Source organism: Microbacterium sp. Cr-K20 (genome assembly GCF_000708325.1).
GTDB lineage: Bacteria > Actinomycetota > Actinomycetes > Actinomycetales > Microbacteriaceae > Microbacterium.
Genome location: NZ_JARE01000006.1, coordinates 1 through 55,864, shown reverse-complemented (window position 1 = coordinate 55,864; position 55,864 = coordinate 1). Strand labels below are relative to the sequence as shown.

At 69.5% G+C, this 55,864-nt stretch carries 43 protein-coding genes; 11 read left to right on the top strand and 32 right to left on the bottom strand.

What is annotated here, in order from left to right; genetic code table 11:
- The 8 genes from GZ67_RS0101760 to GZ67_RS0101720 form a co-directional block, all read right to left on the bottom strand.
- On the bottom strand, positions 1–747 hold a 747-nt coding region (locus GZ67_RS0101760), incomplete at its 3' end, for an RDD family protein (protein ID WP_029273736.1).
- Positions 744–3,140, bottom strand: a complete 2,397-nt coding sequence (locus GZ67_RS0101755; protein WP_029261315.1) for a transglutaminase-like domain-containing protein — start codon at positions 3,138–3,140, stop codon at positions 744–746. The genes GZ67_RS0101760 and GZ67_RS0101755, both read right to left, overlap by 4 nt.
- A complete protein-coding gene (locus GZ67_RS0101750) occupies positions 3,137–4,399 on the bottom strand; it encodes a DUF58 domain-containing protein (protein WP_029261314.1) in 1,263 nt (420 codons plus the stop codon). The genes GZ67_RS0101755 and GZ67_RS0101750 overlap by 4 nt, the downstream gene beginning before the upstream one ends.
- On the bottom strand, positions 4,399–5,370 hold the full coding sequence (locus GZ67_RS0101745) for an AAA family ATPase (protein WP_029261313.1): 972 nt from the start codon (positions 5,368–5,370) through the stop codon (positions 4,399–4,401). Before GZ67_RS0101745 ends, GZ67_RS0101750 begins: the two co-directional genes overlap by 1 nt.
- 53 nt (positions 5,371–5,423) lie before the next feature.
- Entirely contained in the window at positions 5,424–11,513 is a 6,090-nt protein-coding gene (locus tag GZ67_RS0101735; protein WP_036303098.1) for an Ig-like domain-containing protein, read from the bottom strand.
- A gap of 129 nt (positions 11,514–11,642) precedes the next feature.
- Entirely contained in the window at positions 11,643–12,212 is a 570-nt protein-coding gene (locus GZ67_RS0101730; protein ID WP_029261311.1) for a DNA-3-methyladenine glycosylase I, read from the bottom strand.
- 44 nt (positions 12,213–12,256) lie between these two features.
- A complete protein-coding gene (locus GZ67_RS0101725; protein WP_136025824.1) occupies positions 12,257–14,665 on the bottom strand; it encodes a hypothetical protein in 2,409 nt (802 codons plus the stop codon).
- Positions 14,666–14,825: 160 nt separating this feature from the next.
- Entirely contained in the window at positions 14,826–15,869 is a 1,044-nt protein-coding gene (locus GZ67_RS0101720) for an NAD(P)-dependent alcohol dehydrogenase (RefSeq protein WP_029261309.1), read from the bottom strand.
- A 95-nt stretch (positions 15,870–15,964) separates the two neighbouring features.
- Between GZ67_RS0101720 and GZ67_RS0101715 the strand changes: the two genes are divergently transcribed.
- Complete coding sequence (locus GZ67_RS0101715) at positions 15,965–16,414, top strand: hypothetical protein (protein WP_029261308.1); 450 nt, start codon at positions 15,965–15,967, stop codon at positions 16,412–16,414.
- 22 nt (positions 16,415–16,436) lie between these two features.
- On the opposite strand, the gene GZ67_RS0101710 is transcribed toward GZ67_RS0101715, so the two are convergent.
- From GZ67_RS0101710 to recQ, 3 genes are all read right to left on the bottom strand, one after another.
- A complete protein-coding gene (locus GZ67_RS0101710) occupies positions 16,437–18,503 on the bottom strand; it encodes an acyl-CoA dehydrogenase family protein (protein ID WP_029261307.1) in 2,067 nt (688 codons plus the stop codon).
- A gap of 145 nt (positions 18,504–18,648) precedes the next feature.
- Entirely contained in the window at positions 18,649–19,743 is a 1,095-nt protein-coding gene (locus GZ67_RS0101705; protein WP_029261306.1) for an ATP-binding protein, read from the bottom strand.
- Positions 19,744–19,842: 99 nt separating this feature from the next.
- Positions 19,843–21,891: a DNA helicase RecQ gene (recQ, locus tag GZ67_RS0101700; RefSeq protein ID WP_029261305.1), complete on the bottom strand. Its 2,049-nt coding sequence runs from the start codon at positions 21,889–21,891 to the stop codon at positions 19,843–19,845.
- Positions 21,892–21,998: 107 nt separating this feature from the next.
- On the opposite strand from recQ, the gene GZ67_RS0101695 reads away from it, so the two are divergent.
- The 3 genes from GZ67_RS0101695 to GZ67_RS20000 are packed head-to-tail and all read left to right on the top strand — an operon-like array spanning position 21,999 to position 24,404.
- Entirely contained in the window at positions 21,999–22,343 is a 345-nt protein-coding gene (locus GZ67_RS0101695; protein ID WP_029261304.1) for a GNAT family N-acetyltransferase, read from the top strand.
- The gene (locus tag GZ67_RS0101690) at positions 22,340–23,275 is read left to right on the top strand and encodes a pirin family protein (RefSeq protein WP_029261303.1); all 936 of its coding nucleotides are present in this window, start codon (positions 22,340–22,342) and stop codon (positions 23,273–23,275) included. The genes GZ67_RS0101695 and GZ67_RS0101690 overlap by 4 nt, the downstream gene beginning before the upstream one ends.
- Positions 23,276–23,279: 4 nt before the next feature.
- Positions 23,280–24,404 carry a DUF6226 family protein gene (locus tag GZ67_RS20000; RefSeq protein WP_051662271.1) on the top strand — a complete coding sequence of 375 codons (1,125 nt, stop codon included), beginning with the start codon at positions 23,280–23,282 and terminating at the stop codon, positions 24,402–24,404.
- 27 nt (positions 24,405–24,431) lie between these two features.
- Here GZ67_RS20000 and GZ67_RS0101680 read toward each other — a convergent pair whose 3' ends face one another.
- From GZ67_RS0101680 to GZ67_RS0101650, 7 genes are all read right to left on the bottom strand, one after another.
- Positions 24,432–25,889 (bottom strand): sodium/solute symporter, encoded by a 1,458-nt coding sequence (locus tag GZ67_RS0101680; protein ID WP_029261301.1) that lies wholly within the window; start codon positions 25,887–25,889, stop codon positions 24,432–24,434.
- Positions 25,886–26,260 carry a hypothetical protein gene (locus GZ67_RS0101675; RefSeq protein WP_029261300.1) on the bottom strand — a complete coding sequence of 125 codons (375 nt, stop codon included), beginning with the start codon at positions 26,258–26,260 and terminating at the stop codon, positions 25,886–25,888. Before GZ67_RS0101675 ends, GZ67_RS0101680 begins: the two co-directional genes overlap by 4 nt.
- On the bottom strand, positions 26,257–26,997 hold the full coding sequence (locus GZ67_RS0101670; RefSeq protein ID WP_029261299.1) for a LytR/AlgR family response regulator transcription factor: 741 nt from the start codon (positions 26,995–26,997) through the stop codon (positions 26,257–26,259). The genes GZ67_RS0101675 and GZ67_RS0101670 overlap by 4 nt, the downstream gene beginning before the upstream one ends.
- 5 nt (positions 26,998–27,002) lie before the next feature.
- The gene (locus GZ67_RS0101665; protein ID WP_029261298.1) at positions 27,003–28,184 is read right to left on the bottom strand and encodes a sensor histidine kinase; all 1,182 of its coding nucleotides are present in this window, start codon (positions 28,182–28,184) and stop codon (positions 27,003–27,005) included.
- Positions 28,185–28,292: 108 nt separating this feature from the next.
- A complete protein-coding gene (locus GZ67_RS20325; protein WP_029261297.1) occupies positions 28,293–28,538 on the bottom strand; it encodes a YbdD/YjiX family protein in 246 nt (81 codons plus the stop codon).
- A gap of 1 nt (position 28,539) precedes the next feature.
- A complete protein-coding gene (locus GZ67_RS0101655; RefSeq protein ID WP_029261296.1) occupies positions 28,540–30,792 on the bottom strand; it encodes a carbon starvation CstA family protein in 2,253 nt (750 codons plus the stop codon).
- Positions 30,793–30,970: 178 nt separating this feature from the next.
- Complete coding sequence (locus tag GZ67_RS0101650; RefSeq protein ID WP_051662270.1) at positions 30,971–34,153, bottom strand: S8 family peptidase; 3,183 nt, start codon at positions 34,151–34,153, stop codon at positions 30,971–30,973.
- Between the two features lie 188 nt (positions 34,154–34,341).
- Here GZ67_RS0101650 and GZ67_RS0101645 point away from each other — a divergent pair, with 188 nt between their 5' ends.
- The 5 genes from GZ67_RS0101645 (at position 34,342) to GZ67_RS0101625 (ending at position 39,049) form a co-directional block, all read left to right on the top strand.
- Positions 34,342–34,887 carry an ECF transporter S component gene (locus GZ67_RS0101645; protein ID WP_029261294.1) on the top strand — a complete coding sequence of 182 codons (546 nt, stop codon included), beginning with the start codon at positions 34,342–34,344 and terminating at the stop codon, positions 34,885–34,887.
- Between the two features lie 110 nt (positions 34,888–34,997).
- On the top strand, positions 34,998–36,716 hold the full coding sequence (locus GZ67_RS0101640; protein ID WP_029261293.1) for an ABC transporter ATP-binding protein: 1,719 nt from the start codon (positions 34,998–35,000) through the stop codon (positions 36,714–36,716).
- Positions 36,717–36,790: 74 nt separating this feature from the next.
- On the top strand, positions 36,791–37,576 hold the full coding sequence (locus GZ67_RS0101635; protein WP_029261292.1) for an energy-coupling factor transporter transmembrane component T: 786 nt from the start codon (positions 36,791–36,793) through the stop codon (positions 37,574–37,576).
- A 10-nt stretch (positions 37,577–37,586) separates the two neighbouring features.
- Positions 37,587–38,462 (top strand): siderophore-interacting protein, encoded by an 876-nt coding sequence (locus tag GZ67_RS0101630; RefSeq protein WP_029261291.1) that lies wholly within the window; start codon positions 37,587–37,589, stop codon positions 38,460–38,462.
- A complete protein-coding gene (locus tag GZ67_RS0101625; protein WP_051662269.1) occupies positions 38,459–39,049 on the top strand; it encodes an ECF transporter S component in 591 nt (196 codons plus the stop codon). Before GZ67_RS0101630 ends, GZ67_RS0101625 begins: the two co-directional genes overlap by 4 nt.
- A 50-nt stretch (positions 39,050–39,099) precedes the next feature.
- On the opposite strand, the gene GZ67_RS0101620 is transcribed toward GZ67_RS0101625, so the two are convergent.
- The 13 genes from GZ67_RS0101620 to GZ67_RS0101560 form a co-directional block, all read right to left on the bottom strand.
- Positions 39,100–40,452 (bottom strand): HNH endonuclease signature motif containing protein, encoded by a 1,353-nt coding sequence (locus GZ67_RS0101620; protein ID WP_029261289.1) that lies wholly within the window; start codon positions 40,450–40,452, stop codon positions 39,100–39,102.
- Between the two features lie 181 nt (positions 40,453–40,633).
- Positions 40,634–41,572, bottom strand: a complete 939-nt coding sequence (locus GZ67_RS0101615) for a carbohydrate ABC transporter permease (RefSeq protein WP_051662268.1) — start codon at positions 41,570–41,572, stop codon at positions 40,634–40,636.
- Positions 41,573–41,574: 2 nt separating this feature from the next.
- On the bottom strand, positions 41,575–42,480 hold the full coding sequence (locus GZ67_RS0101610; protein WP_029261287.1) for a carbohydrate ABC transporter permease: 906 nt from the start codon (positions 42,478–42,480) through the stop codon (positions 41,575–41,577).
- A 29-nt stretch (positions 42,481–42,509) separates the two neighbouring features.
- The gene (locus GZ67_RS0101605; RefSeq protein ID WP_029261286.1) at positions 42,510–43,835 is read right to left on the bottom strand and encodes an extracellular solute-binding protein; all 1,326 of its coding nucleotides are present in this window, start codon (positions 43,833–43,835) and stop codon (positions 42,510–42,512) included.
- Between the two features lie 46 nt (positions 43,836–43,881).
- The gene (locus GZ67_RS0101600) at positions 43,882–44,256 is read right to left on the bottom strand and encodes a cupin domain-containing protein (RefSeq protein WP_029261285.1); all 375 of its coding nucleotides are present in this window, start codon (positions 44,254–44,256) and stop codon (positions 43,882–43,884) included.
- Complete coding sequence (gene lsrF / locus GZ67_RS0101595; protein ID WP_029261284.1) at positions 44,253–45,143, bottom strand: 3-hydroxy-5-phosphonooxypentane-2,4-dione thiolase; 891 nt, start codon at positions 45,141–45,143, stop codon at positions 44,253–44,255. The genes GZ67_RS0101600 and lsrF overlap by 4 nt, the downstream gene beginning before the upstream one ends.
- A 21-nt stretch (positions 45,144–45,164) precedes the next feature.
- On the bottom strand, positions 45,165–46,769 hold the full coding sequence (locus tag GZ67_RS0101590; RefSeq protein WP_051662267.1) for an FGGY family carbohydrate kinase: 1,605 nt from the start codon (positions 46,767–46,769) through the stop codon (positions 45,165–45,167).
- Positions 46,757–47,776, bottom strand: a complete 1,020-nt coding sequence (locus GZ67_RS0101585; protein WP_036303095.1) for an NAD(P)-dependent oxidoreductase — start codon at positions 47,774–47,776, stop codon at positions 46,757–46,759. The genes GZ67_RS0101590 and GZ67_RS0101585 overlap by 13 nt, the downstream gene beginning before the upstream one ends.
- Positions 47,777–47,809: 33 nt before the next feature.
- On the bottom strand, positions 47,810–48,625 hold the full coding sequence (locus tag GZ67_RS0101580) for a GntR family transcriptional regulator (protein WP_168380816.1): 816 nt from the start codon (positions 48,623–48,625) through the stop codon (positions 47,810–47,812).
- A gap of 264 nt (positions 48,626–48,889) precedes the next feature.
- Positions 48,890–49,261, bottom strand: a complete 372-nt coding sequence (locus GZ67_RS0101575) for a type II toxin-antitoxin system PemK/MazF family toxin (RefSeq protein WP_136025826.1) — start codon at positions 49,259–49,261, stop codon at positions 48,890–48,892.
- A complete protein-coding gene (locus GZ67_RS0101570; protein WP_029261279.1) occupies positions 49,258–49,479 on the bottom strand; it encodes a ribbon-helix-helix domain-containing protein in 222 nt (73 codons plus the stop codon). The genes GZ67_RS0101575 and GZ67_RS0101570 overlap by 4 nt, the downstream gene beginning before the upstream one ends.
- A 132-nt stretch (positions 49,480–49,611) precedes the next feature.
- Complete coding sequence (locus tag GZ67_RS0101565; protein ID WP_029261278.1) at positions 49,612–50,775, bottom strand: acyl-CoA dehydrogenase family protein; 1,164 nt, start codon at positions 50,773–50,775, stop codon at positions 49,612–49,614.
- Positions 50,776–50,927: 152 nt separating this feature from the next.
- Positions 50,928–51,857 (bottom strand): M15 family metallopeptidase, encoded by a 930-nt coding sequence (locus GZ67_RS0101560; RefSeq protein ID WP_029261277.1) that lies wholly within the window; start codon positions 51,855–51,857, stop codon positions 50,928–50,930.
- A gap of 74 nt (positions 51,858–51,931) precedes the next feature.
- Here GZ67_RS0101560 and GZ67_RS0101555 point away from each other — a divergent pair, with 74 nt between their 5' ends.
- Positions 51,932–53,017 carry an Rv2578c family radical SAM protein gene (locus GZ67_RS0101555; protein ID WP_029261276.1) on the top strand — a complete coding sequence of 362 codons (1,086 nt, stop codon included), beginning with the start codon at positions 51,932–51,934 and terminating at the stop codon, positions 53,015–53,017.
- Positions 53,018–53,078: 61 nt separating this feature from the next.
- Complete coding sequence (locus GZ67_RS0101550) at positions 53,079–53,618, top strand: YaeQ family protein (RefSeq protein WP_029261275.1); 540 nt, start codon at positions 53,079–53,081, stop codon at positions 53,616–53,618.
- A 198-nt stretch (positions 53,619–53,816) separates the two neighbouring features.
- On the opposite strand, the gene GZ67_RS0101545 is transcribed toward GZ67_RS0101550, so the two are convergent.
- Positions 53,817–55,864: DEAD/DEAH box helicase (locus GZ67_RS0101545; protein ID WP_036330027.1), on the bottom strand; the 2,048-nt coding region annotated here is incomplete at its 5' end.

Genomic DNA, 55,864 nt, shown 5'->3' with positions numbered 1-55,864 from the left:
CGCAGGGGCGACAGGCGCTGCGGGCGCCGGAGCCTTCGCGGGCGACGACGGTTGGGTGACCCCGGGGACGTAGGCGATCATGCCGGAGTCCTGCACCGGGGTCGTGAAGCTCCGGGCAACCGGCGCCGGGGCAGCGGGCGGGGCCGGCTCCGCGGCCTGTGCGGGTGCCGGTGCGGGATGCGCCGCCGGAGCGAATCCCGGCATCGGTGCCGGAGGAAGGCGCTCGAACGACGGCGCCGGCAGCAGCGGCGGCGCCTCGGGCACCGGTGCCTCCTCGACGACGGGTTCCGGTGCGGGCACCCGGGCGTCGAGCATCAGCGACGACGCGACCTTGTCATGCCACCCCTGGAAGCGGCCCGAGCCGTCGAACAGCGGGCTGAAGTAGCCGACGACGATGGCTCCGGCGAGGCCGAAGATGATGTTGCGGAGCAGCGCGCGCCCGAACCCGAGCGGCTCTCCGTCGGCGGCGGAGACCAGGCGCAGGCCCTTCGCCCGCATCCCGATCGAGCCCTTACCCGCCTGCATGACGGTGTACACGATGAACCAGGCGAGCAGCACCAGGCTCACGACCGGGCCGCCGATGAGGAGCACGGTGATCGAGGCCTCGAGTCCACCCGAGAGCATCGAGGCGAGGAGCAGGCCACCGCCGAGAACGATGCCGAGTCCGCCGGCGATCAGGGCGTCGATGACGTAGGCGACCGCGCGACGGGAGATCGGCGCGATCTGATCGAGCGCTGGCTGCGTCATGGGGTCTCACTCTCGGAGGACGAAGTCGTCGTGCTGTTCTTGATGGTGCCAGGTTCGCGACGAACGCGCGCGGCGGCCGCTTCCTTCAGGTTCTGCAGTCCGTTCGAGACCGCCGTGCCGCCGACCAGGGACCGCACGCTCAGTCGCGCCTTGACGCGCTTCCAGAAGCCGGCCTCCTTGCCGAGTCCGCCGACGATCTCATCGACCTCGTGCCAGAACGACTCCACGTCCTGCGGGCTCGGTTCGGCGGGACCGAACACCTCGGCGTCGGCGCGCTCGGCCAGCGCGGTGACCCGCGGGACAGTCAGGGAAGACGCCACGACGGCGGCCTCTTCGATCCGGGTGCCGCCGGGGGCCAGGCGCGCTCCGTAATCGACGGCGCGGTCGGTCAGCTCGTCCCAGCCACCGCTGATGCGGTCGGAGGTGCGGGCGGCGGCGCGACGGGAGCGACGCTTCGCGGCCTTCCACGCGCCAATCACGATGAACGGCGAGGCGAGCACGGCGATCACCGCGAGCGAGATCCCGCCGATCAGCAGGATCGCGCCGATGATGCCGGCGAGGTTCAGGCTCTCGTCCTCCGACTCGCGATCGTCGGGCAGCGTCGGCGGCAGGTCGACCGGCTCCTGCGGCGGGGGCGGCGGCTGCAGCACCTGCGGCTTCGGGTCGACGCGGGGCTTGGTGTTCTGGTCGTTGGGGACCTGGTCCTCGGGCGGGGTCGGGTTGAACGTCATCCATCCGACGCCCTCGAAGTTGACCTCGACCCACGCGTGCACGTTGTCGCCGGTCGCGGTGAAGACCGCTTCTCCCGCCTGCTCATCGTCGGGGTAGTACCCCATGACGACGCGGGCGGGGATGTCGAGCTGTCCGGCGAGCAGCGCCATCGCCACGGCGTACTGCTCATCGTCGCCGATCATCTGGTCGGCGCCGACGAGCGTCGAGATGCGCTCGGCGGTGTGCCCGGCACGCGACAGCACCTCTCCCTCGAGGCCGTGGCTGAAGAAGCCACCCTCGGAGAGGAAGGTCTCCAGCGCCCGCACCTGCTCGATCGGCGTCTCCGCACCCGCCACGGTCTCGGCGGCCAGCGAGGTCAGCTCTTCCGGCACGTTGCTGGGCTTCGGCATCGACACCTTGCCGAACGCCACCTCGGCCAGCTGCTCGTCGTCGGGCTCGCTCGGCATCACCGCGTCGACCGCGTACTCGTCGCCGGCAGTCAGCTTCGGCGTGGCCACGGCCGTGCCGGTCACCGTGTTGACGAAGGTGCCGCGGCGCAGGTCCTCCGCGCGGTCGCCGTCGAACCGGATCTCGGACAGTTCGCCGGCCGTCGGCATCCACACGCCGCGGTACTCGTCGATCGCGAACTTCAGCGTGACGGGCACGCCCTCGGCCTCCGGCGCCATGTTCGACCGCAGCGGAGCGAACGCGCTCGACGACGTCGGACCGCCGTCGGTGACGTTGTAGACCATGCCGTCGAACTGGTCCATCACGGCCGTGCGGATGCGTGCCCCCTTGGGCAGACCCTGCACGGTGAAGAGCGTCTCCTCGGCCTCATCGCGCACGTTCTTGCGGAAGGCCTGCAGCGGGCTCGGGTAGTCGCGGATGTCGAACGGAGGGATGATGACGTCGCGGAACACGTGACGCGGCTGTGCGGGGGTCGCGACCGCGGCCGTGGCGACGCCCGCTCCACCCGCTACGGCCAGCACGGCGACTCCGGCCAGCAGACGACGGGTGCGCATGTGCGCCGCGCGGGACGGATCGACCTCGCTCACCGACACGGCCATGTTCTGCGGCGCCCAGAGCTGGCGCAGCGCCAGCCACGACATGCTCACCACGGCGAACACGAGCCCTTGCACGAGGGGGAAGGCCGGCTCCGGGGTGCCCAGCGCGATCACGAGCATGAGCAGCACGCCGGCCGGCAGCAGCGCCCACGCGACCTGCGACAGGCGCAGTGCGAGCGAGGCGGTCAGGGTGGTCACCACGAGTGCCAGCAGGAACGGGACGATCAGGTGACCGTCGGCCGCTGCCACCGGGGCGACCGTGGTGAGCATCTGCTTCCACGCGGTGACCGTGCCCAGCGCGAGCTTCTGCAGCGTCTCGAGCGTGGGGATGAATCCGAGGATCGCGGTCTGCGGCAGCGCGAACGCCGCGCCGAACACGAAGTACGCGGCGACGGTGAGCCCCGCGATGATCAGGATGCCCCAGCGACGCCACGTCGCGACGGCCGCGATCGCGAGGCCGAGCAGGATGCCGCCGATGACGGCGGGGAGGAAGGAGGGCCCGGCGAAGGTCGGCCAGAATCCGACCATCGACGTCGCGACCAGGAGAGCCGTCGCCCCGAGGTCGAGGATCCAACGCCGCGGGGTCAGCGTGGCGGACGCGGTGGCGGGCGCGGTCATGCGAGCACCTTCTGCAGAGCGAGGGGAATCTGTTCGAGCGCACCGACCGTGACGACGTCGGCATCGCCGATACGCCGCAGCGTCGGTGCGGTCGCGGTCGTGTCGGTCACGACGGCGAGCACCTTGGCGCCGAAGGGCAGCCGCGAGCAGGCGAGGCGGAGGTCGTCGGAGGGCACGCGGGAGCCGCACACGAGCACCACCACGCTGGCGAGCGGCATCGTGGCCGAGACGATGCCGGCGAGGTCGGCGATCCCGCCCTCCTTCGCCTTGCTGTTCTCGACGGCGGCGAGGGAGTCGAGCAGCTGCTTGCCGGTGCCAGCGGGCAGCTCCCGGCCCTGCACGCGCACGTCGACGCGCTGCGAGTCGCGGAGGGCACGGAGGCCGATCGAGCCCGCGGCGGAGATGCCGAGCTCGAAGTCATCGGCCGTGGCGTATTCGTTGAGGGAGCGAGACAGGCCGATCACGAAGTGCGAGCGACGGGTCTCCTCGTACTGACGGACCATCATCGTGCCCGTCCGGGCGGTGGACTTCCAGTGCACGTGACGCAGGTCGTCTCCGGGCTGGTACTCCAGGAGCGCGTGGAAGGAGACGTCGTCACGGGAGAGGTCCGCGGCCGGAAGCCCCTCGAGGTCGCGCAGGTAGCCGAGCGACTGGCCGTCGAACAGCACGGTGCGCGGGTGCACGAACAGGTCGACCGGATCGTCACGGCGGTGCGCGCGCTCGAAGAGTCCGAGCGGATCGCCGCGGACGACGCTCACCGGGCCGACCTTGACCACGCCGCGGCGCTGGGTGGGGATGGCGAAGAGCTCCTCCGCCTCCTCTCCCGGTGCGAGCCGCTGGATGCCGAACTCGCCGCGGCCGGAGCCGACGGGGAGCACCACGCGCGAGGGCAGGATGGCCCGGCTGCCGCGGTTGGCCAGGGTGAGGGCGCCGACCGCGCGCTCCCCCACGACCACACGGGTGCGGGCGAGGTCGAGCGAGACGTCGTAGGCGGTGCGGCCGATCAGGAACAGCGCGCACACGCCCACGGCGATCGCGATGACTGCGGCGGCGATCGTGAACTCCGACCACCCGGCGATCTGCCCGATCACCCAGAAGCCGACGGCGATGGCCATCAGCACCCAGGCCAGCGGGCGGATCGCCGCGGTGATCTTCCGGAGGCGCGTCAGCACGCGCGCGCCGATGACGGCCGCGATGTCACGCCATCCGGCGTCGCGTTCCGTCTGCGGCGGCGCCGACTGAAGAGCCTCCGCGGTCATCAGGCCGCTGCTCGGGCCTGAGGTGCCGCGACGCCGTCGAGGACGCGGGCGATGACGGTGTCGCTGCTCGTACCGGCGAACTCCGCCTCGGCGTCGAGCAGCAGACGGTGCTGCCACACGGGCCGCGCGAGGGCCTTGATGTCGTCGGGCAGCACGAAGTGGCGGCCCTGCGCGGCGGCCCACACCTTGGCGATGCGGATCATCGCGATCGCACCACGCACCGAGACGCCCAGGCGGATCGCGCCGTCCTCACGGGTCGCCTCGGCAAGCTCCGCCACATAGCGCAGCACGGCCGGCTCGACGTGCACGGTCGCGGCGAGGTCGGCCATGTCGGCGACGGCGCTCGTCGTGATGATCGCCGAGAGGCCGGCCGACGGGTTGCGGTCGGATGCTCCGGCCAGGATGCTCTCGGTGACCGCGAGGTCGGGGTACCCGATCGACGTCTTGATCAGGAAGCGGTCGAGCTGGGCCTCGGGGAGCTTGTAGGTTCCCGCCTGCTCGATCGGGTTCTGCGTGGCGATGACGAGGAACGGGCGACCGGCCTCGTGCGTGACGCCGTCGACCGTGACCCGCGACTCCTCCATGACCTCGAGCAGCGCCGACTGCGTCTTCGGCGAGGCGCGGTTGATCTCGTCGGCCAGCACTATCGACGCGAAGATCGGGCCCTTGTGGAACTCGAACCGGTGCGACTGCTGGTCGTAGATCGTCACACCCGTGACGTCGGACGGCAGCAGGTCGGGCGTGAACTGGATGCGCGCGCTGGTGCCCTGCACGGTCGCAGCGAGCGCCTTGGCGAGGCTCGTCTTGCCGGTGCCGGGGGCATCCTCGAGGAGCACGTGGCCCTCGGCGAGCATCGACGCCATCACGAGACCGACGATCTCCTTCTTGCCCTGCACCGCCTTGTCGACGTTCTCGACCAGTCGCTGGAAGGTGCCCTGGAACCAGGCGGCCTGCTCGGGGGTCATTGTCATGAGGGTGGGATTCCTTTGTCGTGAGGGAGTTCGTGTAGCGGGAGCCGTGGCTGTTACGGCCAGGTGGTGCCTTCGGACCAACCGACGCCCTGGATGTCGGCCTGCAGCGTGCGGTTCATACCGCCGTGCCAGCACGAGAGCGTGATCGTGCCGTTCGCCGGCACGTTGTACCGGTTGTAGGTCGAGGTCTGACCGGACGACGAGCGGTACGGCTGGCCGTTGTCGAGGCAGCGGATCATGTAGCTGCCGGCGGGGACGTTCGCCGTGTTGAGGTTGAGCTTGTAACAGGTATCGGGGTTGCAGTTGCCGGAGTCCGGACCCTGCGACGCCCACCAACGCGGCTGCGGCTTGGCCTGCGCGGTCGCGCCTCTCGTGGGGCTCTCGTTCGACCAGACGCCCGTGCTGTCCTTCGCTCGCGCCTTGATGTTGTGGCTCTCGCTGTACGTCCCCACGTTGGTCGAACCGGTCATGCCGACACCCTGCCACCCACCCCCGTCGATGCTGACCTGCACCTCGGTGATCGTTCGTCCGTTGTCTGAGCCGTTCGCGTTCCAGTTCAACCGCACCTGGCTCTCGAGCGACTCCGCGCTGACCTCCGGCGGGTTCGGTTTCCCGTACGGGTTGCCCTTCGCGGCATTCGAGACGGCACCGGCATAGGTCGACCCGTCGAAGTCCGTTGTGGCGAGGCGCGTGACGCCCCGCACCTCGACGGTGTAGTCGCGACCGTTCGTGAGTCCGCCGATGGTCTTGTTGCCCGGCATCGTGTTCCAGTCGCCGCCGTTCAGCCGGTACTGGTAGGTGATCTCGCCAGGAGACGCGCCACCGCTCGACCCCGGACGGTAGTCGATGACCAGTGCCCGATCGGCTTCCTTGGTGACCTTCAGACTCGTCGGCGCGCCCGGTGCGATCACGCCGCGGCGCGGTGCGGACGGGGCGCTCATATCGCCCCAGCCGGCCTTGTTGTAGGCCTGGATGCGGTAGGTGTACGCCGTCTCCGAGGTGTCGACGACGACCGCCTGGCTCCTCGCCTCGGGGCCGGGGGTGATGGTGCGCACGACCTGGCCGCCGCGCAGCACTTCGAGCTTGTAGCCGCGGATCGCGTCGCCGTTCTTGTCCGGCGGGGTCCAGTTCACCTGCATCTGCGCCTGGTTGCCGACGGGCGAGAGCTCGACCGTCGTCGGGGCAGCCGGAGCCAGCGGAGGTCCGGCCGGAATCTCGGACGCCGACCAGCCGCTCCAGCTGGAGGGGTCGGGCGCCTTGTTGTGCGCCTGCACCTTCACCTGGTAGTCCGAGCCGTTCTCCAGCCCCTCCCACGTGATCGAGTTGCCCGTGACCTCCTTCTGCGTCACGCCGGAAGGCGGCGCGGGCGAGATCTCGAGCGTGTACCGATCGACGGGCGAGCCCGGCGTGGTGGGGGTGACCCACGACACCTGGAGCGACTTGTCGCCGAACTTCAGGGTCGGCGGGTTGGGGGTGTCCGGACGTGCGTCAGGGCGTGCGGGCGCCGACAGGGCGGACGGATCGGACTCGCCGACGCGGTTGGTCGCGGTCACCTGGAACGTGTACTCGACGTTGTTGGTGAGACCGTCGAGCGTGCAGGTGGTGGACTGGCACTCCTTGGTGTACGCGCTGCCGCCGACCGACTTCACGGTGTACTTCGTGATCTCGGCGCCGTTGTTCGATGGTGCCGAGAACGACACCACGACCGTGCGGTCCTGCACGCTCGCGATCACCGGGACTCCTGGCGCATCCGGCACATCCTGCACGGTGACCACGATCTGGCCGTTGACCTCGCGGTCGGCATCCTCGGTCGCATCCTGGATGCGGTAGCGGACGACGAGCGTTCCGACGAACGACTCGTTCGGGGTGACCGTGACCTCGCTGTCGGTGAACGTGACCTCGCCGGAGCCCGACTCCGCGACCGCGGTCACGATCTTCAGCGGTGTCTCGGGGAACGGGTTGTAGTCGTTCGCGAGGGCGGGCACCGTGATGGTCTTGCCCGCATCCGCCTCGGCGACCGTGTCGGTGTTCGCCGCCGGCATCGGCCTCGTCGACGCCGTGACCGTGACCTGGACTGTGCCCTCGACCGGTTCGGTCGTGCCGTCGGAGATGCGGATCTTGAGCGCGACGGCAGTGCCCTTCTTGGCATTCGACGCGGCCTCGACGACGAGCTTGTCGTCACCGTCGATGCGGGCGGAGACGCCCTTCTCCTCGCCGCCGACGAGGGAGTAGTCGTGCTTGCCCTCGTCTTCGGGGTCGGGGTCGTCGGTGAGGGCGACCAGGTCGAGCGAGGTCGCCGGCTCGCCGGGGGCGACGTTGACCTGCCCCTGCACGAAGGTGGGCTGCTGGTTCTCGGGCGGCAGCACGTTGATCGGGATGCTGAGCGTGGCCTTGCGGCCCTCGGGGTCGTCCGGTCCATCGCCGTCGGTCACCTCGAACGTGAGGGCATCCGGTCCGAAGAATCCCTCGGCCGAGGTGTAGACGAGGGTCTTCGCATCCTTGAGCAGGTCGGAGCCGTCGGCGTGGTTCGCCCTGATCTTCGCCTTCTCAGTGATCACCACGTCGCCTCCGCCGGCGACCGTGACGTACTCCGACAGCGGAACCTCCTCGGTCTCGCCGCTGACGACCTCGAGCGGCTTCGTGGAGGTGAGTGTCGGGCGGAGATCGGCGCGCGACGGCACGAAGATGAATGCCGAAGCCCGCTGGTCATCGCGGTCGACGAGCGTGTAGCGGATCAGCTGCAGCTCGTCGGTGACGGTGACGCGCACCTTGCCGTTCTCGAGCTGCGTTCCCCCTTCACCGACCTCGACAGTGAGGCTGTCGGTGGTGCCGTCGGGGTCCTCGTCGTTGGCGAGGATCTCGAGGTCGGCGCTCAGGCCACCATCCTTGAGGTCCACCGGCTGCAGCCGGTCGTCGCGGGCGACCGGCGCCTGCAGCGGAACATCCTCGTCGACCGTGATCTGCAGCGTCGCCGTGGCTTCGGCACCACGCGCGTCGACCGCGGTGTACTGCAGCGAGGTCTCGGTCGGGCCGTTCGGCGCCTGCACGAGCACCCGGTCACCGGAGACGCGCGCCTCCAGCCCGTCGGGAAGCTCGAGGCCGTCCTTGAGGAGCGACACCTTGTCACCCTCGGGGTCGGAGTCGTTCGCGAGCACCGGCACGGCGATCTCGCGGCCCGGTCGCACGACCACCGCGTCCTTCACCGCGTACGGAGGCTGATTGATCTGCTCGGTGGGGGCGATGCCGACGCGGATGGTCGCGACGCCCTCTGCCCCGAGCCGATCGCGCACGCGGTACTTGAACACGTCGACACCGGACGCCCCGTCGGACGCCTCGTACGTGAAGTAGTTCGGGCCGTTCGTGATGCGTCCCTTGGCGGGGCTCGACTCGATGCCCACGAGTTCCACGGAGTCGCCGTCGGTGTCGATGCCGTCGAGGGGCACCGCGATGTTCACCTCGGTGCCGGCGAGGGCGCGGGCGACGAGATCCTGCGGCCGGGGAGCTGCGTTGTTCTCCTCGTCGATGGGCAGGATCTGGATCGTGACGTAGCCGGCAGCCTTCTGCTGGCGCGAGTCGGAGACCTCGTACGTGAGGTACACGGTCTTCGCCTCGGGGCCCGCCTTGAAGCGCACCGCGTCCTGCGAGACGAAGGCCTCGCCGTCTTCCGGATCGATGAACGGCTCGATGAGCTCGGGCTCGACGTGCATGACGTCGTCGCTGGGGTGGGTGTCGTTGTCGAGCACCGGGATGGTCACGACGTCGCCGACGCGGACGGTCGCCGTGTCGGGATTCGCGATCGGCTGCAGGAGCTCGTCCGGCGCGGGGATCGGAATGACCACGACCTCGCCCTCGGCCGACTTGGAGCCGTTCGAGATGCGGTACTTGACGCGCACCTGCTCTTCGAGCGCACCCTGATCCGTGATCCGCAACGTCTCGTGGTTGAGCACCGACACCGAGATGCCGCTGTTCGGTTCCAGAGACACCGACTGCACGACGAGGATGCCGCCGGCGGGGTCGGTGTCGTTGTTGAGCACGCCGAGCAGCACATCGCCGCCGGTGGGCAGCAGCGCGACGTCGCGGACGGCCACGGGCGGGAGGTCGGTCTCCGACTCGGGCATCACGTCGACGCGGACGATACCCTCGCCGTTCTTCGGGCCTGTGGTGACCTGGTACTGCACGTAGTAGACGCCGGGCTTCTCCGCCATGAAGGAGAAGGTCTTGTTCGCCGTGTTCGGGACGATCGTCGCCCCGGCCGTGTCGAGCACCCGGCTCAGACGCAGCTGCTCGCGGGAGGTGCTCGTGTCGTTCGCGGTCGGGGCGACGGTGACCTGCTCGCCGGCCCGCGTGATCACGTGGTCGGCGTTGGTCTTGGGGTTCGTCGAGCCCTGCGGGCGCACGTCGAGCGCGATGGTCGCGGTGCCGAGCTTGCCGAAGGCGTCGGCGACGGTGACCTGCACGTCTTTACGCCCCTGCAGGCTCGCGGTCGCCTTGTAGGTGATCTGACCGTCCTTGCTGAAGTCGACCTCGTCGCCGGGGGCGGCGAGCACCTCCTTGAGGTAGATGTCGTCGCCGTCGGGGTCGATCCAGTCCGGCAGGATGTTGTACGAGATCGTGCCGCCGGTCTCGACCGCGAGCGAGGTCTTCCGTTTCGACGTGGGACCGGCGTTCTCGTTCCAGTCGTGCACCGCGAGGGTCACGACCGCGGTGTCCTTGCCCTTGCGTCCGTCATCGACCTCGTAGGTGAAGCTGGCGGTGCCGGAGGCCTTCTCGCCGACGGTGATCTGCAGCGAGCCGCCGTTGTTGATCGGCTGCACGGTCCCGATGGACGGCTGCGCCTCGGCGAGCGCCGCGACGAGCACGTCACCGTCGGGGTCGTTGTCGTTGTCGAGCACGGGGAGCAGCGTCGTGGCGCCGGGGCGCACGCCGTACGAGTCGTCTTCGGCGATGGGAGGCGTGTTCTCCTCGCTGCGCTCCGGGAGCGTGGTCTCGACCGTCTCCTCGGTCGAGTCCTCCTGGTTCTCCGTCTCGCCCTCGGGCGGCGTCAGGTCGTTCCAGTTGTCGACGCGCTGCAGGCTCTCGTTGGCCATCCAGGCGGCGCCGCCGACGGCGTCGTTGAGGATGATCACGTCGCGGTTGACGCGGAACGTCAGGCTGGCGGATTCCTCGGCGCCGTCGATCGGGGCGTTCACGTCGTTGTTGTCTCCGGGGCACTCGCGGATGAAGGTCGCCGACCCCGCCCAGGCCCCGTAGGTGCAGCCGCGGAGCCAGACCGGTGCCGCAGCGGTGCCCTCGCCGCCCGCAGAGATCTGCTCCGGTTCGCTGCCGTCGAGCGGCACGCGCAGGAGTGCGGTAGGAGTGGCGATCGCGACGGCGTCGGTCTCGGCCGACGCCTGCTGCAGCACGGCATCCGCCGCGCCCTCGACCTCGGTGCGGAGGCCTCCCGGCGTCGTGACGACTCCGGCCGCCTCGTCGAACACGACCGGCGTGCGTCCGACGGCGGTGATGGTGGGGCGCGCCGACAGGTCGAGCTCGCCGACCGACGCGGTCGACGTCTCGCCCGGAGCACCTTCGTTGTCGACGGGGACCGTGACGACCTCGCCACGTTCGCCGGAGAGACCGAAGACCGTGCCGTCGTCGGCCACCGTCACGTCGGAGTTCTCGCCGAGCTCGACGACCGGCTCGGCCGCCTCGATCTCGAAGGAGGCGATGCCCTTGACCGGCACGACCCACAGGTCGCCGGACTTCTCGTCGAGGATGGCCGCCGTGTTCGCCCCCATGGCGACCTTGGCGGAAGAGGGGATGATCGTGGAGTCGCCGAGCGAGACCCGGGCCGGATCGATCGCGGTGACGGTGGACGCGCTCTGGTCGACGACGAGCACGTTGGCGGCGGCCTGGAGGATGTCGTAGTTCTCGCTGGTGGTGCGCAGACCGCCGTCGAGGATCGTGGACTCGTGGTTGAAGTGGCCCACGAGCAGGCTCGAGGTCTTGGTGATCCAGACGCCGCCGTCGTTCAGGTCGACCTTGGTGGTCGGGAAGCCCTCATAGGTGAAGGCCATGGTCGTGATGGCGATGACGCCGACGGTGACGCCGGCGGCAGACGCCAGCGTCTTGGGTCGCGCGCGCATCCATGACAAGGCCTTCATGCCCGGTTCCCCCCCAGGGTCACACTCTCCGATTACTCATGCGCAGGCCCGACTGGCCGCTGAGCACTCGTACATCCTAACCGCGTCGCGGAATATCACTCGATGGGCAGATATCCCCATCACCCTCCGTTACGCGCGCCAGCATCCGGCGATGTGATCGTCGACCATCCCGGCCGACTGCATGAGCGCATACATGGTGGTCGGCCCGACGAAGCGGAACCCGCGTCGACGCAGCTCTTTACTCATCGCCGTCGACTCCGGCGTGACCGCCGGAACCTCGGCGAACGACGCCGGACGGGTGTCGGATGCCGGCGGCGCGAACGACCACATCAGCTCATCGAGCTCGCCCTCCGCCATCGCGCGCACCAGGCGGGCGTTGCCGATCGTGGCCAGGATCTTGGCGCGGTTGCGGATGATGCCGGCATCCGCCATGAGCCGCTCGACATCGGCCTCATCGAACTCCGACACCGCCTCGGGCTCGAACCCGGCGAACACCTCGCGGAACCGCGGGCGCTTGCGCAGGATCGTGATCCACGAGAGTCCGGCCTGGAAGCCCTCGAGCGCCATCTTCTCGAACAGGGCGCGGTCGCCGTGCAGAGGCACACCCCACTCCTCGTCGTGGTAGCGGCGGTACTCGACGTCGTCGCCCACCCAGGCGCAGCGGTCGCGGGCATCGGGGCCCGTGAGAAGAGAGGTCATCCGCTCAGGCTATCCGCGGCGGCGGACATGGCATGCGCCGAGTGCTATGCCACCCCCACGAGGCTGCTCCGGCACTCCTTGAACTTGTCCCAGTCCGTCGCCCCTGTGGACGCCGCGAAGATCTCGAACGCCTTCCCCTGCACATCGAAGAGCGATTTCGACGGATCCACGAAGCGCACGGGCTCCTCAGAGTTGAGAGCGTGGAAGTACACCGCCATGAAGGCGATCTTCCGGCCCCACTCCCGCAGATAGCCGTCGTTCTCGAGGCGCTGGAACGTCGCTGTCATCTCGTCCCTGGTCTGCTTCGCGACGTTCGGGAGACTGATCGCGGCGGCGATGAGCCCGATGATCGCCGCCGCGAGCGTGAGTCCGAGCGCGACGAAGTTGAGCGAGGATGCCGTGAACAAGGACATGGCGATCCCCACTCCGATTCCTGACGCCACGACGGCAATGCCGTCCGAGACGAGCCACAGCCAGGTGGAAGCCCCGACCATGCCGCCGCTGGCGACGATCGCAGCGATGTCCGAGCTGACGAACAGCAGATCCGCGATGAGGCCCGCCCCCGCGAGCGATGCGGTGAAGACCTTCGACGCCAGGGAGGCGGACGGTTTCGCAAGGATGGCTCCCTGCTCGATGGACGCCTGCTCCACGATGCGCGTGCTCGCGGTCTCGACTGCGCTAGTGAGAGCCTGCGAGGCCACAGCACGTTGAGCGGAAGGCACCTTGGCACCGGCGTCCGCCGAGGCCTGTGTGAAGAACACCGTCACCCTGTCCTCGGCGGTATCGACCAGTTTGCTGGAGGTGCTGGACATCGCGTCGGCGAAGCTCGTCGACGCCGCCTGCGCCTCCGTCGGGATGTCTGCAGCGGGCCTCGCCGCGCTCCACATCGCTCCCGTCGTCATCTCATACATCTCGGGAGAGACAGTGTTCCAACTGAGGATCCGAGCCGCCGTGCGCGCCGCTGTCGGAGCCGCCGTCAGGAATGACATCGTCAGGTTCCTGAGCGCCCCGAACGACGAGTACACAGCGACGATGCGCGCGGTGAAGCCGATGGCCTGAGCCGGAGAGACCTCGCCTTTGCCGATGGCATCGTGGAGCAGCAGGGACTCGAGCACGAGTCGCGTGACTCCGATCACCGCCGAGATGCTGCCGAGGATCCCGCTGCTGTTGAACGCGAGCAACGCAGTGCTCAACTTCGCCTTGACGGTCGTGTTGTCGGTGATCAGCTTGCCTCCGGCGCCGAGGGCCTCATTGATCTGATCGTCCGTGAAGATCCCGCTCGACTTGCCGAGGTACTCGAAGGAGGTCAGCCGCATGAAGACGTTCCTGATGGCCACGCTCTGCTCGAGTCCGGGAACGTCCTCGGGCTTCTCGGTGAACAGGGTGAGGAGGGCATCGAAGGATGCGAGGACGCTCTTCAGGCTCGAGGACGAAGACCCGGCGACGGTCGCCTGGGCCTTCGCGAGAATGTAGTGCTGAATGGTCTGGTCGTAGGCGGCGACAGGCTCCGGGTATTTGCCGGCGAGCATGTCGTCGAAGGGTGTGGCCAGGTACGCGCTCGCCTGCACTGCTCCCACACGAAGAGAGAGTCCCTCGTTGAGGATGTTCAGTGTCTCGGACTCTTTGGCATGCCAGTACTTCTCGGCGTCTCGGAGGGAGTCGTCGGCGTTCACCTCGCGAAGATAGTTCTGATATCCGGTGGTCGAGCGCGCGTCGAAGAGCGTCTGCGCCCACTGCTGCGATGGCGGCGTCTTCCCCCCGGACGTCGACGCCAGCGAGTTGGTCGCCCCGATGCAGAAGTTGCTGTAGTCGCACACGATGGCGCGGTTCGACAGCGCGCTGCTCAGGTCTCGCAGCGCCCCGGCCTGACCGGCACCGGGCGTGTTGGTCGTGCCGTTGACGATGTATGTCATATCCGACGGATACACGGGGAAGCTGTATTCACCGCCCGCTACTCCGCCGGCCGTCACAGAGCTGGTGTACTCCGCATTCCCCAGAATCCCCGTCGCGCACAGCTTCAAGCAGTTCGACGCGTTCGCGAAGAGTGCGCGATTCGAGACGGCCGCCTTGCCACCGTCCGAGCCTGCGTCGGGGTCGGTGTCGGCCGCGTTGTGAGCATTCGCGTCAACGCTGAACTGCAGCGCTTTGCTCCACGACATATTCGTGTCCTTGGCGTAGGCCGCCGCGAGCTCCATGACCGCAACCGCTCCGATCGGGGTCTTCCCGTCGGCGGAGATCGTCCCCGCCACATCCGAAAGCTCCGTCGTCGGCACCGTGAACTTCGTGCGGAGCGCATTCAGCTTCTGGGTGGCCTCGTCGGTGGGCCTCGCGACGGTGGGTGCCGGCGCGGCCCCGTCGACCGCTGTCCGCAGCGTGCCCCCGCCGAGAGCCTGAGGAGCTGTCGGATCAGTTGCCGGAAGCCTCAACTGCACGGCGGCAGATGCCGCCGACACCACCGCAAATCCGATGAACTCTCGCCGACCAAATCCAGGGCACATACAATCTCCGATCTCCGATCCGTCGACACACCTCGAGCGGTGGTCACGTGGAATGTTACATAACGGAGACCGAGCCGTGGCCTAATACCGAAATTCAGGCGTATAATCCCGAAATTCAGGCGAAAGTGGCCGCGTCGATCACGAACCGATACCGCACGTCGGAAGCGAGCACGCGCTCGTAGGCGGCGTTGATCTCGGATGCCGGGATCACCTCGATCTCCGCGGCGAGACCGTGCTCGGCGCAGAAGTCGAGCATCTCCTGCGTCTCGCGGATGCCGCCGATGTTGCTACCGGCGAGCGAACGCCTTCCGCCGATCAGCGACATGACGCCGACCGACAGCGGTTCGGCCGGCGCGCCGACGCACACGAGCGCACCCCCGACGTCGAGCAGGCTCAGGTAGGAGCGCAGGTCGATCACGGCGCTCACGGTGTTGAGGATCACGTCGAACGACGAACGCAGCTCGCGGAAGGTCTCCTGATCGCTCGTGGCGCGATAGTGGTGGGCGCCGAGCCGCAGGCCGTCGTCCTTCTTGTTCAGGGTCTGCGAGAGCACGGTCACCTCGGCACCGAGTGCATGCGCGATCTGCACGCCTATGTGCCCGAGCCCACCGAGGCCGACGACCGCGACGCGGGTGCCGGGACCGACGTTCCAGTGCCGCAGCGGCGAGTAGGTCGTGATGCCGGCACACAGCAGGGGCGCAGCCACATCCAGGGGCAGGGAGTCGGGGATGCGCAGGACGAATTTCTCGGCCACGACGACCTGCTCGGAGTAGCCTCCCTGCGTGACGGTGCCGTCGCGGTCCGTGCTGCCGTAGGTCTGCACCGCGCCCTCGGTGCAGTACTGCTCCTCACCGCGCAGGCAGTTGCGGCACTCGCCGCACGAGTTCACCAGGCATCCGACGCCGACGCGATCGCCGACCGCGTGCCGGGTCACGGCATCGCCCACCGCCGCGACCGTCCCGGTGATCTCATGCCCCGGAGCGAGCGGGTACCTCTGCGGCCCCCAGTCGCCGCGCACGGTGTGGATGTCGGAGTGGCAGATGCCGGCGAACGCGATGTCGATGAGCACATCGGACGGCCCGAGCTCGCGCCGTTCGATGACGGTCTTCTCCAGCGGGGCGGCTTCACGGGGTGCGGCGTAGGCGTTGACGCGGGTCACGGGGACTCCTTCTTCTGGTGGCGCGATCCACCCTACGCACCCGCTGCCGTCAAGGCCCCTGACGGTCGATGCGAACGGTCCGTACCCTCGACATCATGAGCATCCACACCGACCGGATCGAACAGTACCTCGCGCGCTATGCGGCATCCCTGACGGAGTTCGACGCCGAAGCCGCCGTCGAGCTGTGGTCGACGCCCGGCATGATCGCCGACGACCGGGTCTCCGGCGTCCTGGACACCCGGGAGGAGATGGTCGCGGGGCTGAAGCAGTCCTATCCCCTGTACCGGGAGCTCGGTCTCGCCTCCGTCGGGCACGAGCTCCTCGACGCGAACGAATTGTCCGATCGACTCGTGCTGGTGAAGGTGCGCTGGCTGTTCCGCGACGCCGAGGGAGAGCTGCTGACCGACGCGAACAGCTACTACCTGCTGCGCGACGACGCCGCCGCGGGCCTGCAGGCGTGCGTCTGCGTAGAGACGGATTCCGCCGAGCACCTTCAGGCGCTGGCGGAGGAGCGCGGCATCGACCTCACGAAATGGTCATCCTGACCGACGCCCCGCCCCCGACAGATCAGCGCTGCTTCTTCTTGAGCGCCTTCTCCTGGATCGGCGCCTTGCCCGTGGCGGCGAGGTCGGCGTAGTAGGCCCGGGCCTCGTCCTGACGCTGCTTCTCGATGCCGCTGGCGATCGGCGCCCGCACGTGCTCGGGCTCGTAGCCGAACGCGTTCACCAGGTCGAGGGCATGGGGGCGCAGCCGCGCGCACAGCCGGTCGATGTAGCTCGACACGGCGGCGGCGCGCTGGGTCGACAGGCGTCCGTTGATCAGGTGCCAGGCGAGGTGCTTCTCGATGAGCTGCAGACCGAACAGGTCGCGCAGCCAGGTGAGCACCTTCTTGGTGTCGGCGTCGTCGATCTGGTGCACGGCGTCGGTGAACGCCTCCCACTGCAGCAGCTCTCCGTGCGCACGAGCGGCTTCGATCAGCTCGGCCTGGTTCTCGTTGAACAGGCGGGCGCCGAGGGCCTTGTCCTTCGCCCCGGGGCGAAGGCGGGAGGCGATGTCGGCCACCATCTGCTGCACGCGTCCGGCGAGCAGATCGTGCTGCTGCTCCTCGCGGAGGCCCCGCTCGACCGACCGGCTGACCTGACCGAAGTCGGAGACGGCCTGGCCCAGCTGACGGAGTCCGGCGCCATGGAACAGCTTGCCCGCGGTCATCCCGACGGCGAACTTGGCGAGCGCCGCGGCATCCTTGCCCTGGAACTGCTTGGCGTAATCGGTCAGTAGACGCTTGCCCACCAGCTGCAGCAGGACGTTGTTGTCGCCCTCGAACGTCACGTAGATGTCGAGGTCGGCGCGCAGGCCCACCAGACGGTTCTCGAACATGAAGCCGGCACCGCCGGTGGCCTCACGAGCCTCCTGCAGCGTGTCGAGCGCGTGCCAGGTCGACAGCGGCTTGAGAGCGGCGGCCAGCGTCTCGAGGTCTTCGCGGTCGGCCGGGGTGTCGGTGCGCCCCGAGAAGACGGCGTCGAACTTCTGCAGGAACTCGTCGTGCGCGAAGATCTGCGCGTACGTGGTCGCCAGACGCGGGAGCAGACGGCGCTGGTGCTTGCCGTAGTCCATGAGCACGACCTCCTGCCCGTCCGCGCCGTCGAACTGGCGACGCTGGGTGGCGTAGGTGATCGCGATGTGCAGGCCGAGTGCGGAGGCCCAGGATGCCGCACCGTCGAGCGACACGCGTCCCTGCACGAGCGTTCCGAGCATCGTGAAGAAGCGGCGGCCGGGGCTGTCGATCGCGCTGGAGTACGTGCCGTCCGCGGCCACATCACCGTAGCGGTTGAGCAGGTTCGTGCGCGGGATGCGCACGTGGTCGAAAGACAGACGGCCGTTGTCGATGCCGTTGAGGCCGCCCTTGAGGCCGTCGTCCTCGCGGCCGATACCGGGGAGGTCGACGCCGTCCTCTCCACGCAGCGGCACGTAGAAGCAGTGCACCCCGTGGTTCACGCCGTTGGTGATCAGCTGCGCGAACACGGTCGCCGCGACACCGTGCAGCGCGGCGTTGCCGAGGTACTCCTTGGTGGCCGCCCGGAACGGGGTGTTGATGACGAACTCTTCGGTCGCCGCGTCGTAGGTCGCGGTCGTCCCGACCGCGGCGACATCCGAGCCGTGGCCGATCTCGGTCATCGCGAAGGCGCCGGGGATCGAGAGGTCCATGATGCCGGGGAGCCACTTCTCGTGGTGCTCCGCGGTGCCGAGCTGCAGCACGGCCGAGCCGAAGAGCCCCCACTGCACGCCCGACTTGATCTGCAGACTAGGGTCGGCGACCACGAGCTCCTCGAAGCCGGCGATGTTGGCGCCGTTGTTCTCCTCGCCGCCGAGCGACTTGGGGAACGCCCGGTGCACGGCCTTGTTCTCGACCAGCAGGTGCAGCTGGCTGAGCACGCGCTCGCGGTGCTCGTCCTTGCCGAGCTCGTCCTTGCGCCAGAACGCCGAGTCCTTGATCATCTCGCGCGCCTGACGGCGCACGTCGCCCCAGGTGCCCATCAGGGCCTCGTTGACTCGGGCGACGTCCATCTGCGGGGCGAGCGCGGTCGCGGGCGATTCATCGGGTGTCGTCGAAGGACGGACGGCAGCGTCGACCATGGCATTCCTCCAGGGAAGTAGGGGTGCCTCCATGGTAGGTCTGCGACAAACCGGGGCGAACTCCGCTGTGAGCATCCTCCAACCGCGTGCGGGCATATGCCGGCGTTCCGTTGTCGCCTCGCGACAGGGCGACCGCGACAAAGGCTCAACGAGTGCGGAGATGTTCCCGCAGTCCGGGGATCGCGAAGTCGACGCGACCGTGGCCCGCTGGTTGGATCAGGCCCGCAGCGATGAGCCGCGCGCGGTAGTTGCCGACCGTGTTCTTCTTATCACCGAGGCGACGGCCGATGTCTGCCGCGGTCGCAGGGATATCGTCTTCGGCCATCGCTCTGAGGAAGTCGAGGTCCTTCGGGGAGACAGCGGACAGTGCAGCCTCGATGACCACACGGGCATTTCTGCGGTGTGCGGCAGACAGCGCCAGGTCGACGTCCTCGGCGCCGAGCGGTCGATCCGTCGATTCGGCCACCTGCCACAGGTGATAACCGATCAGCTGGATCAGAAACGGATAGCCGCCCGTCGACTCCGCCGCAGCCCTGATCAGCACAGGATCGAGTGGCGTGTCCCAGACGGCGAAGATGTCTGCGAATGAGTTCTCGACTTCGTCGATGGCTGCAGCGTGCAGATCGATCCGATCCGCCCGCCGCAGGAAGGTCGCGACCCCCTCGTTGAGGAGATCGGACACCGCCGCGGGGAGGCCCGCGAAGAGGAGCGCGATCGGGAGACCATCGCGGATGTAGTGCTGGACCGAGGCTGCGAGCTGAGCGAGTTCATCCCGGTCTGCCCCGTGGATCTCATCCAGGGTGATGACCAGCCCGGTTCCGTTCTCGTCGAGCTGTCGGAGAAGTTTCTCGCCGACCTGTCGCCATCCTGCTTGCTGTTCGGGAGGGAGCTGCGTCGTGATGGAGAAGCCTGCGGCGCCGATACCGGTGATCCGCCTTCCGGCCGGACCCTGCCCCTGTTCTTCTGCGGCGGCGCGCATCGCCTCGCCGATGCGACCCAGGAAGCCACGGGTCGCGGTCTCCGAGACAACCATCCAGCCGTGAGTGAGCGCCGCGTCCTCGGCTTCACCGAGCATGACGGTCTTGCCGATGCCTCGCGCGCCGGTGAAGATGGTCAGCAGCCCCGGCGCCCCGGAGCGGATGCGGAGCCCGTAGCGGAACTCATCGAGGATCCCGGCACGACCGATCAACTGCGGAGGCTCGGCTCCGGCTGTCGGGCGGAAGGGATTCACGCCGATCATCGCTGCCCTTCTGTGAACTCTTGTGTACCCAGTGTACTTAGGTGTTCTTGCCGCTCTCCCGACCGCACGCTATGGGTCTATGCGATTGGGCCGCGGTGGTCAGGCGGCGGCGATGACCGCCAGCACGCCCTCGCCGTAGGCCTCGCGCTTCTTGGCGCCGATGCCGGTGATGCCGTCGAGGTCGGCGAGGGAAGCCGGCCGGTGCTCGGCGAGCGCGCGCAGGGTCGCGTCGCCGAACACGATGTACGCCGGCACACCCTGCTCCCGAGCGGTCTCGGCCCGCCAGGCGCGCAGCGCCTCGAACAGCCCGCGGTCACCGGCATCCAGCGCGTCGGCGGCACTGGCCTTGCGCGCCCGCGACGAAGAGGTCGGACGCCCGATCGTGTCTTTGCGCAGCGGCACCGCGGTCTCGCCGCGCAGCACACCCGCGGCCTGCTCCCCGGGGGCGAGGGTGCCGTAGTCGCCCTGGGCGACCAGGATGCCGCGGGCCAGCAGCTGCCGAACGACGCTGCGCCAATCCTGGTCGGAGAGGTCGTTGCCGATGCCGTACGTCGCGAGCTCGTCGTGCCCCTGCTGCCGGATGCGCTCGGTCGAGGCACCCCGGAGGATGTCGATGAGGTGCCCCGCGCCGAACGACTGGTTGCGCTCGCGCTTGAGCCGAACGATCGTCGAGAGCAGCTTCTGCGCCGGCACGAGGCCGTCGAACGTCTCGGTGTCGTCGAGGCAGGTGTCGCAGTTGCCGCAGGGCTGCGACTCCTGGCCGAAGTACCCGAGCAGGTTCTGCCGGCGGCACTCGACCGTCTCGCACAGCGCGAGCATGGCGTCGAGGTGCTGCCCCATCCGCATCTTGAACGTGCGATCGCCGGGGCTCTGGTCGATGAGCCGGCGCTGCTGCACGACGTCGCCGAGCCCGTACGCCATCCAGGCCACCGCGGGCTCGCCGTCGCGGCCGGCACGACCCGTCTCCTGGTAGTACCCCTCGACCGACTTCGGCAGGTCGATGTGCGCGACGAAGCGCACATCGGGCTTGTCGATACCCATGCCGAACGCGATGGTCGCGACCATGACCACGCCGTCTTCCCGGAGGAAGCGCGCCTGGTTGGCCGCCCGCACCTCGGCGGGAAGACCCGCGTGATACGGCAGCGCGTCGAGGCCCTGTGCGGCGAGATAGGTCGCCGTCTGCTCGACCGACTTGCGGCTGAGGGCGTACACGATGCCCGCGGGCTGCGCGCCGTCGTCGCTCGCCGGGGTCTGTGCCTTGATGAAGGCGACCAGCTGCTTGCGCGGGTCGACCTTGGGCACGATCCGGTACTGGATGTTCGGGCGGTCGAAGCTCGCGACGAAGTGCTTCGCGGTGTCGAGGCGCAGCCGCTCGGTGATCTCCTTGTGCGTCGCCGCCGTCGCGGTGGCCGTGAGCGCCATACGCGGCACCCCGGGGAACCGCTCGCCCAGGTCGCCGAGGGTGAGGTAGTCGGGACGGAAGTCGTGGCCCCACTGCGACACGCAGTGCGCCTCGTCGATCGCGATCACGCTGAGGGTTCCGCGCTGGAGGAGCGCCGTCGTCTGCGCGTTCGACAGGCGCTCGGGGGCGACGTAGATGAGGTCGAGCTCGCCTGCGACGTAGGCCCGCTCGACCTCGCGGCGCTCGTCGATCGCCTGCGTGGAGTTGAGGTACGCGGCGTTGACGCCGTTGGCGCGCAGCGCGTCGACCTGGTCGTGCATGAGCGCGATCAGCGGGCTGATGACGAGCCCCGTGCCCTCGCGCACGAGTGCCGGCACCTGGTACGTGATGCTCTTTCCGCCACCGGTCGGCATCAGGACGACGGCGTCGCCGCCCGCGATGACCTGCTCGACGATGTCGGCCTGGTCGCCGCGGAACTCGTCGTAGCCGAAGACCGTGTGCAGCGCCTCGCGCGCAGTCGGATAGCGGCTCGGGGCGGCCTGGCGTACGACGGGCGCACGACCGGCGGACGATGCCGGAGCCACCGGAGTGACCGGCCCCTGTCCCCAGTCGAGCGGCGGCTCGTAGCCCGCGCCCTGCGGCTCCCAGTCCATGGGCTCCGGCGGGGCGGACGACTCCCAGCCGTCGTCGTAGGGCTCGTCGGCGTACGGCAGATCCGCGTACGGGTCACGGGGAGTCTGCGGCATCCCTCCAGCGTAACGACCCCCGCCGACGCGGGCGGCGCCTCATCCACAGCCGCCCCTCCCCCGCACGCGGGCGTAGGTTGGAGGCACCCCGTTCGAAGGAGCATCCGATGACCGAAATCACCGTGACCCGCGACGACGACGCATCGCGCTACGAGATCCGCTCCGACGACGTGCTCGCGGGTTTCGCGGCGTACGATCTGCGCCCCGGATCCATCCGCTTCCTCCACACCGAGGTCGACCCCGCGTTCCAGGGCCACGGGCTGGCGGGGAAGCTCGCCGCGGCCGCGCTGGCGGATGCCGCCGAGCGCGGCGAGGCGATCGTTCCCCTCTGCCCCTACATCGCGAAGTACCTCGAGACGCATGAGGTGCCGGGCGCCGAGATCCGCTGGCCGCAGACCCCCGCGGGACCTGCCGGATCCGCGGGTGAGGACCCGACGGGCCGAGCGGAATGATCGGGCAGCGCCGCCTCATCCTCGAGCCGCGCGAGGTGCCGCTGGGCGGGGTGCGCGGCATGAACGTGCTGCGGGCACTGCCGCACCGCAACCTGCCGACGATCGGCGCCTGGTGCTTCCTCGACCGGTTCGGCCCCGCCGACACGAAGATGCGGGTCGAGCCGCATCCGCACATCGGGCTGCAGACGGTGACGTGGCCCCTGGTCGGCGAGATCCGCCACCGCGACTCGCTCGGCAGCGACGCCGACCTGCGCCGCGGTCAGTTGAACCTGATGACCGCGGGCAACGGGATCTCCCACTCCGAGTACTCGATCGGCGAGGGACCGGTGCCCCTCGACGCCCTGCAGTTCTGGGTCGTGCTGCCGGATTCCGCCCGCCACGGCGCGGCCGGGTTCGAGCGCCACACCGAGCTGCCCTCCGTCGCACTCCCGGCTGACGATGGAGCGGATGCCGAGGCCACGGTCGTGCTCGGCGAGTTCGCGGGCGTGCGCTCGCCCGCCACGGTGCACACTCCGATCGTCGGTGCGGAGATCGTGCTCGCCCCGGGTTCCCGCGTGCGACTGCCGCTGGGCTCCGACTGGGAGCACGCCCTCATGCTCGTCGAAGGCGACGCCGTGGTGGCGGAGCATCCGCTCGACCGGAACGGGCTGCTCTATCTGGGCGACTCCCGCGACGAGGTCGAGGTCGAGAGCCGCGACGGCGCCCTGCTGTTCCTGCTCGGCGGCGAGCCCTTCGAAGACGACATCGTGATGTGGTGGAACTTCGCCGGTCGCACGCACGACGAGATCGTCGCGGCGCGCGAGGAGTGGGAGGCGGAGTCCGCGACGGGCGCGGCATCCCCGCGCTTCGGCGCGGTCGAGGGTCACGATGTGCGCATCCCGGCCCCGCCGCTCCCCGACGTGCGGCTCATGCCGCGGAGCCGGAAGCTCTAGCCCGATGTCGACGTCAGACATCTTCCCCGGGGCGCCCGCGCCGATGCCGGACGCCATGGCATCCGCCATGGTGATCTGGCCGAGTCCCGAGCTGGTCGCGCCTCCGCGATTCGTGGAGGGCTTCGAGCTCTTCGAGGCCTTCGCGCGCGAGGCCGGCACCGACCCCGCCGTCCTCGCCGCCGACCTCGGCGCCCTCTGGGACTTCGTGGCCGCGCATCCCGAGCTCCTCGACGCTCCCGAGACGACGAAGGCGGCGGAACGGTTCCTGGGGAACGCGATCGCCGTGGCGCATCCGGCGGCGAGGTGGCGCTTCACGAGCGAACCCGAGGTGGGCACCTCGACGATCTCGGTCCCGGTCGCCGGCCTGCTGAGGGGGATCACCGAGCACCCGGAACAGCGCGAGCCGTTCCGGGAGATGCTCGCGTCCTGGCCGCAGGCCGACCGCGACGCCGAGGAGCTCGACGCCCTGCGGCGCGAAGAGGTGGACATCGAATTCGTCGTCGCCCCGGTGCCGTTCACGCGCCCGGTGCTCGCGATCCCGGAGTTCGTCGACGAGTCCGGCCGTGTCATCCACTACGGATCCCGCTGGGCCGGTGGCTCGCCTCCGGAAGACGCCTACTCACGGGTGACCCATCCGGAACGGTTCGCCCCGGTGATAGGCGTCGTCGATGCCCTGGTCGACCACCTCGAGACCTGGTACGACGTCGATGTCGACCGACGGTCCGACGATTCGGGGACACGCATCTGGCACCTGCGCCCCACCACAGGGGCGCAGATCACCCTCACCGGGACGGCCGAATCCGTCTTCATCCAGTCCGGAGCCCTGACCCGGGAATACGCGCCCAGTTGCACCTGCGATGCCTGCGACGAGACCGCCGAGAGTGTCGCCGACCAGCTCGAGGAGACCCTGCTCGCGATCGCCGCCGGAGGACTGCGGGAGGTCTTCCCCGTCGGGCAGCGACGCTGGCTGCATACCGAGCTGCGCACCCCTGACGGGGGCGGACGGTCGGGCGGCGGCGAACCCGACCCGTCTTTCCCGGCCGAGGAGCTGGACGATGCCGAAGACCTCCTCGCGCGTCTCCCTGACGGCTGGTGGCCGGCCTGGACGCTGCGGTCCGTCCAGCCCTGACTCCCGGTCCTGACTCAGCCCACTGACTCAGCCGCGCTCCGGGGTGTGCACCCGCGCGAGGAAGCGTTCCGTGCGCGGCGACGGCCCCCGCGGGTCGAGGAGCGAGACCACGACCGTCACCGCCGTGGCGAGCGGGATGGTCCAGGCGGCCGGCTGCGCGAGGTAGGGCGCGGCGACCCCTACTCCCCCGACCGCCGCGTGCACGAGCAGCGCGAGCCCCGCGGCCAGCCCGCCGGACACCATCCCGGCCACGGCCCCTCGAGCGGTGAGCCCACGCCACCACACGCCGAGCAGCACCACCGGCGACAGCGTCGAGGCCGCCACCACGAACACCACGCCGACGCTCGATCCGAGCCCCGCCGGCGCCGTGAGCAGCGCGATCACGAGCGGCACCAGGGCGCAGAGCACCGCCGACAGGCGGAACGAGCGCACCGAGCCCGAGAACACGTCCTGGCTGATCACCCCCGCGAGCGACACGACGAGTCCGGCCGAGGTCGCCAGGAACGCGGCGAACGCTCCGGCGACGATCAGCGCGGTCAGCAGCTCCCCGAGCATTCCGGGGAAGACCCGCGAGGGCAGCAGCAGCACCACCGTGTCCGCCACACCCGGCACGGCGAGGTCGGGAGCGGCGATGCGGGCCAGCAGCCCCATCGTGCTCGACACCGCATAGAACGCGCTCACCATGCCGATCACGATCACCGTCGTGCGACGAGCGGACACCCCGGTCGGGCTCGTGTAGAACCGCACCAGCACGTGCGGCAGGCCCATCGTGCCCAGCAGCAGTGCCAGCAGGAGGGAGGCCGTCTCGTACACGTCGAAGCCGGAGGGACCGGCCTCGACGGGGAACACGAGCGCCGGATCGAAGTCGTGCGGCCCCCCGCTCAGGGCGAAGGCGATGAAGACCACGGGCACGAGGAGAGCGGTGAGCTTGAGCCAGTACTGGAACGCCTGCACGTAGGTGATCGCCCGCATACCGCCCGCCGCGACCGCCGCCGCCACGAGCACCGCGACGGTCACCGCCCCCACCCACTCCGGCAGACCGGCGACGACGAGCAGGGTGAGCCCGGCGCCGTGCAGCTGCGGCACGATGTACAGCCAGCCGATGACGAGCACCGCGATGCTGGTCACCCGCCGTGCAGAAGTCGATTCCAGCCGCGCCTCGATGAAGTCGGGGATCGTGTACGCGCCGCTGCGCCGGAGCGGGGCGGCGACGAATGCGAGCACCAGCAGGTAGCCGGCGGCATAGCCGATCGGGAACCAGAAGCCGCGGGCACCGTCGAGCAGCACCAGGCCCGACAGCCCGAGGAACGTGCCGGCGGACAGATACTCGCCGCTGATCGCCGACGCGTTCCACACCGGTCGCACCGTGCGCGAGGCGACGAAGAAGTCGCCCGTCGTGCGCGAGATGCGCAGTCCGTAGACGCCGATCAGCAGCGTCGCGACGATGACCAGCGCGACCCCGATGAGGTCGAGCACCGCGTTCATTCGCGGTCCCGCAGCGCCCGGTACCGGCGCTCGTTGCGGCCGGCCGTGCGCACGTAGAGCACCGCGAAGACGACGATGATCGGGTAGAACGCGTACGCCTGCAGCAGCCACGACAGCGGCAGGCCCCACACCAGGATCCGCCCGATCTCGGGGATGAGCGCGATCGCCAGGGTCAGTGCGACGACCACGACCACGAACCCGGCGACGGTCCCCAGCGCGAGGCGAAGCTGGCTGCGCATCAGGGCCCGCGCGTAGACGGCATCCGCCTCGTCCACGGGGGCACCGGGCAGTGCGATGCCGCGGGTCAGGGGCACCGGGCGCCGGTCGGGGAGGTCGGCGGTGACGCGGACCCGCTTCGGTTTCTCGGTCATCCCGCGCCCTCGCCGCGCACCAACGCCTCGCGCACGGCCGGCACCATCCTCCGACTCACCGGAAGCGAGAGTCCACCGATCGAGACGGCGGCATCCGCGCCGGAGAGCCGAGCCTCGGTCACGGCGGAGATGCGCACAAGCGACGAGCGGTGGATGCGCAGGAACCCGACATCCGTCCACCGCGTCTCGAGCTCGGAGATCGGGATGCGCACCAGATGCCCCGCGCCGTCGCTGGTGTGCAGCCGGGAGTAGTCGCCCTGCGCCTGCACCCAGGTCACGTCGCTGCGCCGCACGAACCGCACCGCGGAGCCGACCGTGACCGGCAGCATCTCGTCGTCGCCGGATGCCCCGGTGTCGCCGAGCTCGACCACGCGGTCGACCGCCTGACGCAGCCGCGCGGTCCGCACGGGCTTGAGCAGGTAATCCGCGGCTCGCAGCTCGAACGCCTCCACCGCCTTGGCGTCGTCGGCCGTGACGAACACGACCGCCGGCGGCACGGCGAGAGTCATCAGCGCCCGCGCGAGGTCGGTGCCGCTGAGCCCCGGCATGTGGATGTCGAGGAACGCGATCCGCACCGCGCGCTCGGACATCAGCCGCAGCGCCTCGGCACCCGACGACGCCGTGAGGATCTGCCCGATGCGCGGATCGGTGCGCAACAGATGCACGAGCTCGTCCAGCGCGGGGCTCTCGTCGTCGGCGACGAGGACGTCGACCGGGGGTGCACTGTTCGTCGGCATCGTCGTCACTCGGTGTCCGGATCGTGCTGCGGCTGAGATTTCGGGACCCGCATGCGCACCAGGGTACCCGCGCCGGTGTTCGTCTCGACCACCAGACCGCCGTCCGCACCGTAGAGCTGACGGAGCCGGGTGTCGACGTTGCGGAGGCCGACGTGCACGCCGTCGTCGCTCGCGGTGAGCGTGGCGCGCAGGGCCTCGGGATCCATTCCCACACCGTCGTCCTCGACCGTGATCTCGGTGTGCGTGCCGTCGTCGCGTGAGGCGATGCGGATCTCTCCGCCGCCCTCACCCGGTTCGAGTCCGTGGCGCACCGCGTTCTCGACGAGCGGCTGCACCGAGAGGAAGGGGATGACCGTCGCGAGGGTCTCCGGCGCGATCTGCAGCGTCACCCGCAGCCGATCCCCGAAGCGGGCGCGCTCCAGTTCGAGGTAGGAGTGGATGCTGCCCAGTTCCTCGGCGAGCGTGGTGAACTCCCCCTGTCGCCGGAACGAGTAGCGCGTGAAATCGGCGAACTCGAGCACCAGCTCGCGGGCACGCTCGGGGTCGGTGAGGATGAACGAGGCGATCGCCGTGAGGGCGTTGTAGATGAAGTGCGGGGAGATCTGCGCTCGCAGCGATCGCAGCTCCGCCTCGGCGAGCTGGGTCCGCGACGAGTCGAGCACCCCGAGTTCGACCTGCGCGGCGCACCAGTCGGCGACCTCTTCGGCGGCCCGCACGAGCGCTGCCCCGACGGGTGCCGCGAACGCGACGACGACGCCGACCACGCGGCCGTCGACGCGGATCGGCGCCCCGACGGCCTCGAGGTCGTCGTCGCGCCCCGACGCGGGGAACACCTGTCGACGCCCGGAGGCCCGGACCTGCGCCGCGATACGGACCGCCGCCGACTCCAGCCCGTCGGACGAGCCGTCGAACGAGACGGTGTCATCGGCGCTGACGATCGCCACGGCGGCGCTGCCGAGCAGCACCCGCAGGTGGCGCGCGGCCTTGACGACATCGGGGGCGGCGAGACCGGCGCGCAGGTGCGGAGCGGCGAGACTCGCCTGGTGCAACGCGGTGAGCGCCGCCTGCTCCGCATCGCTGCCGAGGTCGGCCGCCCCGCGCGCGAGACGGCGAGCGAGCAGCAGCAGCAGCGTCAGGACGACGCCGCCGAGCACGCCGAGCACTGCGGCGAGAACGACGTCGGTCATGGGATCAGCCTACGGAGCCGTGCACAACTCCTCAGAAACAAGGTCATCCGGTGCTGATCCGGACGCTCCTGGGACGAATCGCCGCAGATCTGAGGAGTTGTGTACGCGTCAGCAGCAGCGGGCACCGGGGTTGCGGTCCTGGTCGTCCATCCGCTCCCGCCAGAACTGCCGCTCGGTCAGCGGATCCTCGTCGGGGTGCACGCGGCGCTGATGGGCGACATAGGTCGCATAGGCGCTGTCGCCCATCAGGTTCGTCATGTACCAGCGGATGCCGCGGCCCACCCGCCCCACGGCGCCCAGCAGGATCCGCAGGAGGGTGGTCGCGGCATCCGTCCGACTCATGGTGTCGGCCATCTCAGTGGGACGACGCCTTGCGCTCGTCGGCGAGGATCGGCTCCCACTGCTTCTCGAGCTCGCGTTCCGCGCTGCTCGGCAGGAACCCGGCCGGAGCGAAGCGGCGCGAGGCGACCGGCTCGTCTTCGGTGTTCTCGCCGCCGCCGTTGCGGATGGCCTTGACCGTGACGATCACGGCGGTGACCATCACGACGATCGCGAGCGTGACGAAGATGATCGACAGGGTGCCCTGCACGGCCGTGTTGCGGATGACCGCGTCGAGAACCGCCGGCTCACCGAGCGCGGTGTCACCGGAGTCGCGGGCCGCCACGTACTTGAAGTGGTTCGCCCAGTAGCCGATGGCGGGGACCGGGGAGAGGATCTTGTAGAGCGACGCCGTGATGGTCACGACCGCGGTGAACGCGAGCGGCAGCGCGATGATCCACAGCCACTTGAAGTAACTCCGGCCGCGCTTGGCGACGATGGCCAGCACCACGGCGAGCGCGATCGCGGCGAGCAGCTGGTTGGCGATGCCGAACAGCGGGAAGAAGGTGTTGATGCCGCCGAGCGGGTCGGTGACACCGAGGATGAGGATCGCACCCCAGCCGGCCACCATGATCGCCGTGCAGATCCAGACGCCGGGGCGCCACGAGACGTCGCGGAACTTGGGGAACCAGGCGCCGATCGAGTCCTGCAGCATGAAGCGGGCGACGCGGGTGCCGGCATCCACCGCGGTGAGGATGAACAGCGCCTCGAACATGATCGCGAAGTGGTACCAGAACGCCATGAGCGCCTGACCGCCGAGGGCCTGCTGCATGATGTGCGCGAGGCCGAGGGCGAGCGTCGGAGCCCCACCGGTGCGCGAGACGATCGACTCCTCGCCGACCGCCGCTGCCGTGCCGGTGAGCATCTCGGGCGTGAGGTTCACCCCCGTCAGGCCCAGCGAGTTCACGAAGGCGACGGCCCCTTCGACCGTGCCGCCCGTCGCCGAGGCCGGCGCGTTCATCGCGAAGTAGATGCCCTGGTCGATCGAGATCGCGGCGACGAGGGCCATGATCGCGACGAACGACTCCATGAGCATGCCGCCGTAGCCGATGAAGCGGGTCTGGCGCTCCTTCTCGATGAGCTTCGGTGTGGTTCCGGACGCGATCAGCGCATGGAACCCCGAAAGCGCACCGCAGGCGATCGTGACGAACAGGAACGGGAAGAGCGGACCGGCGAACACCGGACCCATGCCGTTCTCGCCGAAGATGCTGACCGCGGGAACCGTGATCTCGGGGCGCACCAGGACGATGGCTCCGGCGAGCATGACGATCACGCCGATCTTCATGAAGGTCGACAGATAGTCGCGGGGAGCGAGCAGCAGCCAGACCGGGAGCACGGCGGCGATGAAACCGTAGATGATGATGCCCCACGCGATGGTGGTGCGGTCGAGGTGGAAGATCGCCTGACCCCACTCGGTGCCCGCGACCCAGCCGCCGCCGATGATGGCGGCCATCAGCAGCGCGAAGCCGATGATCGAGACCTCGGTGACCTTGCCAGGGCGCAGGTAGCGCAGGTAGACGCCCATGAAGAGCGCGATCGGGATGGTCATGGCGACCGAGAAGACACCCCAGGGGCTTTCGCCGAGCGCGTTGACGACGACGAGCGCGAGGATCGCGACGATGATCAGCATGATCAGCAGCGAGGCGATGATCGCGGCGGTGCCACCGATCTTGCCGAGCTCCTGGCGGGCCATCTGGCCGATCGTGCGGCCGCCGCGGCGCATCGAGAAGAAGAGGACCGTGTAGTCCTGCACGGCACCGGCGAGCACGACACCGACGATGATCCAGATGGTGCCGGGCAGGTAGCCCATCTGCGCGGCGAGCACCGGGCCGACGAGCGGTCCGGCGCCGGCGATGGCGGCGAAGTGGTGGCCGTAGAGCACGCGCCGGTCGGTGGGGACGTAGTCCTTGCCGTCCTGGCGGACCTCGGCGGGGGTGGCCCGGCGGTCATCGGGCCGCGTGATGTACTTCTCGATCACCTTCGAGTAGAACCGGTAGCCGATCAGATACGTGCAGACCGCGGCGAACACGAACCAGATCGCGTTGACGGTCTCGCCACGCACGATCGCGAGCATGGTCCAGGCCACAGCACCCAGCAGGGCGATCGCCGCCCAGAGGATGATCTTCGGCAGGGTCCAGCGGTTCGCCTTCTCGTGATGCTCCTCGGTGAGGGCGACGGAGGGGAGTTTCGGGTCGGTGACGATGACGGGTTCGGTGCCCGGTGCGGTCATGGGAGTCTCCTCGGGATACGCGACATTGCGTTCCCCCACGTTAGGAAGACGCGGAGACCGGAGGCCTTGGTGGGAGCGGATGCTGCGACGAGCGGCGCCGATCACGCGATGAACGGATGCCCGTGCGCGCACACAGCGCCCCGCGGAAGGGAGACCGCGGGGCGCTGTGCTGTGGGGGCTACTCCGGCTTCGGCGTCTCCGGGGCCTCCGTCTCCGGTGCCGGGGTCTCCGGGGCCGGGGTCGGTGCCGGAGTCGGTGCGGGAGTCTCCGGGGCCTTCGTCTCGGGTGCCGGAGTCTCCGGCGCATCCGTCGGCGGCGCCTGCTTCGCGGCGTCCGGCGTCGTCACCGTGACGACGGTGCGGACGGCCGAGTCACCGTACTGGACGAGTCCGAGATAGCGGGCGCCGGCGGTCAGGCCGGTCCAGCTGAGGTCGTAGCTCGTCTTCTCACCGCGGACCGCGGCGATCGGATTCGGCGTCGCGGTGAACGCCCCGTCGCCGGCGGGCTGCACGTTGGCGTAGGACATGTCCCACGTCATCGGCCCCGTCGTCGCGTACACGTTCGCCACCACCAGATAGGTGCCGGCGGTCGGTGCCGGCACCGTGACCTGCTCGTCCGCCGAGCCGGTCGCCGACTGCCAGTTCTCGTAATACCGCAGGTCGTCCGGGCTCACCACGCGGTACACGGTGAGGTCGAGGTCGCTGCCGTCGTCGTCCGACGAGTCGAGGTCGAACCGGGAGAGCGTCGTGCCCTCCGGGACGTCCACGATCCAGGCGACGTCCTTGTTCGCATCACCCGAGTTCTCATCGCCCGAGTGCCCCTCGACCGGGTTGTCCGGGTCGGTCAGGAGCTCGTAGGCGGTGAGGCCCGAGAGGTTCAGAGCCAGATCGCCGTCGAGACCGGGGGTGATCTCCACGGACGTGCTGCCGTCGACGCCGGTGCCGGTGACCTCGGCCGGAGCGTCCGCCGTGACCGGGAACACCGCGATCGGCGAACGCACCGAGTTCTTCGCGCTCTTCCAGGTGAGCGAACCGGTCGCCCACTCCTCGACCGGCGCGCTCTTGTTGTCGAACGTGACGGTGAAGGTCTTGGTCTGCCCCGGCCTGTCGAACTTCAACTGCTGCGGGGTGACCTTGACGTTCACGCCGGGGACGGAGGCCTTCGCGGTGAAGGTGCCCTTCTCGGTCGAGGTGACCGTGCGGGTGACGGTCTGCGCGCTGGCCAGCGAGCCGATCGAGATCGAGGCCTGGTTCAGGTCGCTGCCGTCGATGGGCTCGATCCCCGGGAAGTCCGACAAGCCCTTCCCGTCGAGGAACGCCGCCCAGTCCTTGACCCCGTTGAGGTACAGCAGGCCGGGGTTCAGGTACCGCTTCGGGTCGACCTGACCGGCCCCCTGCTCGAACGGGTCGGTGTTCTTCGAACCGTCGGGGAGCACGGTGTCGTACGCGGTGGTCATCATCGCCGAGCGGATCTCCGCCGGCGTCGCCTTCGGGTGCTCACCGAGGTACAGCGCTCCGAGGCCGGCCACGTGCGGCGAGGCCATCGAAGTGCCGGAGAGGATGCCGAAGGTCGGCTCCTCGTCGGGTCCGTTGTTCGTCGCCGCGAGGATCGCGACGCCGGGGGCCGCGACATCCGGCTTCAGCACATCACTGCCGTCGGCCAGCATCGGCCCGCGGCTCGAGAAGCCCGCGATCTGCGGCGTCGGGGTGGTCACGCCCGTGGTGTTCTCCCCGACGAGGGTGATCGGACGGTCGACCCCGCCCTGGACGTACGCCAGCACGGCGGCGCGATGTACGGCGTTCAGGTGAACCGTCGGCACGGCGTGGAAGTCGTTGTCGAGCGAGTCCGCGCCACCCGGCACGTTCACGAGGACCATGCCGATGCCCCCGGCATCCTTCACGACCTGCGACTTCTCGGCGCGTGCGTTGCCGCCGCGGTCGCAGACCACGATGCGCCCTGTGACCTTCGCGGGGTCGAGGGTGCCCGGCAGGCAGAGCTGCGGGTCGACCGCTCCTGCCGCGGCGGCATCCACCGCGGCGATCGACGGGCCGGTGACGCTCTCACCGAACGGCACGCTCACCGAGGCTCCGGCCTGCTCGAACCCGTCGAACTGCACGGTGCCCTCCCAGGTCGGGATGGTCGATGCGGCGACGGTCGTGTACCACGGCGAGGCGTGGTCGGCCGTGACCGGGTCGGGGCCGTCGTTGCCGGCACTCGTCGCGACGAAGACACCCGCGGCCGCGGCGTTGAAGAACGCGAGGTCCTCCGGCGACAGCACGGTGCTCGCCGCCCCTCCGCCGATGGAGTAGTTGATCACGTCGACGCCGTCGGCGACCGCCTGGTCGATCGCGGCGACGAGGTCGCTCAGCGCGCAGATGTCGTCGGTGGTGACGGTCGTGTCCGGCCCGACGTAGCAGGCCTTGTAGGCCGCGACCTTCGCACCGGGTGCGACGCCCGAGACCGTCCCGAAGTCGACGCCCTCGATGGCGGCGTCGACCTTGAAGTTACCCGCCGCGGTGCTCGCGGTGTGCGAGCCGTGGCCGTCGCCGTCACGCGGCGAGAGGTAGTCGTACTGGAAGTCGAATCCGGCGGCCTCGGCCCCGGCGTAGAAGTACTGTCCGCCGATGAGCTTCGAGGAGTAGTCGCTCGTGTCCCAGTCCTGGCCTTCGACCATCGCGGCCTGGAACTGCCCGCCGTCGGACTTGTCGAAGTACACGTTGGTGCCGTCGGTGTAGGGCTGGTTGCCCTTGTGTCGGCTCTGCTGCTTCTTCTGCTTCTTGATCTTCTTGCCCTCGAAGGACGGATGCTCTGGCGCGATGCCGGTGTCGATCACGCCGACCACGACGCCCTCGCCGGCCTTCTCGACGCCGCCGGTCTGCTGCCACACTCCGCCTCGCCCCTTGCGGTCGTCGCCGAGGCCGAGGAAGTCGGTGGACGTCTGCGCGTCGGGGTGCCGGACCTCGTCCGGGTACACGCCGAGGACATCCTTCGACGCACGCAGCGCATCGACCTGCTCACCGGAGAGGTCGGCGCTGAAACCGTTGAGCGCGACCTGATAGGTGTTGTCGGGCGTGACTCCGATGTCGCCGACCAGGTCGGTCTGCTGCGTCTGCAGGTGCTTGACGTACCGCTGCGAGTCCTGCGATTGCGTCTCGAGCTGCTCGCCCTCGGCGGGCTTCGTCGCCTTCAGGCCTTTGACGTCGCCCTCATAACTGGCGAGCGGATCGGACTTCATGACCACGATGTAGTGGCCGGGCGTGCCTGCGACCGGGACGGGATGCGTCACCTCCCCGGTCGCCGCGTAGCCGGTGGTTGCCGTCGATGCGATGAACAGAGTCGCCAGGGTGGTGGCTGCTGCCATCCGGAGGGGTGTTCGACCCATGTGGTGCTCCCGATGATCACGGTGCAACCGCGTTGCTGCACCGCGGCCAACATAGTCCCGCTCTTCGCCGCCGGAGAGAGAACTGGCCGATCGGCCAACCGGCCTTCGCCGATCGGCCAGGGTTATCCACGGCCTCCCTCCCGATAGGTCGACAGTAAGCTGGAGAGGTGGCCCGCACCCCCCTCCTGTCGACTCGAGTACTGCTCGTCTGCGCAGCGATCGGAGTGGCCACGGGCATCCTCGCGGGCATCGCCGGATGGGTGACTCCCGTGCTGCTGGCGAGCCCCCTCCTCTTCCTCTACGGACTCGTGCTCGGCTCGCACGTGCTGCCGGGGATCATCGCCCAGGAGGTGCTGCGGCTCCCGCTCGTCGCCCTGATCACGCACGTGTTCGCGGCGCTGATCGCGAGTGCCTTCAACCCGGCGTGGGCGCTGCGGTTCATCGGCACGGCCCTGCTGTTCGGCCTCATCCAGGAGGGCGTCGCCGCCCTCACCCGCTATCGCGCCTGGGGGCCGTGGCGCTTCTTCATCTCGGCCGCCGTGATCGGGGTCATCGTCGCGGTCGTCGTGTTCTTCGCCGCGCACCTGTCGGTCATGGCGCCGTGGGCGCAGATCCTGTACCTGGCGATCTCGGTGCTCGGCCCGATCGCGTGGACCGCAGTGGGGCTCGCGATCGGCTCGGCGCTGCGCCGGGCCGGAGTCGCTCGGCACTGACCCCTCGGCACCGGTCGCCTGGGCGCCGGTCGCCCCGTGCCGGTCGATGGCGGATCAGGTAAGGCTCAGCTAAGTTAGACGGGTACGATCCGTCGACCCGGGACTCCGCCGTGCGCCCATCTGCGCCCCTGCTGAGCGTGCGTGAGCTCTCGCTCACCCACGCCGATGCCGCGCACCCCTCGCCGCGCGACGTGACGTTCGACATCGGCCCCGGCGAGGTCGTCCTCCTGCTCGGACCCTCCGGATCCGGCAAGTCGACGCTCACGCTCGCCCTCAACGGCCTGATCCCGCATGCCCTGCCGGCGACCATGGTCGGCACCGTCGAGGCCGGCGGAATCGACACCGCCGCCGCGCAGCCCGCCGCTCTGAGCACGCACGTCGCGATGGTGTTCCAGGACCCGGACTCGCAGATCGTCACCGGCACCGTCTACGACGAAGTCGCGTTCGGCCCGGAGAATCTCCTGCTCGCACTCGACGTCGTGCGGGGTCGCGTCGAAGCGGCGCTGCGCCGGGTCGGGCTCTGGGATCGGCGGGACGAGAACCCGGACCACCTGTCCGGCGGCGGACGGCAGCGGCTCGCGATCGCCTGCGCCCTCGCGATGGATTCGCCGCTGATCGTGCTCGACGAGCCGACCGCCAACCTCGATCCGCAGGGCATCGACGACGTCTATGCGGCGCTGGCGGATGTGGTCGCCGCCGGAGACCGCGCGATCCTCCTCGTCGAGCACAACCTCGACGCGGCGATGGACTTCGTGACGCGCACGATCGTGCTCGACCGCGACGGCAGGGTCGTGTTCGACGGGCCGGCGGGCGAGATCATCCGCGCGCATGCCGACGAGCTCGTCGGCATGGGTGTCTGGCTGCCGGCAGCGACGCTGGCCGCGCTCCGGCTGCGGGATCAGGGCCTCTCGTTCGATCCGCTGCCGCTGACTCCGGATGAGCTCGCCGCAGGGCTTGATCGGAAGGGCGTTTCAGCTGGCTCGACTGGCTCGGCTGGCTCGACTGGCTCGGCTGGCTCGGCTGGCGATGAGGGCAGCGACGCGAAACGCGCGGACGCCAGCCGACCCGAGCCGATCATCCGCGCCCGCGGGTTGACCGTGCGGCGCCGGCGGACCGAGATCCTGCACAGGATCGACCTCGACCTCGAGCCCGGAAGCCTCACCGCGATCGTCGGCGCGAACGGTGCCGGCAAGACGACACTGATCCAGGCTCTCGCGGGCGTCGTACCACCCCCGCGGGGTCAGGTGTCGGTCGACGGCATCGATCCGGGCACGGCCTCACCTCGCGACCTCGCCGCGCGCATCGGATTCGTGTTCCAGAACCCCGAGCACCAGTTCATCGCGCACACGGTCTTCGACGAGCTGGCGCATGGGTTGCGGCTGCGGCACGTGCCGGACGCGGAGATCGCCGCGCGCGTCGAGGAGATGCTCGCGCGGTTCGGCCTCGAGCACAAGGCGGACGTGCACCCGTTCCTCCTGTCAGGAGGCGAGAAGCGACGGCTCTCGGTGGGGACGGCTCTGATCACGCGGCCGCGCGTCCTCGCGCTGGACGAGCCGACCTTCGGGCAGGACCGCGCACGGGCGGCCGAGCTCCTCGCCCTCCTGCAGAATCTCCGTGCCGAGGGCACGACGATCGTGATCGTCACGCACGACCTGCAGCTCGTCGCAGAGCACAGCACGCACGTCGTGCTCCTCGCCGGCGGGCAGGTGCGGGCGGCGGGCGCCACCGCAGCGCTGTTCCGCGACCAGCAGCTGTTCGCCGACGCCGGGCTCCGCATGCCCGCGCTGCAGCGCGTGCTGGCATCCGCGGGACTCGAGGTGACCCGGTGAGCGCCGACGTCACGGGCAGCGCCACCCGCAGCACTCCCACCGCAGGAGATCGCGCTTTCGACCCGTACGCCCGGATGACGGCGACCTCGCCCCGGCAGTTCCTGTACGCCCTGAATCCGCTCGCCAAGGTCGCGGGTTTCGCCCCGGCGATGGTGCTGCTCGTGTTCGTCCGCGACCTCGCCACCCCGGCCGCGTTCCTCGTGCTCGCATACGCGCTGATCCTGGTCGGCGCCCGCCTCACGCGACGTCTGCTCGCTCTGCTGCTTCTCGGACTCCCGGCCGGGATGCTGCTGGTCGCGGTCGGATTCTCGCTGTGGGTGGATGCCGGGCTCGTCGACGGCAGCACGCCGGTGGTGTGGATCGGCGACTGGACGCTGTACAGCGGCGCTCTGGTGATCGGCGCGGCGACCGCGCTGCGGCTCGGCTCGATCATGGCGCTCGCCCTCGTCGGCGGGCTCACCACCAGCGGCCCCGACCTCGTACGGGCGAGCGTGCAGCAGCTCCGGGTGCCCTACCGCGTCGGCTACACGGCGCTCGCGGCGTTCCGGTTCGTGCCGCGATTCGGGCATGAGCTGGCCGTGATCCGCGCGGCGCATCGGGTGCGCGGGTACCACGGCGGGCGCGGACCGTTCGCCCGTATCGCGCGCGGTTGGGGCTACATCGTGCCGCTGCTCGCCGGGGCCATCCGCCATGCCGAGCGCGTCGCCCTGGCGATGGATTCCCGGGCGTTCGGCGCTCATCCCACCCGCACCGAGCGGCATCTCGTGCCGTTCCGCACGCGGGACACGGTCTTCACTCTCGTGACACTGCTGGCGTCCGCCGCCATCTTCGTCGCCTTCTTCCCCTGGCAGCTTCCCTGAAAGGCGCCCCATGGCATACAGCAAGATGGTCAAGCCCGAGACGACCGAGCTCATCCATCTGACGGTCCTGCGCTCGGAGCGCCTCTCGGCGCACTGGATCCGCGTGACTCTCGGCGGCGGCGAGATCGAGAAGTTCCGCCCGATGGGCTTCGACCAGTGGTTCCGCCTGTTCCTGCCGATCGGCGGCGACGCCGGCCTCGAGCGGGTGCCCGCCAAGGCGAACAAGATGTTCGGGTATCTGAAGTTCCTGCGCATCCCCGACGGCGAACGCCCCGTGATGCGCAACTACAGCGTGCGCGCCTATCGTGCGGCGACGGCGGAGGCCGGCGCCGAGATCGACGTGGACTTCGTGCTGCACGGCTCGGCGGCCGACGGCACGGCCGGCCCGGCGTCGCGCTGGGCGGAGACCTGCCAGCCGGGCGAGCACGTGCTGATCATCGACGAGGGGCTCACCTTCAACCCGCAGCGCGGCACGGACCGCGTGGTGCTGGTCGGCGATGAGACGGCGCTGCCGGCGATCGCCTCGATCAGTGCCTCGCTGCCCGCGGATGCCACCGGCACGGCGATCATCGAGGTGCCGAGCGAGGAGGATGCGCTGGAGTTCCCGCATCCGTCCGGTCTCGAGGTCGTCTGGCTCGTGCGGCCTCACGATGTCGCTCCCGGTGCGCTGGCGCTGCAGGCGCTGGGCCGCACCGCGCTGCCGGATGCCCCGTTCCACGCGTATGCGGCCGGCGAGCAGGCACTCGCCTCGGGCGCTCGCAAGCACCTGGTGGGCGAGCGCGGTGTCGACAAGAACGCGGTCAGCTTCTGCGGGTATTGGAGGATCGGCGCAGCCTCACCCGCGTCGAAGGCCGCTCGCGAGGCGGCAGCGGAGCCGCTGGCATGAGCGGAGTGGATGCTGTCGTTCGTGGGTCGGGCCCCCGTCGGCGGTTCCGGTTTCCCACCGCGATCCTGCTGACCTGTGCCGCCCTCGGCGTCGCCGGAGCGGTGCTGCTCGCGCCGATGAACTGGCTCTCGACGCTGCTGACCGGTCCGCTGCCCTTCGTCGGCATGGCGCTCGCCGGGCTGTGGCTGCTGCCGTCGGTGATCGCGCTTCGCCTGCTGCGGCGTCCGCTCGTCGGACTGCTCGTGGCTCTGATCGCCGGTCTCGTGCTCGTGCCCTTCTCGGGCTACGGGTTCGGCAGCGTGCTGACCAACCTCTGGTGGGCGGCGTTCACCGAGCTGCCGTTCCTGTTCGTGCTGTGGCGCTACTGGGGCACCTGGATGCACTACGTCGGCGCCGTCGCGGTGGGGATCGTCTACCCGATCTCGGCGTGGGCGTGGTTCGATCTCGGCTCGATGACCCTCTTCGCGCAGGTCGCGTTCTTCGCGGTGACGATGGCAAGCTGCGTGGGCGGAACAGCCCTCGGTATCGTCATCGCCGACCGGCTCCGGAAGGCCGGCGTCGGCGGGCGCGGTTCGCAGCGATCCTGAGGTGATGCCGGCCGCGACCGCTGCCCGAGCCCCATCCGCGCAGGCGTGTCTCATGCGGCGATGTCGAAGCGGGCGCGTCCGCCGAGTCGTGGGGTGCGGGTGGGGTCGACGTGCGGCGGCGGGAGGAACCATACTCGTCCCCCGATTCCGTGCCCCTGCCCGCGCCCTTCGATGCGGATGGCCCATCCGTTGTCGTGGATGCGGTGGTGGCAGGTCTCACACAGCAACACCCCGTTGGACAGGTCGGTGGGCCCGTGGTCGCGTTTCCACCAGCGGATGTGGTGTGCTTTGGTCATCTCCGGGGGGAGCCCGCACATCGCGCACCCGCCATCACGTTCCACGAGGGAGAGGCGTTGCGCCCGGGTGAACAGGCGTTTCTCCCGCCCCCAGTCCAACACTTCGCTGTCCGTTCCGAGGACGCAAGGGATGATGCCACCGCCGGCGGCCATCCGCCGTGCCGCTCCGATACTGACCGGTTGGTCCAGACCATCCACGGTCGCCGACCCGGTGCCGGATTCGAGGTCTTCGACACGCATCCGGACGATCACGGTTGCCCCGGCGACCGGGACCCGCTTCTCACAGCCGAGGACGTGCGCGCAGAACACCGCGAGCGCATCGGCCTGGATCATCGGGACCGTGCGCCGGTCCGCATCCGGAGCATCAGTGTCGGGAGCACCCTGCCGGGCGGCGAACGCCGCGGTGACGAACCCGCGGATCGCGGCGACGATCGGGGCGGCGGTCTCGGCATCCAGGCGCGCGTTCAGGTGCAGCATCCCGCCGCGCTCGAACATCGTCAACGACCTCTTCCCGCGCCGCTCCTCTTCTTTCGGCTCGACACCGTCAGGGTCAAGCCACGCCTCCACCCGGACGACGAGCCGGCGGACATGGTCCAGCGCCAACCCGACCGCGGCCTCGGTCAGCAGGCGTTCCGCCTCCGCGACCCGCTCCACCCCGGCCGCAACCCGGCACCGGTCCAGCATTCCGATGATCATCGCCGCCGCCTGCGCGCCCAGCACGCCCGCGCGCAGCGCTTCCCGCACCACCGGATACCGTGCCGGCAACCGCGCCCCCAACAGGTCCGCACGCGGCGCTGTCGCCTCGCCGACCTTCACCAACCGGGCCGCATCGCCCGTGGAAACCCCGCTGGTCGCGGCGATCAACGCCGCCGCCGTGCGGAACCCCTGCTGCTTCGCCAGGCTCTCCGCCCCCAACTCCGGCCGCGACTCGTAGGCGAGGCGCGCGGCGACCTCGACATGCATCGCATCCACCCGCCGCTGCAGCGCACCCATCGCGTCACTGACCGCGATCAACTGCGCCCGGGACAGAACCCCCGCCTCCCCGGCACCCGCCCACGCCTCGCCGAGGTGACTCATCGCCTCGCGCAACCCGGTCAAAGTGGACATGCTTCATTCTAACCGACTAACACGCTACCTTCGCAGCTTTGTTCGCATCGAATGCCAGAATTCTGCCGAATCCCGCCACAGCACGCTCGCGACCTCTCCTCCAGAGGACTCGCCAGCTTCGAAGCTATCCACGTACGCCACAACAGGCACAACAGGTCATCACAGACCGCCGACAACCCCGCTACTTCACGCTCCCCTGCGTCAACCCACCGACGAGCCACTTCTGCAGGAAGAGCGCCAGCAGATAGATGGGGATCAACCCGGACAGGCTCGCGGCCGCCATCTGCCCGAACATCACCTCGCGGCCGCCCTGCATCAGGGCGATGCCGACCGGGAGCGTCTGGGAGTCCACACTCTGCGTGAGCAGCAGCGGGATCAGGAAGTCGTTGTACGCGAGGATGAACACGATGATCGAGACCGCGACGATCCCCGGCGCGGTGAGCGGCAGGATCACCGCCCACAGCGTGCGGAGCGGTCCGCATCCGTCGATCTGCGCCGCCTCGTCGATCTCGAACGGGATCGCGCGGAAGAAGCCGTCCAGCAGCCAGACGGCGACCGGCGTGAGCAGCAGACCCTCGACGATCCCGAGTCCGAGAACCGAGTCCATCAGCCCCGCCGAGCGCACCAGCACGAAGAGCGGGATGATCGCGACGACCGGCGGGGCGACGTAGGCCGAGACGATCAGCCCGAGCGTCTGCTTCCCGCCGGCGCGCAGCCGGGCCATCGCGTAGTTCGCGGGGATCGACACGAGGAGCGACACCAGCACGGCGATGATCGCCGCGCCGAACGAGTTGCGCAGGTAGGTGAGGATCGGCCAGTTCTCGAAGGCCGCGGTCCAGTTCTCGAACGCGAGACGCGAGGGGAGGATCCGTGTCGACAGGATGTCGTCCGGACTCTTGAACGACATGCCGACCATGTACAGCACGGGCAGGAGCGCGAGCGTGATCGCGACGACGATCACGGCCCACTTCACCGCCGTGACCAGTGCGGACGGACGCCCGGGGCGCGACGTGCTCGACGTGCGCACCTTGGAGCGCCCTCGGCGACGGGCGGAGGGGACGATGAGCGTCTCGGTCGCGCTCTCCTCGAGGCGATCGGATGCGCGGAGCATGAGCGACATGGTCAACTCTCCTTGTGCAGGCGCTGCCGCACGGCGTTGAGCGGCAGGATGACGATGGTGACCAGGACGAGGAAGGCGATGGTCTGCGCGGCCGCCGCCCCCACATCGAAGGTCTGCAGACCGGTGCGATAGATCTCGTAGCTGCTGACGGTGGTGTCGAAGCCCGGCCCGCCGCTGGTCATGATGAACACGAGGTCGAAGACCTTGAACGAGACGACGAGCTTCAGCAGGAGGACCGTGATCAGGCTCGGCAGCACCAGCGGGAGGGTGATGCGCCAGAAGGTCTGCCACACTCCGGCGCCGTCGACCTGCGAGGCCTCGTACACCTCGGTGGGCAATGTCTGCAGCGCGGCGAACACCAGCAGGACGCAGAACGGCGTCCACTGCCAGGCGTCGACCGTGATCACCGAGATCATCGCGGCGGGGCTCGACCCGAGGAACAGGAACGGCTCGGAGCCCGGATCGAGCGATTGCCCGATGTTGTTGAGCAGCCCGCCCGTGGGGGCCAGCATGAGCTTCCAGATGACTCCGGCCATGACCGGCGGTGTCATCAGCGGGAGCAGGAGCAGCACCCGGATGATGCGCCCGCCCTTGACGGCCGCATCGAGCGAGAGCGCGACCGCCAACCCTGCGATCAGCGCGATGAGCGCCGACGGGATGGCGAAGAGGAGCGACCTGCCGAGGGACGGGAGGGTGATCCCGTCCCCCAGCAGCGCCGCGAAGTTGTCGAACCCGACCCATTCCGAGAACGGACGTCCCAGCGACGACTCCGAGAAGGAGGCGGCGACGATGTAGCCGAGCGGGTAGATCGCGATGATGACGATCGCGATGACGGCGGGGGCGAGCAGGGCGCGCCCCGTCCACGACGCACGTCGGGAGACGCGTCGGTGGGTGACGGGCTGCGACATGAGCGGTCCTTTCGGGTTCGACGAGCGGATCAGCCGGCCAGGGACTGCCAGGAGTCCCAGGTCTGCTGCATCGCCTGTTCGGCGGTCAGGCTCCCCTGGAGCATGAGCGCGAGGTTGTCGCTCAGCGACTGGATCATCTCCGGTGCCTGCGGCGACGTGGGCCACGACTGCGCGTTCGGCAGGACCTGCGCGGCGACCGCCGACACCTCGGGGGCGAACTCGACGTATTCCGGGCTCTCCAGCGTCGAGGTCCGGGTGGGATCCACTCCGGAGCCGGTCGTCGTGATCAGCTTCTCGTTGGTCTCCTTCGAGGAGGCGAAGGCCACGAAGTCCTTGGCGAGCTCCTCATCGCTCGCGTTGGGGCTGATTCCCATCGCCCATCCGGCGTTCAGCGCTCCGGAGATCTTGCCCTCCGGCCCGATGGGCAGCGGTGCCACACCCCAGCCGTCGACGATCTTCGACTGCTCGGGATCTTGCGCGAAGACACCGAGGTCGGTCCAGAACTCGATCATGCCGACGGACCCCGAGAGGAACTGCGGCAGCGCCTGCTCGAACCCGATCTCCAGCGGGCTGGGCAGGGCCGAGGGGGCGGCGTCGAGCATCGACTGCGCGGCCGCGACCGCGTACTCGGTGTCGAGCTGGGGCATCTGCGGGTCTATCGGATCGGGCGACATCGTGGCGAGACGGTTGAAGAAGGTCGAGCCGATGTTGAACGCGCTCTTCGAGCCGAGCAGGGCGTTGCCGTACACGCCGTCCGCCTTCTCGGCATCGGTGATCTTCTTCGAGACCTCGATGTACTCGTCCCACGTGGTCGGCACCTCGACGCCGTTCCGCTCGAAGATCGCCTTGTTGTAGAAGAGCACGTGCGTGTCGCCGTCGATCGGCAGGCCGTAGGTGCCTCCCTCGTACTGCGAGTACGGGCCGAAGATCGCCTCGATGAAGTCGGACGAGTCGATGTCTTCGTCGGATTCGACCCAGTCGGTGATGTCGGCGAGCGCACCGGCGTCGGCGAGCGCGCCGACCGACGTGTACCAGTACTGGATGACGTCGTAGTTGTTGGTTCCGGACTGTGCGTCGAGGACCGCCTTGGTCTGGATCTGGTCGTAGGGCACGACCTCGACTTCGACCTCGACACCGGTCTCGGCTTCGAAATCGGCCTCGAGGATCTTGCCGGCCCCCTCCTGCGGAGCAGCGATCAGGACCTTGAGGGTCTTGTCACCACCGTCGCCGGAGGATCCGCCGGCGTCGCCGGAGCAGCCCGCGAGCACGAGGCCCGCGACGGAAGCCAGGGCGATGACGGGCAGGGAGCGACGCGCGTAGCGCGCGAGGGATGAGGAGCGTCGTTGCACACTCATGGTGCTGTCCTTTCGATGTTCTTCTTCGGGTGAGGGGGTGAAGCGGTCAGGATGCGGATTCGGGGTCCGGCGTCCAAGGGCGATCGACCTTGTCGCCATCGACCCAGGGGGTCTTCACGAAGACGGCTCGGAATGTCTCGTCGAACGGGTTGCGTACGAAATGCTCCTCGTGCGGTTCGGCGCGGAGCACATCACCGACCGAGACGACCCTGCGGGTGTCGCGATCGAGCCAGATCTCGGCGCGCCCTTCCAGCACCACGAAGGACTCCGTGTGGTGCTCGTGCAGGTGATTGCCGAACTCGTCGCCCGGCCGCAGCACGACCACGCCGAACGCGGCGTCGTCGCTCTGGGCGAGGTAACCCGGCCCCCAGTCGCCGAACCGGAGCGCGGCATCGGCGGCACGGAGCACGTCGGCGCTCATGCGAGCACCCGCGTCTCGGTCGCCTCGCGGAACAGCTCGTACGCGTCGGCGGGAGCGGCGTCGTCGTGGACGACCGCGCGGACTGCGCGCATCATCGCCGCAGGATCCGCGCTCTGGAAGATGTTGCGCCCCATGTCGACGCCGGCAGCGCCCGCGCGGACCGCGTTCGACGCCATCGTGAGGGCTTCCAGCTCGGGGAGCTTCTTCCCCCCGGCCATGATCACCGGCACCGGGCAGCCCGCCACCACGTCTTCGAAGCCCTCGTCGCAGTAGTAGGTCTTGACGAGCTGGGCGCCGAGCTCGGCGATGATGCGGGTGGCGAGGCCCAGGTAGCGGGCATCACGGACGAGCTCCTTGCCGACCGCCGTCACCCCGAGCACCGGGATCCCGGCGGCGTAGCCCTCGTCGACGAGCGTCGTGAGGTTGCGGATGCTGCGGCTCTCGTGCTCACCGCCGACGAAGACCTGCACGGCCACGGCGTCGGCGTTGATGCGCACGGCATCCGCCATCGCCATCGCGGTGTATTCGTCGGAGAGGTCCTTGAGGATCGACGGCCCGCCCGAGGCGCGGAGCACGAGACCGGCGCGCGTGGCCGGCGGAACGGAGGTGCGCAGCGCACCGCGGGTGCACATCACGGCGTCCGCGTACTCGGCGAGCGGGGCGATGTTCAGGTCGATGCGCTCGAGGCCGGACGTCGGTCCCTGGAAGTATCCGTGGTCGAACGCCAGCATGACCGTGCGGCCGGTGTCGGGGTCGAGGATGCGGGAGAGGCGGTTCTGGATGCCCCAGTCGAGGTTCGCGGCCCCGCGGATGTTCTGCGAGAAGCGCACGGCCGGTGTCTCGGAGTGGAACTTCTTCGCTGCGGCGTTGCCTTCGAGGTCTGCCATGGTGTCTCCTTCTGGTGGTCGTCAGCCGGCGTGGCCGACGGGCGAGAGTCGGGTGGGGGAAAGGTCGTGGGGGCCGCGGGCGGCACCCGGTGGGGTGAAGAGCGGGAGCAGGTCGGGGCCTGAGATCGAGAGCATGTCGCGGTACACGCGGTGCCAGCGCTCGGTCACCGCGCGGTACTGCTCGTGCTCGCCGGGGTCGACACGCTCGATGCGGTCGGGATCGCCCATCGGCGGCAGGGCGGCGCCCACACCGCGCGCGGCCAGGCGGGCGGCGCCGTACGAGGTGGCTTCCGGCGCAGGGGTCACGCGGGTGTCGAGTCCGGTCACCCCGGCGATCACCCGCGGCCAGAGAGCGCCCGCACTCGAGCCGCCGGTGAAGGTGACCGATCCTTCGGCGACCGCTCGGCCGCCGGTGAGGGAAGCGAGGATGTCGAGGTGCGCGCCGGCCACGATCGCGGCTGATTCCTCGATCGCGCGGACGAATGCTCCCCGTGACGAGCGGGCCGCGTCGTTGATGTCGAAGCCCACGAACGCGGGGGCCGCGTGATGCCAGGCGTCCGCCTGCATCACATTCGCCATGGTCGCGACGACACCGTTGGCGCCTGCCGGAACCGCCGCGGCCCATTCCTCCATGACGGTGAACGCGGACGTTCCGGCTGCGCGTCCGAGCTCGGCGGCATCCGGGCACATCGCATCGCGGAACCAGCGCATCGCGAGTCCCGAGAGGAAGCCGATCCCCTCGACCATCCAGGTTCCCGGATCGACGTGGCAGAGCGTGCGCAGTCGCCGCTCCGGGTCGATCAGCGGTTCCGATGTGACGGCCGTGGTCTGCCAGAACGTGCCGGCGACGATCGTCGGCACCCCTTCGCGGGCCGCGATGCCGTGGAGCGCGAGCTGGGTATCGGCGCCACCGGTCACGACGGGCGTGCCCACCGGGAGTCCCGTGGCGGCTGCCGCGGCGGGTGTGACGATTCCGACGACCTCACCGCATTCGACCACGGGAGGGAGGATGCTGCGGTCCACGCCCACGAGTCGCGCGAGCTCGTCCGACCAGTTCCTCGACCGCAGGTCGAACAGCGCCGAACTCGAGCCGCTGGTCGGCTCGGTGACGAACTCGCCCGTCAGGCGCGTCGTGACCCAGTCGCTCAACATCCCGAAGTGGCGCGCCTGCGCGAAGAGGTCGGGCTCGTGGCGGGCGATCCACCGCAGGCGGGCCGGGGCCGTGATCGACACCCAGTCCCCCGCCGTGCGGTACACCTCGTCGGCCACACCTTCGGCGACCAGTTCGTCGGCCTCCGCGCGTGCCCGACCGTCGGTGTTCGGGCAGGCCCAGAGCTCGCGGCCCGCGGCGTCGTACAGGACGAATCCCTCCCGCATGCTCGACGCTGCCACGGCCGCGACGCGCCGCCCGCCGAGGTGCGCCACGACCTCCGAGACGGCGGCGGCGATGGCCCTCCATCCGCTCTCGGTGTCGAAGACCGTGCCGCCGGGGTGCCCCGGTACGGCGGTGTGCGTCCACTCGCGCGCTGCTCGGGTGACCAGTCGGCCCTCGATGTCGAAGGCGAGCGCTCGCGCCGATCCGGTACCGGCATCGATGGCGAGGAAGACGTCCGTCATCGTTCCCATCGCAGGCTCCCATCCGTGAGAAAGCTCTCGACCTCGGCGGCGAGCATGTCCGCACCGCGGACGAGCGTCTCGTTCGTCGCGCCGGCCAGATGGGGCGTGAGGATGAGGTTCGGTTCCGCGACGAGCTCCCGCCACGGTCCATCGGGTTCGTTCACGTCGAGGGCGACGCCGGCGAGGTGGCCGCTGCGCAGCGCCTCGAGGAGCGCGTGCTCGTCGACGAGCGATTCCCGGGCGGTGTTGATGAGGAACGACCCCTCCGACATGCGGGCGATCTGCGCGGCGCCGATCATGTGGCGGTTCTCGTCGGTGGCTCGCGCATGCACGCTGACGACGTCGCTCGCGGAGAGCAGCGCGTCGAGGTCGGAGACGATCGTGGCATCCGCCACCGAGGTCGGATCGACGAAGGGGTCGTACGCGGTGATGGTCGCGCCGAGCGCCCGCGCCCGAGCCGCGACCAGGCGGGCGACGTTGCCGTAGCCGATGAGACCGAGTCGCAGTCCCTTCACCTCGCGGCCGAACCAGCGGGCACCCTCGAAAGTCGATTCGGCGAGCGGACGGCCGTCGGCGACCCGCTCGTCCACGTCGCGCAGCGACGCCGGCACGTTGCGCACGAGGGAGATCAGGAACCCGATCGTGAGGTCGGCGACGGCATCCGCGTTCTTCCCCGGGGTCGTGGTCACGCGCACCCCGCGCTCGCGCGCCGCATCGAGATCGACGTTGACGGGGCCGCCGCGTGCGCATCCGACGAGGCGCAGGTCGGGGAGCGCGGCCAGGACGTCGGCGGTCACAGGCGCCGCGTGGAAGGCGATGACGTCGTAGCCGCGGCCGAGGCTCGCGACCTCCGCCGGGTCCCCCTCGTACTCCCGGATGGAGGAGGTGTCCCACGTCGGCGTCGTGATCGTCATCGTCGTCGCGTCGACGGCGAGACCCCGCTGCGCGAAGGCGCGGGTGAAGATCTCGGCGGTCATGTAGCTGTCGCCGATGACGAGGATGCGGTGGTCGGTCATGTGCAGGGCTCCCGGGGTTCGTGAGTGGGTGGGTCAGCGCAGAGCGGCGGGGTAACGACCGGAGGCGGTCTCGGTCGAGATGCCTCCCGCATCGAAACCGGTGTCGACGCTGACGCGGAGGCGATCGGTGCGCACGGAGGCGCGGGAGAAGTCGATGGGCTGGCCGCTCTGGTCATAGGCGACGGCCTCGACGACGACGATCGGATGCCCCGGCTCGACCTCGAGCAGGCCCGCGAGCGCCCGATCGGCGGCGACGGCCTCGATCGTCCTGTGCATGCGGGCGATGCGGACGCCGGCGACGTTCCTGATCGCGGCGTAGAGACTCGCGCGGGGGTCGCGGAGGTCGGGCAACACCCCGGCGAAGCGCGACGGCAGATAGTTGATCACGTGCACGGCGGTGCGCGAGCCCACGGCGCGCACGCGCTCCAGCACGAAGCCCGTGCCGTCGGGAGAGTCGCGTCCGACGACCGCTGCGGCCCACGAGGGAAGCGGCTCGATGCCGGCACGGAGGATCTCCGAGCTCAGGGCGCTGCGGCCGTCCTCGCTGTACTCGCCGAGAAGGCTCGGGGCCGAGGGGAGCGTCCAGGCCGACGGACCCTGGGCTCGTTCCACGAAGGCGCCCTTGCCCTGCTGTCGGGAGATGATGCCGGCGCTCTCCAGCCGGGACAGCGCGTCGCGGATCGAGGTGCGCGAGGCCGAGAAGTGCTCCCGCAGCTCGTTCTCGCTGGGCAGGCGATCACCCGGTCCCCAGGTGCCCTGGGCGATCTCGGCTTCGATGGCGCGCATGATCTGGAACCAGATCGGAGCCGTCGACGTGCGGTCGAGCAGCGGCAGGCTGAGAGTGGACATTCCGGCCTCTTCGGTGAGCGGGTGCGGGAACATCTGCGTTCCCGAGCCGGACTCTCCTGTCCGGACATGTATCGATCATGGACCGATACTTGTATCCCCTGAAGAGACAAGTCAGGAAATTCTCCGACGCCTGCTCTCAACTCGGATTTATCTCAGCTGGTCAGGTATTTCCCGGAACAGCAAGTGCCCCCGGAGGTCGATCCGACCCCGGAGCAACGCGGGGAGCGCCGCGGCGGCCGGTACAAGTGGAACCCCCGCGGGGCTTCAGAGCGACAGATGCACGCGCAGCGCCTCGTCGATCTCCCCCATCAACTCGGCCGGCACCCAGCCGAGCGGACGGACGATGCGCGCGGTCGAGATGGTCCGCACCTGCTCCGCGTGCGCCTTCGAATCACGATCCAGCCCGGTGGCAGCGGCGGGAAGCAGCACCTGGAACGGCAGCACCCGCGTGACGTTCGACGTCACCGGCACGACGGTGACCGTGGCCTGCGGGCGTCGCGCAGCGACCGCGTTCGCCGTGTTGTTGCTCACGAGCACGGCCGGTCGCGTCTTCCGCGCCTCGGACCCGACCGTGGGGTCGAACGAGACGAGGATGATCTGACCACGACGAAGCAGGGAGACCGCGCTGTCGCTCACGCGGTGGCCAGGCCATCGTCGGCCGCGGAATCCCACTCGTCGTCGTATCCCTCGGCGTAGGCCTCGGCGTACGCGTCGGCGAGACGGCTCTCACGAAGAAGGCGAACCGCCGCGTGCACGACGGCCGAGCGCGAGGGGTACCCGCCTTCGAGGGTCTGGGTGTCGAGGAACGCCAGATCGCTCTCACTCAGACTGAGGCTGACTTTTGCGGTGGACATGCAGTAATACTACTTCGGTAGTACCGACGGTACCACCCGCTTCCTTCGAGCATCCGAGCACCGCAGCGTCCTCGGCTGCACGCGAAGAGGCCCCGGATGCCAGAGCATCCGGGGCCTCTCCAGAGCCGTGCGTCAGCGCTTGCCGGCGATCTGACGGCCGACGAGATCGCGCATGATCTCGTTCGTGCCGCCGTAGATGCGGTGCACCCGAGCATCTGTGAAGGCGCGGGCGATCGGGTACTCCATGATGTAGCCGTAGCCACCGTGCAGCTGCACGCCCGTGTCGAGCACCTCCCACTCGCGCTCGGTAGCCCAGAACTTGACCTTCGCCGCGTCCTCGGCGGTGAGCGTGCTGTTCTTGTAGGCGAGCAGCGCGCGGTCGATGTACGCCCACATCGCATCGGTGGTCGCCGCCATGTCGGCGAGCCGGAAGCGGGTGTTCTGGAAGTCGGCGATGCGCTCGCCGAACGCCTCCCGGTCCTTCGTGTAGGCGACGGTCCAGTCGAAAGCGGCCTGCGCGGCTGCGGCCGCGGCAACGCCGATCGAGAGACGCTCGAGCGGCAGGTTCAGCATCAGCTGGATGAAGCCCTGACCCTCCTTGCCGCTGATGAGGTTCTCGTCGGGGACGAACACGTCAGTGAAGCTCAGCTCGGCCGTGTCCCAGCCATGGAAGCCCATCTTGCTGAGCTTCTTGCCCTGGTCGAAGCCCTCCATGCCCTTCTCGACGAGCAGCAGGCTGAACGCGTCAGGACGGTTGCCCTCACCGGTCTTGACGAAGGTCACGACGACGTCGGCTGTCGTGCCCGAGGAGATGAACGTCTTCGCGCCGTTGAGGATGTAACCGCCGTCGACCTTCTTGGCGTTGGTCTTGATGCCGCGGAGGTCCGAACCCGCCCCCGGGTCGGTCATGGCGAGTGCGCCGAGCACTTCACCCGTGGCCATCCGGGGCAGCCACTTCTCCTTCTGCTCCTGCGTTCCCATGTGCACGAGGTACGGCACGGCCAGGTCGTCCTGGATGCCGAAGGCGCCTGCGAGCGAGCCGGCGCCCGCGGCGATGACCTCCTCCATGACGACCGTGCGGAAGCGGTAATCCTGCAGCATCCCGGCGCCGCCGAACTCCTCGGGGACCGACAGTCCGATCAGTCCTGCCTCGCCGGCAGCCAGCATGGTCGCCCGGTCGATCTCACCCGCGGCGTCCCACTTCTCGATCGCCTCACCTGTCACGTGGCGCTTGACGAAGTCCTTGACCAGGTCCCGGAATGCCTCGTGATCCTCGTCGTAGATGTCGCGTTCCATGCCGTCCTCCTGAACGTATCGTGCATCGTTGCTCCGGCGATTCTACGTGTCGGACATCGCCTCGGACAGGACGTTGTGAGAATGCATCCCAAACATCGTGACACTGGGTACCGCGGTTGTCGGATGCCGCAACCGGGGCCTTCCCCGATGTCTCAGTGCGCGTAGTCGGGCGCCGCCGGGAGCCCGAAGAACTCCTCCAGCGTGTGGAATCCGCCGTCGTGATAGGCCGCGGCGAGGTCGACCCCGACGTAGCGGAGATGCCACGGCTCGGGCGCGTAGCCGGTGACCGGCGTACCCACCTGCTCGTACCGCACGATGAACCCGTACTCCCACGCGTGGGCCGCGACCCAGTCGCTCTGCGCGGTGCCGCCGAAGCCGTCGAGTCCGCCGCAACCGCTGCCGCACGCGACGACGTCGAGGGCCAGTCCGGTCTGGTGCTCGCTGTGGCCGGGGCGCGCCGACCCGGCATCCGCCTGCCCCTGACCCTGCGACTGCACGTGGGAGTCGTAGGTCGTGACCTGCAGCCCGTACGACCGGTAGCCGTTGTTGGCACCGATGCGCCCCACACCGGCAGCATCCGCCGCGTCGGCCATCTGCCTGACGGCGGCCGCGACATCGGTCCGCACCCGGCCCGATGGCGTCGTCATCTGCAGCGGCACGGAGTCGAGCGCCCCGGGCTCGTAGTCCGCGGGCTTCAGCGGAAGGCTCTTGTTCACCACGACCCAGACCCGCGCCGGATCGCGGAGCGAGATGCAGGGGGCGTTGCCGGCCACCACGGCCTCGCGGAAGGCCGCTCCACCACCGAAACCGGCCACTGCAGCCGCGTCGTCACCGGCCTGGACGGCCTGCTGCACAGCGGGGTCCGAGCACGGGTCGGCTGCAGTCGTCGCCCCCACCTGCACGGTCGGCACCTGCATCACGGCGACCGGTTCCGGCATCGCGGCAGCATCCGGCGACGTCGCAGGAACGGAGGCGATCGAGAGCAGCATCCCGAGCGCGGTCACGGCGACGCCGATCGGCAGTGCGGGTCCGCGGATCGGGGACCGCGGAGCCGCATGCTGAGCGTGCGGCGAGAAGGGCATTGGTCCATCTTCTCATTCGAAGATATCTCGCATTATGACTTGCGTTAAGATCGTCCTTCTGTTCGAATGTTCAAATGCGGTGGCAGGGACAGAAGCTCGGCGAGACGGATGCAGCGGCGCTGCCCGGGCTCGAAGATCGGTCGAGCGTGCTGCGGTCGGTGACCACCCCTGAGTTCGCCGGGATGACGTTCCACGAGGTGCTGTCGAAGTCGGCTCTGAACCATGTGCCCGGCGCTTCGCGCATGCCGTTCGCCTGGACCATCAACCCCTACCGTGGATGCAGTCATGCCTGCGTTTACTGTTTCGCCCGCGGCACGCACGAGTACCTCGACCTCGACGGCGGATCGGACTTCGATTCGCAGATCGTGGTCAAGGTGAACGTGGTCGAGGTGCTCGAGAAGGAGCTGCGGCGCGGCAGCTGGCAGCACGAGACGGTGGCCCTCGGCACCAACACCGACCCGTATCAGCGGGCCGAGGGGCGCTATAAGCTCATGCCCGGCATCATCGAGACGCTCGCCGCATCCGGCACACCGATGTCGATCCTCACCAAGGGCACGCTGATCCGCCGCGACATCCCCCTGCTCGTGAAGGCCGCGCAGCGCGTGCCCGTCGACGTGCAGATGTCGATCGCCATGTACGACGACGAGCTGCAGAAGGCCATCGAACCGGGAGCCCCGACCACCCAGGCCCGCCTCGACACCGTGCGCGCCCTGGCCGACGCCGGGTTTCCCGTGACCGTGTTCCTGATGCCGATCATGCCGCACATGACCGACTCTCTCGAGGCGATCGACAGTGCCCTCGTGCGCATCAAAGAGGCGGGAGCGCGCACCGTCATCTACGGAGCACTCCATCTGCGACCGGGCGTCAAGCCGTGGTTCTTCGAGTGGCTCGGCGCCAACCGGCCCGACCTGGTGTCGTCGTATCGCGGGCTCTATCCCGGCGCCTCGGCCGAGGCCCCGAAGGGCTACCGGCAGTGGCTCGCGAAACGCGCTCGCCCCCTCATCCGGATGCACGGACTCGACGGCCGCCATGAAGACGACTACTCCCGCCGCGGGTTCCGACCAGGGCAGGGACACGTACAGTCGGGAGCGGCGACCGCGGCAGCGGTGCGCTTCACGCCCACTGCTCAGGCCGCGGCTGCGCAGCCGATGCTGTTCTGAGCCGGATCGCCCCTCTCACCCGGTCGGTCGCCCCACCCGTGGCCGCGTAGGCTCGGGGATCATGGCGATCGGTTCGACAGTCCACACATTCGAGGTGCAGCTCGCTGACACCGACCGCGGAATCTACGAGGACTACTCGCTGCGCGTGGCGCGGCATCCGTCCGAGACCGACGCGTACATGCTCACCCGCGTGCTCGCCTACGGACTCGAGTTCGCCGAGGGCATCACGTTCGGCGGCAGCATCTCCTCGACCGAGGAACCGGCCGTGCTCGTGCGCGACATGACCGGGCTCATCACCGTCTGGGTCGAGATCGGGGCGCCCGATGCCGAGCGACTGCACCACGGCAGCCGACTGGCCGAACGCACGGTGGTCTACACGCACCGCGACCCCGCGAAGGTCATGGCGCAGTGGGCGGACAAGCGCATCCACCGCCGCGAGGACATCCGCGTGTACAGCTTCGATTCCGGATTCATCGAGTCGGCCGCGGCTCTGATCGAACGCCGCAACACGATGACCCTCACGCGGGCCGAGGGAGTGATCTACCTCGACCTCAACGGCACGAGCCTGACCGCGACCGTGCACGTGCACGAGCTGGCCTGATCGGCGCGACTCAGCCCGCTCCCCCTACCGCCGAGCGCACGGCTTCGCGTCGAACGCACGGCGTCTTCACGCAGGTACGCCGTGCACTCGGCAGCATCCCGTGCACTCGGCAGCAGGGGGCAGGCAGGGGCGAGGCGGTGCGGACACGACAGAGGCCCCGGACCGCGGAAGCGGGACGGGGCCTCTGGTGAGCGAGACTCAGGCGGTGAGGTCGGCCGCCGTCGGCACGCGACCGGCGATCTCCTCGATCACGTCGTCGTCGAGGCGCGCGTTCTCGAACGGCGCGTCGATCTCGGCCCGGTCGAGCAGCTCGGTCATGCGGCGCTGACGCTGACGCGTGATCAGCGTGACGACACGACCCGAACGACCGGCGCGGCCGGTACGACCCGAGCGGTGCAGGTACGTCTTGTACTCGTCGGGAGCGTCGGCCTGGACGACCAGGTCGATGTCGTCGACGTGGATGCCGCGGGCGGCGACATCCGTGGCGACGAGCACGTTCACGCGGCCCGAGGTCAGACGCTCGAGGTTGCGCGTGCGCTTGGCCTGGTTCAGGTCGCCGTGCAGCGAGACGGCCGGGATGCCGGCATCGTCGAACTGCTCGGCGAGCATGTCGGCGTAGGCACGCGTGCGGGCGAAGACCAGCGTCTTGCCGGCACGGTCGACGAGCGACGTGAGGATGTCGGCCTTGTCACGGTGCTCGATCACGAGCACGCGGTGCTCGATCGTGCTGGAGTCCTGGTCTTCACCGGCGACCTCGTACACAGCCGGGTCGACGAGGAACTCGTCGACGAGAGCCGCGACCTCGCGGTCGAGCGTGGCCGAGAACAGCAGCTTCTGGCTGCCGTCTGCGGTGTGACGCAGGATGCGCTGCACGGGCTCGACGAATCCGAGCTCGCACATGTGGTCGGCCTCGTCCAGCACCGCGATGCGGCAGTCCGAGAGGTCGAGCTTGCCCTGGTTGATGAGGTCCTCGACGCGACCGGGGGTGCCGATCACGATGTCGACGCCCTTCTTCAGCGCACCGACCTGGCGACCCTGCGGGACACCACCGTAGATCTGCGTGGTGAAGAGGCCGACGCTGCGGGCGATCGGCTGGATCGTGCGGTCGATCTGCAGCGCGAGCTCGCGCGTCGGAGCGAGGATGATCGCGCGCGGCGACCGTCCGAACTCACGGCGCTTGCCGGCCTGCGACTGCAGCACGCGCTCGACGAGCGGGGCGCCGAAAGCGATGGTCTTGCCGGAGCCGGTGCGACCGCGGGCGAGCACGTCGCGCCCGGCGAGGACGGCCGGGATGCTGGCGGCCTGGATCGGGAACGGCGTCGCCGCGCCCATGCCGACGAGGGTGTCGACGATGTTCGAGCCGAGACCGAGGTCACCGAAGGTCACACCGTCGACCTCGACGGCTGCGACGGACTTCGCCTCGAGGCGCTCGTGCACGACGTCGTCGCCCGGGGTGAACTTCGCTCCGGTCGACTCGGGCCGGCTGGTGGCGTTCCAGTCGTTACGGCTCGGGCGCTCGTTGCGCGCCGGACGCCCACGGGTGTCGGAGGTCAGCGGGCGCGGACGCTCGGTGCGGTACGCGCCACCGGTCGACGGACGCGAACGCTCGTCACGGCCGCCCTCGTACGAGCGCTGCGTGCGGTCGCGGTCGAAGGCCCGACGGGCGCGGTCGGCGTCGTACGAACGCTCGCCGCCGCGGTCGGCGCCACGGTCGTTGCTGCGGGCACGGTCGCCGCCGCGGTCGTCACGGCGCGGACGCTCGTCACGGTCGAACCGGGGGCGCTCGGCGCCACGGTCGTTGTTGAACCGGGGACGCTCGGCGCCACGGTCGCTGTTGAACCGGGGACGCTCGCCACCACGGCGGTCGTCGCGAACCGGACGCCCGCCATCGCGGTGGTCGTTGTCACGGAAGCCCTGACGCTGGGTGCCGGCACCACGGTCGTCACGACGCGAGCGGTCGTCGCGGTCGAAGCGGGGGCGGTCGCCGCCGCGCTCGTCGCGATAGGTTCCGGGACCGGTCGGGCGCTGACCGGTCGGACGCTGTCCGCCACGGTCATCCCGACGCGGACGGTCGTCGAAACGGCCGCCGGCGCTGGGCCGGTCGTTGTAGCGAGGACGCTCGGAGCGCTCGTCGTTGCGGTGGTGCGGTGCCTCGCGGCGTCCGGACTCGGCGCGGTTGCGGATGCCCCGGGCCTCGTCGCGGCCGGCACGCTCGGAGGCGTTCCAGCGCTGCTTGGGCGCACCCG

Coding starts and splice junctions, on each gene's coding strand:
- GZ67_RS0101755 (WP_029261315.1), bottom strand. CDS start 3,140: ATGACCGCGCCCGCCACCGCGTCCGCCACGCTGACCCCGCGGCGTTGG.
- GZ67_RS0101750 (WP_029261314.1), bottom strand. CDS start 4,399: ATGACCGCGGAGGCTCTTCAGTCGGCGCCGCCGCAGACGGAACGCGAC.
- GZ67_RS0101745 (WP_029261313.1), bottom strand. CDS start 5,370: ATGACAATGACCCCCGAGCAGGCCGCCTGGTTCCAGGGCACCTTCCAG.
- GZ67_RS0101735 (WP_036303098.1), bottom strand. CDS start 11,513: ATGAAGGCCTTGTCATGGATGCGCGCGCGACCCAAGACGCTGGCGTCT.
- GZ67_RS0101730 (WP_029261311.1), bottom strand. CDS start 12,212: ATGACCTCTCTTCTCACGGGCCCCGATGCCCGCGACCGCTGCGCCTGG.
- GZ67_RS0101715 (WP_029261308.1), top strand. CDS start 15,965: ATGAGCATCCACACCGACCGGATCGAACAGTACCTCGCGCGCTATGCG.
- GZ67_RS0101710 (WP_029261307.1), bottom strand. CDS start 18,503: ATGGTCGACGCTGCCGTCCGTCCTTCGACGACACCCGATGAATCGCCC.
- GZ67_RS0101705 (WP_029261306.1), bottom strand. CDS start 19,743: ATGATCGGCGTGAATCCCTTCCGCCCGACAGCCGGAGCCGAGCCTCCG.
- recQ (WP_029261305.1), bottom strand. CDS start 21,891: ATGCCGCAGACTCCCCGTGACCCGTACGCGGATCTGCCGTACGCCGAC.
- GZ67_RS0101695 (WP_029261304.1), top strand. CDS start 21,999: ATGACCGAAATCACCGTGACCCGCGACGACGACGCATCGCGCTACGAG.
- GZ67_RS0101690 (WP_029261303.1), top strand. CDS start 22,340: ATGATCGGGCAGCGCCGCCTCATCCTCGAGCCGCGCGAGGTGCCGCTG.
- GZ67_RS20000 (WP_051662271.1), top strand. CDS start 23,280: ATGTCGACGTCAGACATCTTCCCCGGGGCGCCCGCGCCGATGCCGGAC.
- GZ67_RS0101680 (WP_029261301.1), bottom strand. CDS start 25,889: ATGAACGCGGTGCTCGACCTCATCGGGGTCGCGCTGGTCATCGTCGCG.
- GZ67_RS0101675 (WP_029261300.1), bottom strand. CDS start 26,260: ATGACCGAGAAACCGAAGCGGGTCCGCGTCACCGCCGACCTCCCCGAC.
- GZ67_RS0101670 (WP_029261299.1), bottom strand. CDS start 26,997: ATGCCGACGAACAGTGCACCCCCGGTCGACGTCCTCGTCGCCGACGAC.
- GZ67_RS0101665 (WP_029261298.1), bottom strand. CDS start 28,184: ATGACCGACGTCGTTCTCGCCGCAGTGCTCGGCGTGCTCGGCGGCGTC.
- GZ67_RS20325 (WP_029261297.1), bottom strand. CDS start 28,538: ATGGCCGACACCATGAGTCGGACGGATGCCGCGACCACCCTCCTGCGG.
- GZ67_RS0101655 (WP_029261296.1), bottom strand. CDS start 30,792: ATGACCGCACCGGGCACCGAACCCGTCATCGTCACCGACCCGAAACTC.
- GZ67_RS0101650 (WP_051662270.1), bottom strand. CDS start 34,153: ATGGCAGCAGCCACCACCCTGGCGACTCTGTTCATCGCATCGACGGCA.
- GZ67_RS0101635 (WP_029261292.1), top strand. CDS start 36,791: ATGACGGCGACCTCGCCCCGGCAGTTCCTGTACGCCCTGAATCCGCTC.
- GZ67_RS0101630 (WP_029261291.1), top strand. CDS start 37,587: ATGGCATACAGCAAGATGGTCAAGCCCGAGACGACCGAGCTCATCCAT.
- GZ67_RS0101625 (WP_051662269.1), top strand. CDS start 38,459: ATGAGCGGAGTGGATGCTGTCGTTCGTGGGTCGGGCCCCCGTCGGCGG.
- GZ67_RS0101620 (WP_029261289.1), bottom strand. CDS start 40,452: ATGTCCACTTTGACCGGGTTGCGCGAGGCGATGAGTCACCTCGGCGAG.
- GZ67_RS0101615 (WP_051662268.1), bottom strand. CDS start 41,572: ATGTCGCTCATGCTCCGCGCATCCGATCGCCTCGAGGAGAGCGCGACC.
- GZ67_RS0101610 (WP_029261287.1), bottom strand. CDS start 42,480: ATGTCGCAGCCCGTCACCCACCGACGCGTCTCCCGACGTGCGTCGTGG.
- GZ67_RS0101605 (WP_029261286.1), bottom strand. CDS start 43,835: ATGAGTGTGCAACGACGCTCCTCATCCCTCGCGCGCTACGCGCGTCGC.
- GZ67_RS0101600 (WP_029261285.1), bottom strand. CDS start 44,256: ATGAGCGCCGACGTGCTCCGTGCCGCCGATGCCGCGCTCCGGTTCGGC.
- lsrF (WP_029261284.1), bottom strand. CDS start 45,143: ATGGCAGACCTCGAAGGCAACGCCGCAGCGAAGAAGTTCCACTCCGAG.
- GZ67_RS0101590 (WP_051662267.1), bottom strand. CDS start 46,769: ATGGGAACGATGACGGACGTCTTCCTCGCCATCGATGCCGGTACCGGA.
- GZ67_RS0101585 (WP_036303095.1), bottom strand. CDS start 47,776: ATGACCGACCACCGCATCCTCGTCATCGGCGACAGCTACATGACCGCC.
- GZ67_RS0101580 (WP_168380816.1), bottom strand. CDS start 48,625: ATGTCCACTCTCAGCCTGCCGCTGCTCGACCGCACGTCGACGGCTCCG.
- GZ67_RS0101570 (WP_029261279.1), bottom strand. CDS start 49,479: ATGTCCACCGCAAAAGTCAGCCTCAGTCTGAGTGAGAGCGATCTGGCG.
- GZ67_RS0101565 (WP_029261278.1), bottom strand. CDS start 50,775: ATGGAACGCGACATCTACGACGAGGATCACGAGGCATTCCGGGACCTG.
- GZ67_RS0101560 (WP_029261277.1), bottom strand. CDS start 51,857: ATGCCCTTCTCGCCGCACGCTCAGCATGCGGCTCCGCGGTCCCCGATC.
- GZ67_RS0101555 (WP_029261276.1), top strand. CDS start 51,932: ATGCGGTGGCAGGGACAGAAGCTCGGCGAGACGGATGCAGCGGCGCTG.
- GZ67_RS0101550 (WP_029261275.1), top strand. CDS start 53,079: ATGGCGATCGGTTCGACAGTCCACACATTCGAGGTGCAGCTCGCTGAC.